The 57,671-nt window shown below is 54.7% G+C and carries 54 protein-coding genes (2 of these 54 cut by a window edge); 28 read left to right on the top strand and 26 right to left on the bottom strand.

Annotation, left to right across the window (positions count from 1 at the left end; all coding sequences use genetic code 11):
- On the top strand, nucleotides 1–410 hold the 3' portion of the coding sequence (gene tssH, locus CJD38_RS01890; protein ID WP_107938597.1) for a type VI secretion system ATPase TssH. The gene continues 2,326 nt to the left of window position 1, outside the view; the window shows 410 of its 2,736 coding nt (coding positions 2,327–2,736); the start codon falls outside the window, past its left edge; the stop codon is at nucleotides 408–410.
- 8 nt (nucleotides 411–418) lie between these two features.
- Nucleotides 419–847 carry a type VI secretion system baseplate subunit TssE gene (gene tssE, locus CJD38_RS01885; RefSeq protein WP_107938596.1) on the top strand — a complete coding sequence of 143 codons (429 nt, stop codon included), beginning with the start codon at nucleotides 419–421 and terminating at the stop codon, nucleotides 845–847.
- Nucleotides 848–918: 71 nt separating this feature from the next.
- Here tssE and CJD38_RS01880 read toward each other — a convergent pair whose 3' ends face one another.
- The 4 genes from CJD38_RS01880 to CJD38_RS01865 form a co-directional block, all read right to left on the bottom strand.
- The gene (locus CJD38_RS01880) at nucleotides 919–1,392 is read right to left on the bottom strand and encodes a regulatory protein RecX (RefSeq protein ID WP_436295200.1); all 474 of its coding nucleotides are present in this window, start codon (nucleotides 1,390–1,392) and stop codon (nucleotides 919–921) included.
- Nucleotides 1,379–2,401, bottom strand: coding sequence for a recombinase RecA (gene recA, locus CJD38_RS01875; protein WP_107938594.1), 1,023 nt, complete (start codon nucleotides 2,399–2,401; stop codon nucleotides 1,379–1,381). Before recA ends, CJD38_RS01880 begins: the two co-directional genes overlap by 14 nt.
- Nucleotides 2,402–2,527: 126 nt before the next feature.
- Complete coding sequence (gene thpR / locus CJD38_RS01870; protein WP_107938593.1) at nucleotides 2,528–3,121, bottom strand: RNA 2',3'-cyclic phosphodiesterase; 594 nt, start codon at nucleotides 3,119–3,121, stop codon at nucleotides 2,528–2,530.
- Nucleotides 3,114–3,593: a CinA family protein gene (locus CJD38_RS01865; RefSeq protein WP_107938592.1), complete on the bottom strand. Its 480-nt coding sequence runs from the start codon at nucleotides 3,591–3,593 to the stop codon at nucleotides 3,114–3,116. The genes thpR and CJD38_RS01865 overlap by 8 nt, the downstream gene beginning before the upstream one ends.
- A 298-nt stretch (nucleotides 3,594–3,891) precedes the next feature.
- On the opposite strand from CJD38_RS01865, the gene CJD38_RS01860 reads away from it, so the two are divergent.
- Together CJD38_RS01860 and CJD38_RS01855 are read left to right on the top strand one after the other, a co-directional pair.
- Entirely contained in the window at nucleotides 3,892–5,244 is a 1,353-nt protein-coding gene (locus tag CJD38_RS01860) for an MBL fold metallo-hydrolase (protein ID WP_107938591.1), read from the top strand.
- Nucleotides 5,245–5,283: 39 nt separating this feature from the next.
- Nucleotides 5,284–7,977, top strand: a complete 2,694-nt coding sequence (locus CJD38_RS01855; RefSeq protein WP_107938590.1) for a DUF2339 domain-containing protein — start codon at nucleotides 5,284–5,286, stop codon at nucleotides 7,975–7,977.
- A gap of 3 nt (nucleotides 7,978–7,980) precedes the next feature.
- On the opposite strand, the gene CJD38_RS01850 is transcribed toward CJD38_RS01855, so the two are convergent.
- From CJD38_RS01850 to purM, 5 genes are all read right to left on the bottom strand, one after another.
- Complete coding sequence (locus CJD38_RS01850) at nucleotides 7,981–10,053, bottom strand: hypothetical protein (RefSeq protein WP_206362847.1); 2,073 nt, start codon at nucleotides 10,051–10,053, stop codon at nucleotides 7,981–7,983.
- A gap of 27 nt (nucleotides 10,054–10,080) precedes the next feature.
- Complete coding sequence (locus CJD38_RS01845; RefSeq protein WP_107938589.1) at nucleotides 10,081–10,323, bottom strand: hypothetical protein; 243 nt, start codon at nucleotides 10,321–10,323, stop codon at nucleotides 10,081–10,083.
- 94 nt (nucleotides 10,324–10,417) lie between these two features.
- Nucleotides 10,418–11,161, bottom strand: coding sequence for a DUF3108 domain-containing protein (locus CJD38_RS01840; RefSeq protein ID WP_161554129.1), 744 nt, complete (start codon nucleotides 11,159–11,161; stop codon nucleotides 10,418–10,420).
- The gene (purN, locus tag CJD38_RS01835; protein WP_107938587.1) at nucleotides 11,154–11,819 is read right to left on the bottom strand and encodes a phosphoribosylglycinamide formyltransferase; all 666 of its coding nucleotides are present in this window, start codon (nucleotides 11,817–11,819) and stop codon (nucleotides 11,154–11,156) included. Before purN ends, CJD38_RS01840 begins: the two co-directional genes overlap by 8 nt.
- 128 nt (nucleotides 11,820–11,947) lie before the next feature.
- Entirely contained in the window at nucleotides 11,948–12,970 is a 1,023-nt protein-coding gene (gene purM, locus CJD38_RS01830) for a phosphoribosylformylglycinamidine cyclo-ligase (protein WP_107938586.1), read from the bottom strand.
- An 88-nt stretch (nucleotides 12,971–13,058) separates the two neighbouring features.
- On the opposite strand from purM, the gene CJD38_RS01825 reads away from it, so the two are divergent.
- The 3 genes from CJD38_RS01825 to hda all read left to right on the top strand — a co-directional run bounded on the left by CJD38_RS01825 (nucleotide 13,059) and on the right by hda (nucleotide 15,563).
- Nucleotides 13,059–13,673, top strand: coding sequence for a DUF8605 domain-containing protein (locus tag CJD38_RS01825; RefSeq protein WP_107938585.1), 615 nt, complete (start codon nucleotides 13,059–13,061; stop codon nucleotides 13,671–13,673).
- A gap of 128 nt (nucleotides 13,674–13,801) precedes the next feature.
- Nucleotides 13,802–14,887, top strand: a complete 1,086-nt coding sequence (locus CJD38_RS01820) for an AI-2E family transporter (RefSeq protein ID WP_107938584.1) — start codon at nucleotides 13,802–13,804, stop codon at nucleotides 14,885–14,887.
- Between the two features lies 1 nt (nucleotide 14,888).
- Nucleotides 14,889–15,563 carry a DnaA regulatory inactivator Hda gene (gene hda, locus CJD38_RS01815; protein ID WP_107938583.1) on the top strand — a complete coding sequence of 225 codons (675 nt, stop codon included), beginning with the start codon at nucleotides 14,889–14,891 and terminating at the stop codon, nucleotides 15,561–15,563.
- On the opposite strand, the gene CJD38_RS01810 is transcribed toward hda, so the two are convergent.
- The 3 genes from CJD38_RS01810 to wrbA form a co-directional block, all read right to left on the bottom strand.
- The gene (locus CJD38_RS01810; RefSeq protein WP_107938582.1) at nucleotides 15,517–15,891 is read right to left on the bottom strand and encodes a DUF2069 domain-containing protein; all 375 of its coding nucleotides are present in this window, start codon (nucleotides 15,889–15,891) and stop codon (nucleotides 15,517–15,519) included. The two genes, hda and CJD38_RS01810, sit on opposite strands and share 47 nt — an antisense overlap.
- A complete protein-coding gene (locus tag CJD38_RS01805) occupies nucleotides 15,891–16,415 on the bottom strand; it encodes a peroxiredoxin (RefSeq protein WP_107938581.1) in 525 nt (174 codons plus the stop codon). Before CJD38_RS01805 ends, CJD38_RS01810 begins: the two co-directional genes overlap by 1 nt.
- A 67-nt stretch (nucleotides 16,416–16,482) precedes the next feature.
- Nucleotides 16,483–17,085, bottom strand: coding sequence for an NAD(P)H:quinone oxidoreductase (gene wrbA / locus CJD38_RS01800; RefSeq protein ID WP_107938580.1), 603 nt, complete (start codon nucleotides 17,083–17,085; stop codon nucleotides 16,483–16,485).
- Between the two features lie 80 nt (nucleotides 17,086–17,165).
- Here wrbA and CJD38_RS01795 point away from each other — a divergent pair, with 80 nt between their 5' ends.
- From CJD38_RS01795 to CJD38_RS01720, 16 genes are all read left to right on the top strand, one after another.
- Nucleotides 17,166–17,951, top strand: coding sequence for a LysM peptidoglycan-binding domain-containing protein (locus CJD38_RS01795; RefSeq protein ID WP_107938579.1), 786 nt, complete (start codon nucleotides 17,166–17,168; stop codon nucleotides 17,949–17,951).
- Nucleotides 17,952–18,016: 65 nt separating this feature from the next.
- Nucleotides 18,017–18,490, top strand: coding sequence for a nuclear transport factor 2 family protein (locus CJD38_RS01790; protein WP_107938578.1), 474 nt, complete (start codon nucleotides 18,017–18,019; stop codon nucleotides 18,488–18,490).
- Between the two features lie 14 nt (nucleotides 18,491–18,504).
- A complete protein-coding gene (locus CJD38_RS01785; protein ID WP_206362845.1) occupies nucleotides 18,505–18,981 on the top strand; it encodes a helix-turn-helix transcriptional regulator in 477 nt (158 codons plus the stop codon).
- Nucleotides 18,978–19,409 carry a VOC family protein gene (locus CJD38_RS01780; RefSeq protein ID WP_107938576.1) on the top strand — a complete coding sequence of 144 codons (432 nt, stop codon included), beginning with the start codon at nucleotides 18,978–18,980 and terminating at the stop codon, nucleotides 19,407–19,409. The genes CJD38_RS01785 and CJD38_RS01780 overlap by 4 nt, the downstream gene beginning before the upstream one ends.
- Nucleotides 19,406–19,627: a hypothetical protein gene (locus CJD38_RS18845; RefSeq protein ID WP_107938575.1), complete on the top strand. Its 222-nt coding sequence runs from the start codon at nucleotides 19,406–19,408 to the stop codon at nucleotides 19,625–19,627. Before CJD38_RS01780 ends, CJD38_RS18845 begins: the two co-directional genes overlap by 4 nt.
- A gap of 106 nt (nucleotides 19,628–19,733) precedes the next feature.
- Nucleotides 19,734–20,141, top strand: a complete 408-nt coding sequence (locus tag CJD38_RS01770; protein WP_107938574.1) for a VOC family protein — start codon at nucleotides 19,734–19,736, stop codon at nucleotides 20,139–20,141.
- 28 nt (nucleotides 20,142–20,169) lie between these two features.
- The gene (locus CJD38_RS01765; RefSeq protein ID WP_107938573.1) at nucleotides 20,170–20,625 is read left to right on the top strand and encodes an MOSC domain-containing protein; all 456 of its coding nucleotides are present in this window, start codon (nucleotides 20,170–20,172) and stop codon (nucleotides 20,623–20,625) included.
- A 69-nt stretch (nucleotides 20,626–20,694) separates the two neighbouring features.
- Nucleotides 20,695–21,486, top strand: a complete 792-nt coding sequence (locus CJD38_RS01760) for an alpha/beta fold hydrolase (RefSeq protein ID WP_107938572.1) — start codon at nucleotides 20,695–20,697, stop codon at nucleotides 21,484–21,486.
- Between the two features lie 80 nt (nucleotides 21,487–21,566).
- Entirely contained in the window at nucleotides 21,567–22,313 is a 747-nt protein-coding gene (map, locus tag CJD38_RS01755) for a type I methionyl aminopeptidase (protein ID WP_107938571.1), read from the top strand.
- Between the two features lie 102 nt (nucleotides 22,314–22,415).
- Entirely contained in the window at nucleotides 22,416–23,438 is a 1,023-nt protein-coding gene (locus CJD38_RS01750; protein WP_107938570.1) for a methyltransferase, read from the top strand.
- Between the two features lie 54 nt (nucleotides 23,439–23,492).
- Nucleotides 23,493–23,882, top strand: coding sequence for a lysozyme inhibitor LprI family protein (locus CJD38_RS01745; RefSeq protein ID WP_107938569.1), 390 nt, complete (start codon nucleotides 23,493–23,495; stop codon nucleotides 23,880–23,882).
- A 125-nt stretch (nucleotides 23,883–24,007) separates the two neighbouring features.
- On the top strand, nucleotides 24,008–24,361 hold the full coding sequence (locus CJD38_RS01740) for a hypothetical protein (protein WP_107938568.1): 354 nt from the start codon (nucleotides 24,008–24,010) through the stop codon (nucleotides 24,359–24,361).
- An 84-nt stretch (nucleotides 24,362–24,445) separates the two neighbouring features.
- Nucleotides 24,446–24,847 carry a hypothetical protein gene (locus CJD38_RS01735; RefSeq protein ID WP_206362844.1) on the top strand — a complete coding sequence of 134 codons (402 nt, stop codon included), beginning with the start codon at nucleotides 24,446–24,448 and terminating at the stop codon, nucleotides 24,845–24,847.
- A gap of 72 nt (nucleotides 24,848–24,919) precedes the next feature.
- The gene (locus tag CJD38_RS01730; protein ID WP_107938566.1) at nucleotides 24,920–25,588 is read left to right on the top strand and encodes a TonB C-terminal domain-containing protein; all 669 of its coding nucleotides are present in this window, start codon (nucleotides 24,920–24,922) and stop codon (nucleotides 25,586–25,588) included.
- A gap of 35 nt (nucleotides 25,589–25,623) precedes the next feature.
- Nucleotides 25,624–27,552 (top strand): formylglycine-generating enzyme family protein, encoded by a 1,929-nt coding sequence (locus tag CJD38_RS01725; RefSeq protein WP_240625582.1) that lies wholly within the window; start codon nucleotides 25,624–25,626, stop codon nucleotides 27,550–27,552.
- Nucleotides 27,553–27,677: 125 nt separating this feature from the next.
- Nucleotides 27,678–28,316 (top strand): response regulator, encoded by a 639-nt coding sequence (locus tag CJD38_RS01720; RefSeq protein ID WP_146165896.1) that lies wholly within the window; start codon nucleotides 27,678–27,680, stop codon nucleotides 28,314–28,316.
- On the opposite strand, the gene CJD38_RS01715 is transcribed toward CJD38_RS01720, so the two are convergent.
- The 3 genes from CJD38_RS01715 to CJD38_RS01705 all read right to left on the bottom strand — a co-directional run bounded on the left by CJD38_RS01715 (nucleotide 28,311) and on the right by CJD38_RS01705 (nucleotide 36,414).
- Nucleotides 28,311–34,109, bottom strand: a complete 5,799-nt coding sequence (locus tag CJD38_RS01715) for an alpha/beta fold hydrolase (protein WP_107938563.1) — start codon at nucleotides 34,107–34,109, stop codon at nucleotides 28,311–28,313. The two genes, CJD38_RS01720 and CJD38_RS01715, sit on opposite strands and share 6 nt — an antisense overlap.
- Entirely contained in the window at nucleotides 34,106–35,767 is a 1,662-nt protein-coding gene (locus CJD38_RS01710; protein WP_161554128.1) for an ATP-binding response regulator, read from the bottom strand. The genes CJD38_RS01715 and CJD38_RS01710 overlap by 4 nt, the downstream gene beginning before the upstream one ends.
- A gap of 302 nt (nucleotides 35,768–36,069) precedes the next feature.
- Nucleotides 36,070–36,414, bottom strand: coding sequence for a hypothetical protein (locus CJD38_RS01705; RefSeq protein ID WP_146165895.1), 345 nt, complete (start codon nucleotides 36,412–36,414; stop codon nucleotides 36,070–36,072).
- Nucleotides 36,415–36,775: 361 nt separating this feature from the next.
- On the opposite strand from CJD38_RS01705, the gene CJD38_RS01700 reads away from it, so the two are divergent.
- Entirely contained in the window at nucleotides 36,776–37,405 is a 630-nt protein-coding gene (locus tag CJD38_RS01700; RefSeq protein WP_107938560.1) for a flavin reductase family protein, read from the top strand.
- Nucleotides 37,406–37,495: 90 nt separating this feature from the next.
- On the opposite strand, the gene CJD38_RS01695 is transcribed toward CJD38_RS01700, so the two are convergent.
- The 3 genes from CJD38_RS01695 to CJD38_RS01685 all read right to left on the bottom strand — a co-directional run bounded on the left by CJD38_RS01695 (nucleotide 37,496) and on the right by CJD38_RS01685 (nucleotide 42,265).
- Entirely contained in the window at nucleotides 37,496–38,113 is a 618-nt protein-coding gene (locus CJD38_RS01695) for a M23 family metallopeptidase (protein ID WP_161554127.1), read from the bottom strand.
- A 273-nt stretch (nucleotides 38,114–38,386) separates the two neighbouring features.
- Nucleotides 38,387–38,962: a heme-binding beta-barrel domain-containing protein gene (locus CJD38_RS01690; RefSeq protein ID WP_107938558.1), complete on the bottom strand. Its 576-nt coding sequence runs from the start codon at nucleotides 38,960–38,962 to the stop codon at nucleotides 38,387–38,389.
- 543 nt (nucleotides 38,963–39,505) lie between these two features.
- Nucleotides 39,506–42,265 carry an ImpA family metalloprotease gene (locus CJD38_RS01685; RefSeq protein ID WP_107938557.1) on the bottom strand — a complete coding sequence of 920 codons (2,760 nt, stop codon included), beginning with the start codon at nucleotides 42,263–42,265 and terminating at the stop codon, nucleotides 39,506–39,508.
- A 223-nt stretch (nucleotides 42,266–42,488) separates the two neighbouring features.
- Between CJD38_RS01685 and CJD38_RS01680 the strand changes: the two genes are divergently transcribed.
- The gene (locus CJD38_RS01680; protein WP_107938556.1) at nucleotides 42,489–43,094 is read left to right on the top strand and encodes a TetR/AcrR family transcriptional regulator; all 606 of its coding nucleotides are present in this window, start codon (nucleotides 42,489–42,491) and stop codon (nucleotides 43,092–43,094) included.
- Nucleotides 43,095–43,371: 277 nt separating this feature from the next.
- Here CJD38_RS01680 and CJD38_RS01675 read toward each other — a convergent pair whose 3' ends face one another.
- From CJD38_RS01675 to CJD38_RS01650, 6 genes are all read right to left on the bottom strand, one after another.
- A complete protein-coding gene (locus CJD38_RS01675) occupies nucleotides 43,372–43,770 on the bottom strand; it encodes a rhodanese-like domain-containing protein (RefSeq protein WP_107938555.1) in 399 nt (132 codons plus the stop codon).
- Between the two features lie 257 nt (nucleotides 43,771–44,027).
- Nucleotides 44,028–44,309, bottom strand: a complete 282-nt coding sequence (locus CJD38_RS01670; protein WP_107938554.1) for a hypothetical protein — start codon at nucleotides 44,307–44,309, stop codon at nucleotides 44,028–44,030.
- A 48-nt stretch (nucleotides 44,310–44,357) separates the two neighbouring features.
- Entirely contained in the window at nucleotides 44,358–45,701 is a 1,344-nt protein-coding gene (locus CJD38_RS01665; protein ID WP_146165894.1) for a hypothetical protein, read from the bottom strand.
- 15 nt (nucleotides 45,702–45,716) lie between these two features.
- Nucleotides 45,717–47,036, bottom strand: coding sequence for a hypothetical protein (locus tag CJD38_RS01660; protein WP_146165893.1), 1,320 nt, complete (start codon nucleotides 47,034–47,036; stop codon nucleotides 45,717–45,719).
- Nucleotides 47,037–47,231: 195 nt separating this feature from the next.
- Nucleotides 47,232–47,801, bottom strand: a complete 570-nt coding sequence (locus tag CJD38_RS01655; RefSeq protein ID WP_240625580.1) for a lytic transglycosylase domain-containing protein — start codon at nucleotides 47,799–47,801, stop codon at nucleotides 47,232–47,234.
- The gene (locus CJD38_RS01650) at nucleotides 47,798–49,507 is read right to left on the bottom strand and encodes a proline--tRNA ligase (RefSeq protein WP_107938551.1); all 1,710 of its coding nucleotides are present in this window, start codon (nucleotides 49,505–49,507) and stop codon (nucleotides 47,798–47,800) included. The genes CJD38_RS01655 and CJD38_RS01650 overlap by 4 nt, the downstream gene beginning before the upstream one ends.
- A gap of 199 nt (nucleotides 49,508–49,706) precedes the next feature.
- Here CJD38_RS01650 and CJD38_RS01645 point away from each other — a divergent pair, with 199 nt between their 5' ends.
- The 3 genes from CJD38_RS01645 (at nucleotide 49,707) to CJD38_RS01635 (ending at nucleotide 55,524) form a co-directional block, all read left to right on the top strand.
- Nucleotides 49,707–51,065, top strand: a complete 1,359-nt coding sequence (locus CJD38_RS01645) for a CehA/McbA family metallohydrolase domain-containing protein (protein ID WP_107938550.1) — start codon at nucleotides 49,707–49,709, stop codon at nucleotides 51,063–51,065.
- Between the two features lie 2 nt (nucleotides 51,066–51,067).
- The gene (locus tag CJD38_RS01640; protein ID WP_107938549.1) at nucleotides 51,068–54,055 is read left to right on the top strand and encodes a CehA/McbA family metallohydrolase; all 2,988 of its coding nucleotides are present in this window, start codon (nucleotides 51,068–51,070) and stop codon (nucleotides 54,053–54,055) included.
- A gap of 170 nt (nucleotides 54,056–54,225) precedes the next feature.
- On the top strand, nucleotides 54,226–55,524 hold the full coding sequence (locus CJD38_RS01635) for a diguanylate cyclase domain-containing protein (RefSeq protein WP_107938548.1): 1,299 nt from the start codon (nucleotides 54,226–54,228) through the stop codon (nucleotides 55,522–55,524).
- A gap of 24 nt (nucleotides 55,525–55,548) precedes the next feature.
- On the opposite strand, the gene CJD38_RS01630 is transcribed toward CJD38_RS01635, so the two are convergent.
- Both CJD38_RS01630 and CJD38_RS01625 read right to left on the bottom strand, forming a co-directional pair.
- The gene (locus CJD38_RS01630) at nucleotides 55,549–56,202 is read right to left on the bottom strand and encodes a TetR/AcrR family transcriptional regulator (RefSeq protein ID WP_107938547.1); all 654 of its coding nucleotides are present in this window, start codon (nucleotides 56,200–56,202) and stop codon (nucleotides 55,549–55,551) included.
- Nucleotides 56,203–56,284: 82 nt separating this feature from the next.
- Nucleotides 56,285–57,671 carry the 3' portion of a neutral/alkaline non-lysosomal ceramidase N-terminal domain-containing protein gene (locus tag CJD38_RS01625; RefSeq protein WP_107938546.1) on the bottom strand. Its footprint extends 1,247 nt past the window's final position, so the window shows 1,387 of its 2,634 coding nt (coding positions 1,248–2,634); the start codon falls outside the window, past its right edge; its stop codon occupies nucleotides 56,285–56,287.

The raw sequence follows: 57,671 nt of genomic DNA, 5'->3' as shown, positions 1-57,671 counted from the left end.
TGATGGATGCCATTCGCCCACTTCTCCTAGATCACTTTCAAGCCGCGCTACTCGCACGCTTTCAAACGCTGGTCTATCGGCCATTGTCAGCCGAAGCACTGACTTCAATTGTGAAGATGAAGCTCGATAAAGTAGCGCAGCGCATCGAGCGTCGGTTTGGCGTTCCACTGATCTGTAACGATGCCCTTGTCGACGAATTGGTACGTGCATGTCAGCTACCCGACTCTGGCGCGCGCAACATCGACAGCTTGTTGGATCAGCAAATTCTGCCGGTACTATCACGAGAGCTTTTGGTGCGCATCACCGGCAATCAAATGCCAAAGGCCATTCGACTTTCGCATTCTGAAGAAAATGGCATCACCGTCGATTTTGATGAAGCCACATCAGATCAATCGACTCTCGCAGCCTAGGCCACAACATGAGCACAGGCCCCTCTCTCTACGACATGTTACTCGGCCACATAGATGGAGTATCGCTGGACGACCATGACAGCAATACATTGGAAATCATGAGTGTGCTCGAAAACCTAAGGCGCATTCTCAATACTCGCGCTGGCACGCTAAAGCATCTGCCGAACTACGGCTTGCCGGACTTGACCATGGTCTATAGAAACTTGCCCGCGTCCATCCACCAATTAAAGGCACAGATCGAAGCAACGTTATTGGTATATGAGCCACGCATCCGAGCTATCGATGTCGAAGTGACGCCAACCGAACCCGGCATGATGATCAGCTATGAAATGACTTGCCACTTAAAAAAGCGCGGGCTTGTTCGCTTTGGCACTCACTACGAACCCGAAGGGCGTACCCGATTGGAATGGCGACGCACTGGCGATAGAGATGCTTAACTCAGTCTGTCTGAATATTTTTCAGGAACTGCGCAACGCTTAGAGCAACATCATAGATTCAGATAAAGTTTTTAATCTTCGTCTGGCGCAACACCCTTCATTGCCTTACGAATTTGATCTGAAGTAAATCCACGCCCAGCAAGATAGCGATATTGTTTATTGCGCTCATCCATTGTCTTTGGTGCTGCGCCAAATTTTCTGGCGTGAAGATCAAGGGCGGCTTGGGTCCAGTCGCAGTCAGCGGCTTCTAGTGCTGCTGATGCTTCGGCGTCTGGCACGCCGGCGACGCGCAGATCGCCTTCGATATACATGCGTCCGTAGCCTTGACCAACGCGGCTGCGGATTAGCATTTCTGCGAAGCGTGAATCGGATTGCCAACCGCGTTCGGAGAGTTCACCAACCGCTTCTGCGGCGGTGCTTTCGTCATATCCGCGGGATTCTAATTTGCGACGGAGTTGCTCCGCGCTGTGCTCGCGCCGACCCAGTGCCCGCATTGCAGAATCGCGGGCACTGGATGGCTCGGGTGGCTTCTTACTTTTCTTCACCAGCTTTTGCGACTTTCTCTGGCATCAACTTGGCGCGCAGAGCAGCTTCGATCTCAGCGGCGATTGCAGGATTGTCCTTCAAGAAGTTCTTGGAGTTGTCCTTGCCTTGGCCGATCTTGTCGCCTTTGTAAGCAAACCATGCGCCGGATTTTTCGACGAGCTTGTGTTCGACGCCGAGGTCAATCAGTTCGCCTTCGCGCGAGATACCTTCGCCGTACATGATTTCGAAGATGACCTGTTTGAACGGAGGCGCGAGTTTGTTCTTCACAACTTTGACGCGCGTTTCATTGCCAACCACTTCGTCGCCCTTCTTGATCGCGCCGATGCGGCGGATGTCGAGACGCATTGAAGCGTAGAACTTGAGCGCGTTACCGCCGGTGGTGGTTTCTGGGCTCTGGCCAGGCATCATCACGCCGATCTTCATACGCAACTGGTTAATGAAGATAACCGTGGTCTTGGAGCGGTTGATGCTGCCGGTGAGTTTACGCAGCGCCTGTGACATCAAACGTGCTTGCACGCCGACTGAGGCATCGCCCATCTCGCCTTCGATTTCCGATTTAGGAACAAGTGCGGCAACGGAGTCGATAACGATGACGTCGAGACTGTTGGAGCGAACCAGCATGTCGACGATTTCCAGCGCTTGTTCGCCGGTGTCGGGCTGAGAGATCAACAGGTCAGCAACATTTACACCAAGCTTTTCAGCATAGGTGGTGTCGAGTGCGTGTTCTGCGTCGATGAATGCGCAAACGCCGCCGAGCTTCTGGGCTTCTGCAACGATGTGCAGCGTGAGGGTGGTTTTACCGGATGATTCCGGGCCGTAGATTTCAACAACGCGGCCGCGCGGTACGCCGCCAATGCCGAGTGCGGTATCGAGCGTGATCGAGCCGGTCGAGATTGCTTCAATCTCTGGACGCTCGTCGGTGCCCATGCGCATGACGGTGCCTTTGCCAAACTGCTTTTCAATCTGAGAGAGCGCTGCTTCCAGTGCTTTTTTGCGGTTGTCGTCCATCGTGTTGACCTCGAAAATAATGAAACTATTGTTATTAGGGCTACGGCGAGGCCTCATATGAGGGGCGCCGGCATGACTAGTGTATAAACATACACCTGTCACTGCAAACCGCTGCACCGGCTAGGCTCAGAACAGCGCCATTTGCGGCGGCGGCTGTTTCGGCTGCCAAACACCATTCAAAGGCCAGCGTCCCAAAATCTGGTACTCGGCCGGCTGATCGTGCAAAACGCTGCGGATCAGTACGAATTCCTTGACCTGCCACACCACCGGCTTAATCCGCGTTGGCGGGATCTGCACAGTGGCATTCCTCACCACGGTCAGATGTGGCGTAAATCTCATTCGCTCAACCGAGACACCCGAGTTACGCAACGCATCGCGTAAGTGATCGTGTAGCAAGGTCAGTTCAGGCGGAGTTTCCAGCGGCGCGAGATACCAAGGCACTTCGCGGTTCTTGAAACTATTGGCCTGATCGAGAGTGAGAATAAACGGCGGCAAGCTCACTAGCTGAGCCACCTGTTTTGCGGCCGCTTCTTGATCGGGCGGAACGTAGCCGCCGAGGTAAGGCAAAGTGATGTGATAGCGCTCTGGCTTGAGTAGATAGCCATCGGGCTGCATGCGCGTTTTCAGATCGCGCGCAGCTTCTGCGCAAGACGCACGCGTCTCGTCATCCGGCCACAGTGCGAAGAAGAGCCGGTTGTGTGGAAACTTGGAGTCAGTCATTCCGCAGGAATTTGAGTAGTTCGGTTAATGCGGTGTGTGCGGTTTGTTCGCGGACTTGTTCGCGATCACCGCTGAAGTGGTAACAACGTACGAGTGGATCACTACCGCGGTGTAGCCAGCTGATCCACACCGTGCCAACCGGTTTAGTTTTAGTGCCGCCCGTGGGCCCCGCAACGCCGGTGACGGCAATGCCCCAATCCGCCGGGCTCGACATAAGCAAGCCTTCCACCATGCACATTGCAGTGCCATCACTCACCGCGCCTTCTGTTGCGATGACGTCTTCTGGCACATCCAGCAATTCTTGCTTGGCGAGATTGGAATACGTGATGACACCGCGCTCAAACCAGCCAGAGCTGCCGGCAACGTCGGTCATCAGTTTGGCGATAAGTCCGCCCGTGCAGGATTCAGCGGTGGCGACAAATTCACCACGAGCGACTAACAACGTTCCGATTTCGGCGGCTAAAGTGCTCATGATTTCGCAGAACGCTCCTAATGTTTTTAGTACGCCAGAATGATCGAAGCGCCATCTGACATTTACTTTGATCGCGATGATACCGCCTGTGGCACACACCAGTCTGGCGAAGGCCGATTACCGCTGCCGCCGTGATAAGGTCAGTTATCGGAAGGATGTCGGGGGTGCGTTGATGTCACATCAGCGCAAGGCGTTTTTCCCCGAGGAATTGTTCTATTTTATATTACAATTGTTTATTAGTCATACATTAAATAACGCCCGCATAACGCTCACCGTGAGTGCGAGTGAAACCAGATAAATGTCTCGAATCATCGACGCTGTTACCGCCATCCTTCTGCACGGCCCGGATCTGTTCATCACCCGCCGCCAAGTGCACATGCCCTCGTTTCCGGGTTATTGGGCCTTCCCCGGCGGCAAGGTCGACAAGACAGATAGCGAAGAACCTCTGCCCTATCCGCTGTTGCAGGGTCACGATCCCAAAAAAATGCGTGCGCTTGATCGTGAGCTGCGCGAAGAACTGGAGTTCGATCTATTCGCTGCAATGGATCGCGGTGAAGTCATCAGCTTTCATGAAGTCGGTGAAGCCACCACGCCATCAATCGTACCGGTGCGTTTTCGCACACACTTCTATCGCATCGAGCTGAGCACGCGACCAAAGATCGAAGCGCATCTTGGTGAAACCGCTGAGTGGGCGTGGATGCCCGCGCAAACACTGCGCGAAAAAATGGACAGCGGTCGTTTGCTGGCTGCGCCACCAACACGCATTGCCGTTACGCACGTTGCAGAACAACCGAGCGACACCGGCACCATTCGTGGATTTGAATTTCGCTTTAATCCCGACTTGGAAATTCCGTGGATGGAGCCGATGGCGGGCATCCATATGTTTGCCGTGCAATCGAACACGATCCCACCTGCGGATCGCACCAATGCATTTCTGTTGGGCGATGAGGGCTCGCGCAAAGTATTGGTTGATCCCTCGCCTGGCTCACTAGAAGAACTCGCACGTCTGAATGCGTTGATCGACACACTGAAGGTCGATGAGATTTTTTTCACGCATCATCATCCCGACCATCGCGAACACGCTGATGCTATTGCGCGCCGCCTAGGCATTCCGATGGGCATGAGCGAAGACACATACGCACGCATTGCCAAGCGCAAACCTGCTTTCTTTGAAGGCATCGAAACAAAAATCTATCGCGAGGGCGATGTGCTCACGCAGTGGCAAGGCGAGAACATCAACATCTATGCCGTACCGGGCCACGATGAAGGCCAGCTCGCGCTGATGCCTGATTCAAAACTGTGGTGCTTGGTCAGTGATTTGATTCAAGGTGTCGGCACGGTTGTGGTCGGCGGCCCTGAAGGCAATATGCGCAAATACTTTGACTCGCTACAGCGCGTGATTGACTGGGATCCGGATGTCATTATTCCCTCGCACGGTATTGCGCTCGGCACGACATATCGCATCAAAGAAACGCTCAAGCATCGCCAAGTTCGCGAAGAACAAATCGCTGCCTTGCATGTTGGCGGCAAAACACCGCAAGAAATGTTGCCGGAAATCTATGTCGGTCTTGATCCACGCTTGGCACCGCTGGCGCTGGTCAACATCATGAGCCACCTGCAAAAGCTGCGCGAAGAAAACCGCATTAGTTAACATCCATTAAGTTTGTTTGCGTCGACGGAGATTTAGAACATGATCTGGACGCTCGCACTGGTCGGCGCACTTATTGGCGCTTCGTTTATGCATCACGCGGGTGGCACCGCCGTCGGCGCCGCGCTCGGCTATTTGCTGGGGCGCGTGCTCAAGCTGGATACGGATTTGCAAGCATTGCGCGAAGAATTGCGCATACAGCGCGCGGTGAATGCGGCGACTGCCGCGAAGCCCAAAGTGCCAGAAGCGCCCGCAGAAAAAGTGGAGCCGCTACAAGTTGTGCCCCCACCTTCGTGGAGCGTTGCTGCTGAGCAGACGCCAGAAACGATCAGCCGTCCAACAGCACAACCACCACCAATTCCACGCACGCCAGTTCCAGCTCCTGTTCTCGCACCTTCATCACCTTCCCTGATATCAAACGCAATCGATTGGATTCGCGGCGGCAATCCTCTGGCACGCGTCGGCATTGTCATTCTGTTTTTTGGCGGCGCATTCCTCGCTAAATACGCAGCGGAACACAGCTACTTCCCGATTGGCCTGCGCATGATTGCACTCGCAATCGGCGCACTGGTTCTGCTGGCCGTAGGCTGGGGCCTGCGCAACTCGCGTGCGGTTTATGCGCAAACGCTGCAAGGCGGTGGCATTGCGGGACTCTATCTAACGGTGTTCGCAGCAACGCGTCTCTATGACCTGCTGCTGCCTAGCGCCGCATTAGCGCTGTTGGTGCTGATTGCCGTCGTCGCCGCGATACTCGCTGTTGTGCAGAACGCATTAGCACTAGCAGTCTTTGGCACAGCAGGCGGTTTCATGGCGCCGATTCTGCTTTCCACTGGCAGCAGCAATCACATTGCATTGTTCAGTTACTACACCATCCTCAATCTCGGCGTCTTCGCGATCGCATGGTTCCGCGCTTGGCGCGTGTTGAATCTGGTCGGATTCATTTTCACCTTTGGCATTGTTGGCGCATTCCGCGCCACGTCGTACTCGCCTGAAAAACTGCTGAGTGCTGACGGCTTTCTGCTGCTGTTCTTCCTGCTTTATATCGGCATCACCATTCTGTTTGCGCTGCGTCAGAAGCCCGATCTCAAAGGTTATGTCTCTGGCTCACTAGTGTTTGGCTTACCACTGGCGACCTTCGCGATTCACGGCAGCATGATCGAGCCTTACCAATACGGACTTGCGTGGAGCGCTCTAGGTTTTGGCGTGTTCTATCTGTTGTTAGCAGGCGTTCTGCACCTGACGCGTCGCGATAATTTCAGTCTTCTATCCGAAGCGTTCGCCGCACTCGGCGTGATCTTCGGCAGCTTGGCGATCCCACTCGCGTTCGATCATCAAACTACTGCCGCAAGCTGGGCCGTAGAAGGCGCTGGCTTGTTGTGGATTGGCATGCGTCAGCAACGTTGGATGGCACGTGCTTTTGGCGTGTTGCTACAGGCACTCGGCGGTGCGGCATTCTTGTTGGATATCAATCACGAAGTTTTAGGGCCCGCTGTATTCAACCGCCTAACCATCGGCTGCGCGATGCTGGCGATTGCAGGTGTGCTCAGTGGTTATTGGCTACAGCGCAATCGTGAGACTGCAAGACCATGGGAAGCGGGCTGGTCCATTATCGCAACCTTGTGGGGACTGGCCTGGTGGTTTTACGGTGGCTTCTCCGAGATCGTTCGCACGCTACCGCAATATGAACGCGGCGCTGATCTGATCTTGCTAACGATTACAGCACAACTGTTGTGGCTCTATGGCTCGCGTTTGCGCTGGCCATTCGCACGTCATCTCACCGTTGCCTTACTGCCTGCTGCCGCATGTATTGGCATCCTCAGCGGACCAGCACATCCATTTATTGAAAGTGCTGCAGTCGCCTGGCCTGTGCTGTTCGTTATTCATTACTTGCTGCTGTATTTCAGCGACGCTGATGAAGACAAAACAACTCAACGTCTGTTGCCGTGGCAACACGCTGCTGCGTTTTGGCTATTGGCAGTCGTCAGTGCTTGGGAATTGCATTGGCAAGTGGACTTGCAGATGTATGGCGTGTGGAGCGTGCTGCCGTGGGGCCTGACACCTGCCCTGCTGCTATTCCTCTGCGCTCGTGCGAGTGATTGGCCCGGCTGGCCTTTGCAGTCGCATGCCAAGGTCTATCAAGAATTCGTCGCGCCGCCGCTCGCACTGTGGATGGCGTTCTGGTTGGCCGGCACCAATCTCAACAGCGATGGCAACTCAGGCAATTTGATTTACATGCCGCTGCTCAATCCGCTGGATATCGCCAGCGTCTTGATCTTGCTTTGCCTCAACCTGTGGTGGAAACAACTTTCACCTGAATCAGCACTGCGTCGCCAAACAGGTGCATCACTGTGGCCGCGTGCCGCTTTCGCAGGCCTCGTTTTTATCTGGCTCAATGCCGCATTGATTCGCGCACTGCACTACGGCATGGGCACGCCGCTGACGTTTGATGGCATCTCAAATTCCATCATCGTTCAAGCAGCGCTCTCAATCTTCTGGGGTCTTCTCGGCTTCATCGCCATGATCTGGTCAGCGCGCCGCAGTCAGCGCGAAGTCTGGATGGTTGGCGCAGCGCTAATGGCAGTCGTTGTGATCAAGCTGTTTGTAGTCGACACCTCAGGCAGCGGCACACTCGCACGTATCGTTGCCTTCTTGAGTGTTGGCGCGCTGCTGTTGCTCACAGGTTATCTGTCGCCGCTGCCACCACGTCGCGCTGAAGAAGAACCAGCGCCGGAGTGATATCTATTTTGAATTGAGCTGCGACAGCGCTTTCTCTGTCGCAGCCAACAAAGCCTCAGGCCCCACAGGCGCACCGGTCGCAGCGATCATCCATTGATCCGGAGTGACGCGACCAATCTTGGCGACACGTTCAAACTCGCCGCCAAAATCCCCTGCCTTATCCACCTGCGCTTCAATCTGAAACGCGATCATGTGACCCAGTGGATAGTTAGGCAGATATAGAAAGCTGTTGATCGTGTGCGAATAGATGCCGAGCAGCACGACATCTTTCTGACCAAAGATTGGCGCGTAATACTGGTTCCAGACATCCTTGCTGATTTTTACCGTCGCTTCACGTAGCTGCGCTGGCGTGGTTTGTGGATGTGCATACATCCAGCGCCAGACATTCATATCCACCAGCGCGACACCCGCAATTTCATACGTTGCCCAAAAGTCATTCAGCGTCTTGAGTGATGCACTTTGCGCGTCCGGTTTGGTCAAGCCCAGCAGTTCCAGATCACGATTCTGGAACGTGAAAGCCAAGGCTTCCGTGAACGCCGTATTGGGAACGCCCTGCAGTAGCGTGTGATCAATATCGTTGAGCGAGAATGTCTGCTCAACGTTGTGGCCCATCTCGTGAACGGCGATGTTGTAGCCCTTGTAATTCATACCGCCCGCTTCAACACGGGTACGCAGATGCGCCTGTGCGCCACGCATCTCAGCGCCCATGGCGTGGCCGGAGCCGCGTGCTGCATCAACAGCAATATTGCTCGCGAGATATTTGGCACGCTCCGCAGAGAAACCCAACTTGCGCAGGATGTTAGGCATGTCCTGCTTATACGCATCAGCCGTTGGATATTGTTTTGCGACGATGGCGTCCAGCTGCGCTTCAGAATATGCGCCGCGTGGACGGAAGCCGTTGTACCAAACATCAAAAGGCTCCAGCGGTCGACCGAGACGCGATTCAATCAACTTGGCGGTCTGCGCCACTAGCGGCGATGACAAGACCTGTTCAAGCATCGCTTGAACGCGTGCTTCTGGAATCTGCATGTCTTCATCAAACACGCGCTGAATATAGGTCGGCGCGGTTGGCGAATACGGATCAGCCTGACGCATGGCTTTGTAGTCGGCCAGCAACACGGCGTAGCGCGTATCAGGTTCGCGAGCGTTGCTGCTAGAGGCTTTCGCGCGCGGCTCGCCATCACGAGCAGGACTTGGAAAAACGGCATTGTTAACTGGATTCCAATCGACGCCCGGATTGTCGATCACCGACGCTGGAATCTCTTGCGTCACGATGCGCTCCATCACTTTCTGAATCGTGCGCTGTTTCGCCAAACCATTTTCAGCGTCGGAGTAATCCGCCTTGATCTGATCGCGCAGATTCCAGTGCGACAACAAGCGCAACTTTGGCGCAAACAAACGCTTGCCTTGTGCATCCAGCAAGTGATGCATCCAGATGTTGTATTCAGAGATATAGCGATCGGCATCTGAGGCAGCGTTAGCCATCGCCTGATTCACGGCCGCCGGAATGCGTTTGGAATAGCGCTCAGCTAACCGTGCCTCTGCCCACTGGCGACGCGTCCAATGCTGTCCGTCGCTGAGACGCTGTTGCAGCGTCGTCAGAGGAAAATTCAGCAGCGCGATCTGCGCCAGTTTGTTTGAGAAGAAATCATCCAGCACATGCGCTGAAGGATCGTAGGCACTAAAGATGTCGTCATAGGATGCAATCGGTCCAACATCTAGATCAGACGGCGTGCGGAACTCGCGGTTGATCTCGTGAAGATGGCCATCCAATTGTTCAAGGTTGTATTCGTAGCGATTGAACATGGCATCGACAGCAGACTGCGTGCCTGCAAAGTTATCGCGCACAAAAGTGCTGAAGGCCAAGGCGTCGCCATCTTGCGCACGCCAGACCGTAGCAACCTGTTCGATACCGCGATGTGCGCGTTCAAGCTGCGCTTCGCCATACTTACTGACCAACTCCTGCTCAAGCTGAGCAGATAATTTCGCATTGACTACAACTTTGCTGGCAGCCTGCGTTGGCAATGTGAAGCTGAGGCACAGCAATGCAGCAATAAACTCGACTCTGATCGACATCAATCTCTCCGACAAATAACGCAGCACTTACTCAGCGTTTTGCAGAGCCTGATCGGTTTTTGCTTTTTGATTGTCGTTGGCGTTCAAAGCACCATCGACTTTGTCAGCAATGGCGCTGCCGGCATAGCCGATCGAATCGGTTTTACGAATGCCTTGGGTTTCTTCGCGGCCTTGTGGCTCTTGCGCGATGGGTGTGACAGGAGGGGTGCGATCACAAGCGGCGAACAACAAGCTGCTGGCGATAAAGACGGGCGTAAGAATATGGCGCATGACATCACCTCTTAAGGTAAAAATCCTGCGCCAAACATACACCGAGTTGAGGAAAAAGCGCAGGGACTGATCCCTGCGCCTACAACATGAGCGCTTACTTGTTGGTCAGCATCTTCAATTCAACATCGCCACGATTGACCGACTCCAGTTTGATCACCTGGAAATCGCGTGACGGAGCAACCCAGCTATGCGTGCTGCGGGTTTTGCTGTCGATGCGATCAATGCGAATTGCATCGATAGTGCCAACCGAGGTCTCTACTTTCTCGTGGCCGAGAATGGCGAAGCGGTAGTGATTGATGTCTTTGGCATCCACCGAAACAAACTCTGCCTCTGTGCGTTTAGTGGTGTCAGGCACCGACATCACCCACAGGCGAATCGCCTGCTGCATGCCAAATCGGTCATACGCCACATCCGGCAGATCACGCACGGTGGTCTTGCCGCCCTTCACGGTAGTGACCTTTTTTGCGGCCCAATCAAAACTCAAAGTGAATTCATCTTTGGGACGCTTATCAATGTTGTATTCGTAGCGGCTTGGACGAATCACGCCATCCTTAACGCAGAATTCGCTCACTTCTTGCGGAGAACCGTAGAGCCAACGCACGGCACCGACAGGACGCGTTTGCGATTCGTAGCGATAGCAGCCTTTCCCCTGAGGGATCAAATTGATGATCGCATCACCCAGCGGGATGCCATTCCAGTCCACATCAAAACTCAGATTGGCGGACTTGAGCATGTTGATCACAGCGTCGTTCGACTGTGGTGCAGGCGTAGGCGCGACGGCATCGGCAGCACTGGCTGCACCAGCAACGAACAGCGAGATCCAAAGCAACTTACGCATTAGCAAACTCCACGTCGAGATCATTCAAGTTCAATGGCGTTGTGCGCCGTTGACCACGAAACCAGACCTGCTCGTTTTCCAGCTTCAACTCGCCTCGCGCCATCCAAGCCACGGCCTGCGGGTATATTTTGAGTTCGATGTCGCGCATCACGCGCTCACCCAAGGTCTGCGCTGTATCTTGCGCTTCTACGCTTAACCGGCCCTGAATCACCGGCGCGCCGCCATCCAACTCTTCGGTCACAAAGTGCACCGTCGCGCCGTGTTCGGCATCGCCCGCTTCCAGCGCACGCTGGTGCGTCTTGAGGCCGGGATATTTCGGCAATAGCGAAGGATGAATGTTGAGCATGCGGCCGCGAAACTGGCGCGTGAACTCGTCGCCAACCACTCGCATAAAGCCAGCCATAACAACGATATCGGGATGATGACGCTCAATTGTTGCAGCCAGTGCAGCGTCAAACACGCTGCGCTCTGCGTAATCGATATGCGGAACAACTTCGGTGAGGATGCCGGCTTCGCGCGCACGCGCTAAACCACCGGCATCTGCCTTGTTGGACGCCACGGCCGCGATACGGCCGTGGAGGCGTCCTGCCTCTTGCGCTTCGATGAGCGCTTGTAGATTGCGGCCTTGGCCAGAAATGAGGACGACGATGTTTTTCACTACGACCGAGCCCCAACAATACGGCACAAAATAATTCTTATGTAGGAGCGCCTCTTAGGCGCGATAGCGCTATCGCGCCTAAGAGGCGCTCCTACAACTTGATCAAATAGATTGCCCTAAGGAATCTTCTACGCGTAACGAACGTCCTGCTTGCCCTTGACCACCTGGCCGAGAATCCAAGGCTTGAGCTTGGCTTTCTTCAGTTCAGCAATCGCGCGATCAGCTTGGAGACGTGGCACTACCATCACGAAGCCAACGCCGCAGTTGAACACGCGCAGCATTTCGTCTTCTTCAACGCCGCCTTCTTTCTGCAACCAGCTAAATACTTCTGGGCGCTTCCAGCTCTGCATATCAACAACAGCGGCCGTGCCCTTAGGGAAGCAGCGCGTGAGGTTGCCGGTGATGCCGCCGCCGGTGATGTGGGCCATGCCCTTCACGGTGACGCCGCTCTCAATCAGCTTGAGCACGGGCTTCACGTAGATGTTGGTCGGCGCGAGCAGCGCATCGGCCAGTTCGCTCTTCGGAGCGAGCTTGTAACGATTGACCGCGAGAATCTTGCGAATCAGCGAGTAGCCATTCGAATGCGGGCCCGATGAAGGCAGCGCCACCAGCACGTCGCCCGGTTTGATCTTTGTGCCATCGATCAGCTTGCTCTGCTCTGCCACTGCGACGCAGAAACCAGCGAGGTCGAAATCGCCATCGTGGTACATGCCCGGCATTTCGGCGGTCTCGCCGCCGACCAATGCGCAACCAGCCTGCTTACAACCGTTGGCGATGCCCTTGATGACTTGGGCTGCTACTTTTTTGTCCAGCTTGCCGGTGGCGTAGTAGTCGAGGAAGAACAGCGGCTCGGCGCCGTTGACCAACACATCGTTAACGCACATGGCGACGAGGTCGATGCCCAGACCTTCAACGCGACCGGTGTCGATGCCCAAGCGCAGCTTGGTGCCAACGCCGTCGGTGCCCGAAACCAGCACTGGCTTCTTGTACTTCTTCGGCAGGTTTACCAGCGCGCCGAAACCACCCACACCCGCCAACACTTCCGGACGGCGAGTGGATTTGACGATTTTTTTGATGTCATCGACCAGCGCGTCGCCAGCATCGATATCAACGCCAGCGGCGGCATAGGTCAGGGATTTTTTGGTGGCCATGTCTTAAGAGGTCTGCTTTGAGGAGGCGATCTGCGCGCGTCGGCGCCGGCGGGTCGCATTTTACAGGGGAGCGGCCGATAATTCGCCCATGCACGCAAAATCATTGTCATTACTGGCCGCAATTCTTCTTGGCAGTGCCACTTTTGGCGCTCAGGCGCAGACGGCTGACGACTATATTTCCAGCGCAGTGGTGACCGATCAGAGCCCGGCATCCCGCGACAAAGGCCTGCGTGACTCCCTCAGCATCGTGCTTACTCGCGTTGGCGGGGCAAAAGCCACGGGTGCGAAAGTTGCCCTGCTGCTCGCCAGAGCGGACGCGTTCGTCCAGCAATTCGACTACAACAATAACGACAAGGGCGAGTTGTTGATCATCGCCACCTTTGACCAGCCCGCAGTAGACGCCGCCCTCAAATCACTGGGCTTTGCCGTTTGGGGCATCAACACCAGCCCAGTCGACGACGTCGCCCTCAGCATTAGCGGCATCACCAACCCTCGCGCTTACGCTCGCGCTTTGAACTATCTGCGCGCACTGCCGGGCATGAAGAATGTCTCTGTCCTCGTACTAGCGGGCGACGTTGTGTATCTGCGCCTCCGTAGTGAAGGTGGTGCAGCACGTCTGACCGGCGCTTTGAGTGTTGGCGGCGTGTTAAAGCGCTTGGATAAGGGCGACACCCGGGAATTGGCCTACGCTTTGCAGCGTTAAACGCAAAACATCGCGTCATCATCGTGCCGATCAAACATTGTTATTAAATATAGACTAATATTTAATAAGTAAATTAACTTAAACAATCTTCCCTACGCAGCAAGCTATTGCGAGTGAGTGGAACAAAAATGAATTTCAAAGAACATATGCCTTGGTGGATTTTCGGCGCGCTTGCGCTGGGTCTGTTGTGGCTGCTGTCACCGATACTGATGCCTTTTGTGGTCGGCATCAGCTTGGCCTACATCGGCAATCCGGTGATCAACAACCTGCAGCGCCGCGGCATGTCGCGCGGGCTCGGTGTGAGCGTGGTGTTCATCGTCATCACCCTCCTCACCGCTTTGTTCTTTGTGCTGGTGATTCCACCACTTGAAGAACAGCTCTACACACTGATCACCAACATCCCCGACGCGCTGCACTGGATACAAGACACCGCTCTGCCCGCGCTTGGCATTCGCTTGCCACGCGGCGTGCAGTTGGATGCCGACGGCGTGCGAAAACTCATCGCCGCCAATTGGGGCACCGCCAGCGATATGGCGATGCAGGTCTGGCACAAGGTTTCCACCTCTGGCATGGCGGCGTTCACGCTCATCGCAAATTTGACGCTGATCCCCGTCGTTGGCTTCTACATGATGCGTGACTGGAATCTTTTTGTCGGCGCGATCAACGATCTGATTCCGCCACGTCTGCACACGCGCGTGAATGGCTTTATGAATGAAGCTGACGCCGTGCTCGCCGCATTCTTCCGCGGCCAGCTGATGGTCATGGCTTCACTTGCTGCGATCTACAGCATTGGTCTTTCAATTGTCGGCCTCAAACTCGCTTTGGTCATTGGTATCGGTGCGGGCCTCGTCAGCTTTGTGCCGTACTTGGGCGCCATCAGCGGCTTTGTCGCAGCCATCGTTGCCATCCTCGTACAGACCGGCGATCCATGGCAGTGCGGTTGGGTTGGGTTGGTATTTTTTATCGGCCAGATGGCAGAAGGCAGTTTCCTCACGCCGAATCTCGTGGGCGATCGCATCGGTCTGCATCCCGTCACCGTGATTTTTGCAGTGATGGCTGGCGGCACACTATTTGGTTTCGTCGGCGTGTTACTGGCGCTACCCGCAGCGGCCGTGCTCGCAGTCGCCGCACGTCATCTGCTTGAGCAATGGCGCAAGAGCCGCTTGTATCTCGGTAGTCCCGCTTTGCCCTCACCAGAACAAACACCGGAATAGCATGAAGGGCCAGCAACTCCCACTCTCCGTACAACTACGAGAGTCGGCCAGCTTCGATACTTTTTACGTCGGGCCGAATGAGCTGGCGGTGAATGCGCTGCGTGAACTCGGCAGTGCAGTGCTGATTTATGGCGCCCTTGCCAGTGGCCGCACGCATTTGCTGCAAGCAGTTGCACGCGAACGTCGCTGCCCGTATCTGCCGCTGCAAGATTTACGCGAGATGGGGCCGGATGCACTCGAAGGCCTTGATCAATCCGCCGTGCTTTGCCTTGATGATCTCGACGCTGTGAGCGATGACCGCGATTGGTCGATGGCTTTGCTACGTTTGCTTGATGCGCGTCGCAGCGCTAACAAAGTGACCGTGCTCTCAGCCAATGCCGCACCTGATCGCGCCAACATCGCCCTGCCCGATTTACGCACACGCTTAACGCTCTGCGCAGTGTTCGGTCTCAAACCATTGGATGACAACGATCGCGAAACACTTTTACGCGAGCGTGCACGTGCTCGCGGGCTGGAGATGCCAGTAGAAGTTTCTGCGTGGTTGATGAAACACCTGCCGCGCGATGCGGGCAGTTTGCTCAGCGCACTCGATCAACTTGATCGCGCAGCACTGAGCGCCAAGCGCCGTCTTACGGTGCCTTTTGTGCAGACTGTTCTAGCTCAGACACAGCTTTGAAATAAGCACGTTCTTTCGAACGTGCTTTGACGTAAACACTCAAGCTCACAAATTCCAAAGCGGCGATTGCAGCAATGCCAAAGCAGATCCACTTCTCTGCTGGATTCGCTTGCCCGGCAGCCAGATAACCGCCGACATAAAACACCAACAACATCGTCGCCCAAGCAAAGGTGTAATCGCGTCCACGCAACAAACCCGGCAATGGAAACAACAGCGGCACCACTAACAGCCACATCGGCACGCCAAAACCATTACGCGCAACAATCACTGCGATCAAAGCAAAGTGACTCAACAAAGTGACGCGACGCGCCCAGAGACTCAGCTGCATTATTTCTTTGCCTTCAACGCTTCAAGATCTGCCAACACTTCTGCTGCATTCTCTTTTGGATCAACGCCTGCGTAATGCTTGGCGATGATGCCTTTAGGGTCAATCAAAAAAGTATCGCGCTTGGCATATTGAAACCCGATGATCGAATTCAAGACGCCGTAAGCCTTGGACGCTTTCTTATCGACATCTGCCAGCAATGGAAACGGCAGCTTGTACTTCTCAGCAAACTCCGCGTGCGACTTCACATCATCGAGGCTCACGCCGATGACATCAGCGCCCGCATCGCGCAGCTTGAATACGTGATCACGGAAGGTGCAGGCCTGCGTGGTGCAGCCCGGCGTTTGATCTTTGGGATAGAAATACAACACCACCCACTTACCCCTGTGATCAGCCAAGGTGTGCCACTGGCCTTTTTGATCTTGCAGTTTGAACTCAGGCGCAACGGTGCCATTGGCCGGCACATCAGCAAATGCTGGCAGCGCAAAAGACAAAGACAGCAGTAAAAGAATTCGAATCAGTTTCATGTCATCACCTTAACCGTAGGGTGGGTTAGCGAAGCGTAACCCACCATAAATACGTTATAGCGCCGCTTTAGGATGCCGCGTTCAACTTCACCGCAATTTCAGCCACTCGCTTACCCAAAGCCAAAGCCAGTGCTTCTTCATCTTTGCTCAGCGGCTGTGCAGCTTTGCCAGCACCCGCAACGTGCGACGCACCATAAGGCGTACCACCGCGCTCAGTGCTGCTCAATGCAGGCTCGGTATAAGGCAAACCCACCAGCACCATGCCGTGATGAAACAGCGGCGTCATCATCGATAGCAGTGTTGATTCCTGACCACCATGCATCGTGCTGGTGGAGGTGAATACGGCGGCGGGCTTTCCGGCAAGTGTGCCGGAGAGCCAAAGCCCAGACGTGCCATCCAGAAAATACTTCATCGGCGCCGCCATATTGCCGAAGCGCGTGGGGCTACCCATGATCAGGCCAGCGCACTCTTTAAGATCTTTATGCTGCACATACACGGCGCCTTCATCCGGTACGCTGGGCGCGACTTGTTCGGTTTCTGCCGACACCGGCGGCACCGTACGCAAACGCGCACGCACACCTTCCACCGACTCAACGCCACGCGCAATCTGCCGCGCGAGTTTGGCGGTGGAACCGTGGCGGGAATAGAACAGCACAAGGATTTCGGTCATAGCCTGAACTTTAGATCGGGAGAAATTCCCAATTACGTGCATCTATTCTAGTCTGTGTGCAGTTCTGATTTGGTTTGCTCATGCCTCGTTACGCCCAACTGATGATTTTTCTGCCGCTCACGGCCCTGCTGCTGAGCGCCTGCAACCCCGCCATGCGCATCACGCCGCGTAGCCCGGTTGCGAATAATACGTCCGCGCCCCTGCCGCGCATGGCGATAAAACCGTCGGCTTTAACACTGAGCGCTGAAGCCCGTGCCGCCCTGAAGTTGGCAACAGCCCGTGTGGCTGACGCCAAGAAAGGACAGCCCAAATTCGCCGATGCCGATAGCCTGCTAGCACAAGCCCGCGCCGCCGCTGCGCAAGGCAATAGCGCGAGTGTCATTAGCCTCTCCAAACAAGCTTTGTCGCGTGCGGATCTGGTGATGCTGGGCCAATACCAAGGCCGCGCCAGCGCACTGGTGCAAGAGCTCAACGGCACCACGGGCCTTTCTGATACTCAACTCGCACGCATCAAAACGGCGGAGACTGCGCTGTCCAACAATCAGCCGCGCGAGGCTTACGAGATCGCCAGCCGTTTGAGCGATGAGCTAAAGAACAAAGTGAAGAGCCACAAAGTGAATAGTGGCGAATCGCTGTGGACCATCTCCGCACGCGATGACATCTACGCCAACCCATGGCTATGGCCATTGATCTGGCAGGCCAATCGCGAATCACTGAAGAGTCCCGGCAGCGTACGCGCCGGACAAACGCTGAAGATTCGCGCCAATCCCACGGTGGATGAAGTCGTCAACGCCGTGAACTACGCGCATCAAAACAGCGGTACCCGCATCAGCATTGGTGAGGTCAAGGAAGTGGCCCCAGAGTAAGGCCAGCTCGCATCGGCAAGCTGTGCCAACATAGGCCAAAGGACATATCGTTTAAGGAGCGGCACATGCATGCCAACGAAGAACTGATTGCACGCTTTTACACCGCCTTTCAGCAGCGCGATGGCAAAGGCATGACCGCCTGCTATCACCCACAGGTGGAATTCTACGATCCGGTTTTTCAAGAACTCCAAGGCAACCGCGCCAAAGCCATGTGGCTAATGCTGTGCGAGCGCGCCAAAGATCTGAGCATCGAGTTCAGCAAAGTTCACGCCGATAACACCGTTGGCCAAGCCCATTGGGACGCCTGGTATTTATTCAGCGCCACCGGCCGCACCGTTCACAACATCATCGATGCACGCTTCGAGTTCCAAGACGGCCTGATCCGCAAACACATCGACACCTTCGACCTCCACCGCTGGGCCGGACAAGCGCTAGGCCTGAGCGGGAAGCTGCTCGGCGGCACATCGTTTATGCAGAACAAAATTCGTAAGACGGCGCTTGGTGGGCTTGATCTCTATATCAAGAAAGCTGGCGGCTAAGTAAGCGAGGTCATGTGAGCCAGAGCCCTGAGTTATTGCGACGTCTGCTGCGCGCAAAGGATCGAATGGATGGCGCGTCTAATGAAGCGTGGCCGATACGCCGATTGGCGCAAGTGAGCGCCGTCTCTGCGGCGCACTTCGCACGCTCATTTAAAGAAGCCTTCGGCGTACCTCCGCACCGCTATCTGCTCACACGTCGTATCGAGCGAGCCACTGCACTACTCCGCGATACCGATCTACCAATCACGGAAGTCGCTTTTCAAACTGGCTGGAAAAGTCTCGGCACCTTTGGCCGAATCTTCCACGACATTACGGGACAAAGCCCGGGTGCTCTTCGAGTGCGTGAGCAGTTGACTCCGCACAAACATCAACGCGTCCCCGAGTGCGTCACACGTGCGGCACATCGACCAGATCTCAAAATCGCAGTTTCGGAGAAGCGCCGGAAGAAGGCAGCCGGTAAAACAGAACTCCAATCAACGGAGGCTCTATGACTCAAGGTGTAAATGTGGTCGGTCTATACGTTCGGGATCAGGATGAGGCGCTTGCCTTCTACGTCGAGAAACTGGGTTTTCACGTTCACACAGACGTTAAGAACGGCAGTTATCGTTGGCTCACTGTCCAGCATCCGGAGCAGCTCTCATTCCAACTCGGTTTGTTTAAGCCGGGACCGCCAGTACATGACGTCGCGACCGCGCAAACATTGAATGAGGTCGTGGCCAAGGGTGCGATGCCGCCTCTAGTGCTCGTGGTTAACAACTGCCGCGCTGCCTACGCAAAGCTAAGCGCACTTGGAGTGGAGTTCACGCAAGAGCCTGTGGATCGTTACGGTGCCGTGGACGCGGGCTTTCGCGACCCATCAGGCAACGGATGGAAAATGATCGAAGCAACTACCAAACCGCACTCGCAGAAATCGCAATGAACGCACCTCTCTGGATTCGGCAGACACACCGCTGGCTGTCCATCATCTTCACGGCGACCGTCATTGCCAATTTCGCAGCCAGAGCAATAAATCCAGGCGAGCCTCCACCATGGCTTACCTACTCGCCGCTGCCGCCGCTCTTTCTGCTGTTGTTTACTGGCCTCTACCTGTTTGTGCTGCCCTATACGCGTAAGGGGCGTAGCAGGTCATCCGACTGAATATTCGTTTAAGCCGAGTTGCCTTGCGACACGGCTTAAGCTAGGCGCTGGCCACAGGACTGAATAAAGTATTGGCTGGCTTCAAAGGCATTCTAGGAGACCATCAATGTCCCGAACAATTATCATCAGCCTGCCCGTAACCGATCTGAAAGCGTCGAAGGCTTTTTACACTGCACTTGGCTTTAAAAGTAATCCAAAGTTCTCAGGCGACGACTCGGCGTATATGGTTTGGAGCGAAACCATTAGCGTGATGCTTTTGACTCACGAAAAGTGGCGCACATTTACGACCCGCCCGATTCCGCCAAAAACATCCAGTGAGATGGGACTCAATATCTCCTGCGTATCACGCGCAGAAGTTGATGCGATGAACAAAGCCGCTGTCGAACACGGTGGAATCGGCGACATTAATCCCATTGAAGACCACGACTTTATGTATGGCCGTGACTTCACTGATCCAGATGGCCACATTTGGGGAGCGCAGTGGATGGACATGTCTGCGATGCCATCCGGATAAACAATTCATTCGGGCGTGATGCACAAACATGATTGAAACAATCTTCGTTGCCAGCGAAAAGGCCTCGCCTCAGATTGAGGTGAGTGAGATCGCGTTGGTTGCGGGCAAAGGTATTGTGGGCGATCGCAATTTCAATCGCTCTAGATGGCCGGGACAGAACATCACGTTCATAGAGGCTGAGGAAATCGAGGCCTTCAACGCGAAGTACAAGCGATCACTGAGCGTCGGCGAAACGCGCCGCAACATCATCACTCGCTCAGTTAGGCTTAATGATCTCGTGGGCAAGTCGTTCCAAATCGGCGAAGTTGAGTTCTACGGCGTCGAGCTTTGTGAGCCTTGCAAAAAACTTGGCGATCTTCTGGCTACGCGTGAGATGCAATCACACGCCGTGGTCAATGCATGGATTCGCAAGGCAGGGCTTCGAGCCAATGTCATGACGAACGGCATTCTTCGCGTTGGTATGAACTTCGCCGATATCGGCTAATGTGAAAAGCGTGTAGCCTAAAATGCGCTGCATCTGACAGAACTGGCTCGCTTCATAAGGAGATGAACGATGCACACAACTAGCAGTGGAGACGTATCGATTAGCTACGAAGACTCGGGCGCTGGCGAGACCGCGTTTCTCTTTTTGCCGGGCTGGTGCTCTAGCCGCGCGATCTTTGGCGAACTGGCTTCGCGTCTCGCGCCGCGTCATCGTGTGTTGGCGATGGACTGGCGAGGTCATGGCGATTCCAGTTCAAACGAATCTGATTTCGGCGCTGCAGAACTCCTTGCTGATGCGTTGGCGGTGATAGCCGCCAGCGGCGCGAAGCAAATCATCCCCGTCGCAATGTCGCATGCAGGATGGGTCGCCATCGAGTTGCGTCGCCGACTGGGAGCGCGCATTCCAAAACTCGTTGCGATCGACTGGATCGTGACTGATGCACCACCGCCGTTCCTAGGCGCACTGGCGGCGATGCAAGACCCCGCACAGGCGATCCAAGTGCGCGACGGGCTTTTCGCCATGTGGACGGAAGGCGTTGAGCACCCGGGCGTGCTGCGCTTTGTACGCGAGGACATGGGCACTTACGCAGCAAGTATGTGGTCGCGCGCTGGTCGCGAGATTGCTGGCGCATACACGCGTGAGGGCAATCCACTGAAGGCGCTCGCCGCGTTCGTGACTCCTCCTCCAACATTGCATCTCTACGGACAGCCTACTGATCCCGGGTACCTCGGCGCGCAGGAATCATTCGCTGCTGAACATCCGTGGTTTACTGTCCACAGACTTGATGCACGTTCGCACTTCCCAGCCATTGAAGTTACGGAACAAGTGCAGAAGAAAATCGAAGACTTTGTCGCAGCGTAGAACATGATCGAGCATTCAGCACTGCATAGCGATTTGCCGCTAAGCTGCAATCCTAGATTTGTTTGATATCAAGAGATGACATGACCATTGAATCCGAAGAGGATATCGCTGCACTTAAGCGCATCGGCAAAATCGTTTCCTATGTTCTGCAGAAAATGCTCGATGCTGCCGAACCCGGCATGACGACGCGCGAACTGGATTCAGTTGGCGCGAAGTTGCTTGAGAAACACGGCGCGCGATCAGCACCTATCCTCACTTACAACTTCCCCGGCTCAACCTGCATCAGCATCAACGAGGAAGCTGCGCACGGCATCCCCGGTGATCGAGTGATTAAAGCTGGTGACGTATTGAACGTCGATGTTTCCGCTGAACTGGACGGCTATTTCGCTGATACCGGCGGCACCATCGTTGTGCCTCCGACCACGCCAGAAAAGACGCGCCTGTGTCACGCCACTCGCACGGCACTTGATGAAGCGATGAAGAACGTCCGCGCTGGCCAACCCATGAATGGTATTGGCGCTGCCATTGAGCGAACTGCGAAAGCGTTCGGATTCAAGACTCTCCACAACCTTGGCAGCCACGGCGTTGGTCGTGCACTGCATGAAGCCCCTGAATACATCCCCGGCCACTTTGATCCGAAGGACAAGCGCATTTTGAAAGAAGGCATGGTGATCACCATTGAGCCCTTCCTCTCAACAAAGACTCGCATGGTGACCGACGCGCCAGATGGCTGGACGCTGCTTGGTGCGCGCGGAAGCTTGTTCGCCCAATACGAGCACACGATGATTATTACCAAGGGTGAGCCTATCGTCGTCACTCGGCACTGATCATCCAGAGATCAGGTCAGATTTATTTAAGGGCATTGGCCCACCTTAAAGTCATCCCTATACTCGGCACTCCAGATCCATCACAGACAAGGAACGTCAGTCATGAATACACTGTCCCCGGCTCGAATCATGGAAGTTGGTATGGCCTTTTGGCCTGCCAAGGTTTTGCTCTCTGCAGTAGAAGTGGGACTTTTCACGGAGCTTGGCAGCAATGCCAAAACTGCTGATGAGTTGCAAAGCTCTCTTGGTTTGCATCAGCGAGCCAATCCCGATTTCTTTGACACCTTGGTGGCGCTGAAATTTTTAGAGCGTGATGGCGATGGACCTCAGGCGCGATATCGCAATACGGCGGAAACGGCTTTGTTTCTTGATCGGCGCAATCCGCAGTTCTTGGGCGGATTCTTGGAAATGGCTAACGCCCGCCTCTATCCATTTTGGGGTGATCTGACGGATGCACTCCGAACGGGTCGACCACAGAACGAGATCAAATCCACCGGCGCATCAATGTTCGCTGAGCTCTACAGCAAGCCAGAGCGACTTGAGCAATTCATGGATGCGATGAGCGGAATTTCCGCGGGCAATTTTCACGCCTTTGCAGACAAGTTCGATTTCTCTCGCTATCAAACTGTCTGCGACGTAGGCGGCGCGACGGGCCAGTTGTCGATGATTGTGGCTAGCAAGCATCCACATCTTCGATTCACGTCTGCTGATCTTCCGGGCGCAACAAACATCGCGCTGAAAAAAATTGCAGCCGCTGGACTGTCTGATCGCATCACCGCCAAGCCACTAGATTTCTTTGCAGAGTCGATACCCAAAGCCGATGTGATCACGATGGGCCTGATTCTGCACGACTGGAATCTTGAGAAGAAAATGCACCTCATCCGTGCAGCTTACGAAGCTCTACCCAAGGGCGGCGCATTCGTTGTCATTGAAAATCTGATTGACGACGCAAGACGCGAAAATGCTTTCGGACTGATGATGTCGCTCAATATGTTGATCGAGTTTGGCGACGCTTTCGATTACACAGGCGCTGATTTTTCTCGCTGGTGTCGCGAAGCGGGCTTTAGCAAAACAGAGATCATTCCTCTGGGCGGCCCAGCAAGCATCGGTGTGGCTTACAAGTAGGCAGCCACATAGGTGTTGGCGGGCGACTAAATTTATTCAAGCTTGAGAACAAATATGCTCACTCGCCTCGTCGTCTGCTCATTGCTACTGCTGGCAAGCAGCTCTGCGATTGCACAAACTCAATTGCAACTGAATAGCGAAGCGTGTGCTGACTATCAAAAAGCAGATCAGAAACTGAACGCGACGTACCAGCAGATTCTTCAGCAGCACAAAGGGGATGCTGTTTTCATTCGCAAAATGAAAAAGGCTCAACGAGCGTGGCTCGCTTTTAGAGACGCTGAACTTGCTGCGATCTATCCAGCGGCCAACAAGCAAATTGAATACGGCTCCACATATCCGATGTGCAACTGCACCGAGCAGGCGGCCCTGGTGAATCAACGCATCCAACAGTTGAGTGCTTGGCTCAACGCTGAAGAAGGCGATACATGCAGAGGCAGTAGATAATTCAAATTTACCTAGGCTTTTCTCCTTTATTGCACAAAGAATGAAGTGTTTTATCTACAGAACATAGAGTCACTCCTCTAACTGCTGCCACTACACTCAGGTCTTCTCCATCGTGCGAGCAAGACATGTCTGCCACTGCAATATTTCGCCTGAGCTGCTTACGCTTTTTACCCGTTGCAGCACTGAGCCTTGCTGCCGCTTGTGGCAGCAATCCACCCACCATGGGTGATATAGCGCTTGCTCAAGGCAAAGAAGCCGCTGATCTCGGCAAGAAATGGAACCGTGGCACTGAAATGGTTGAGGACGGCCAGGACTTGATCGAGAAAGGCAAAGACCAAATCGAAGACGGCAATGACAATATTGATGAAGGCAGACAGCTCATCACGAAAGGCAAGAAACTCGTTGCCGAGGCAGAAGCAGGCATCAGAGCGCAGCAGCGTGTTTTAGCACCCGTACCGGTGAAGCCTGCAAAGAAGTAAAAATCCATAAAATCGCTCGGAGATTAAATCTCTCTGGAGCCGGGCTTGCGCTGGGGTGATAATCCAGCCATGGAGCCTCTCGCCTTGCTACTGAAAATCTTGCGCTATGTTTGGGCCGCGCCCTGCACAGCAGTTGGGCTTTCTCTAGCGATCATATTGCTCCTCCTCGGCGGCTCCATGCGTGTACGGGGTGGCGTGCTGGAGGTGGCTTTGCGGCGAGGCACACGCCAGCTGCACTTCCCCATCAGTGCAATTACGTTCGGCCATGTGGTGCTGGGCCTGAACGAACAGCTCCTCACTCAACTTCGCACTCATGAGTTTGTGCATGTGCGGCAATACGAGCGCTGGGGCCTGCTGTTCTTCCTCGCCTACCCCGCCTCCAGTCTGTGGCAATGGTTTGTAGGTAAAAACCCATACTGGGACAACCATTTTGAGGTTGAGGCCCGCAGGCTCAGTACGGTTCCTCGCAAGAACCGTCGCGCTTAACAATCCATAACAAATTCGCCCACCTTTCGAGGTGGGGATCGCCGCGCAATGGGACGCTAAACTAGCGACTGAATGCCCCATAACCACACGCGCTTGAATTCTGAGACCTCTCCAGTTTTCTTCACCGCACTGCCTCGTGTTGATGCAGATCGGCGGCTGAATGCGATTGGGGCAACGGTTACGGTGCTGCTGCATGTTTCCTTGTTGGCGCTGATGTTGAGTTCTGCAATGGAGAGCCGCAGCCGCGCGCATGCCTCATCGCAAACACAAGCCATACAGGTGAGTTTGATCAATGAGCAGCAAGCTACGGAGATCACCCCGCCGCAGCCTGTTGAACCTCCGAAAGAGCTGAGCCCTTTGGCGCCAGTGCCAACTCCGTTGCCAGTTCCCAAGCCTGCGACCCAATCTGCTCCAACAAAATCTGCCGCGAAGTCTGCAACTACCAGCAGCACCGCAGCGCCTACGAGCAAAACCAGCAATGACAGCGAAGAAATCGAAGATGTGATCGGCCGCATCCGCGACAACTGGCTAGAGCCTCCGGGCATTAGCAAAACTTTTCGCTGCCGCCTGCGGATTGATTACGTGGTTGGCGGCAAGATTACGGCAGTACATTTTCTGCAAGGATGCGGCGGATTGGCGTTGGATGATTCGGTGAAGCGCGCGATCTGGAAAACTCAATCACTACCCTTACTCGGCGCCAAGCGCGAATCCGGTAGTTTGGAAATAGATTTCACTCCATGAATATTCGCAGTCTTTTTTTTCTTTTGGCGTTTGCCATGACGGCGAACACCGCGACGGCTGCAGATAAATCTGCATCCTGCGTTAGCGATACCAAACGTCTGCCCTCTGGCCTTAACGTCTTGCGCGATTGCAGTGATGCACCCGAGATGATCGCGCTCAGCGGCGGTCGTTATCGCATGGGAGATCTAGTCGGTGATGGTCAGCCTTATGAACGCCCTGCGCATGATGTGCAGATTACGCCACTCGCTGTCGGTCGCTTTGAAGTCACCAATGCCGAGTGGCAAGCCTGCGTGAAAGACGGTGGCTGCACGGCATCACGCACACCGAGCAAAGAACAATTTGCGCGCTATCCGGTCACCGGCATTACCTGGACGCAAGCCAAGGCCTATACCGCCTGGCTTGCAGCGCGCAGCGGCAAACCGTATCGACTGCTGAGCGAAGCCGAGTGGGAATACGCCGCGCGTGGTGGCAACGAAGGTCGTTATTACTGGGGCAGCTTTGATCCCAGCCCCTGCAACTACACCAATCTGATGGACGTCAGCGGCAAACGCGCAGCACCCGAACGTTACTGGGCGGAAAAGTGCGATGACAGTTTTGCAGAAGCCGCGCCCGTCGGCAGCTTTCCACCCAACACTTGGGGCTTGTACGACATGCTCGGCAATGTTTGGGAATGGGTCGGTGATTGTTGGCATGCCGATTACAGCAATGCGCCAAGCGATGGCAGCGTGTGGCTCGCAGATTCTTGTCGCAAACGCGTGAATCGCGGCGGTGGCTGGGGCAACAACGCCAACGCACTGCGACTCTCCAGTCGCGATGCAGATCCTAGCGATACGACCAGCGATGGCCTCGGCTTTCGCGTGGCGCGTGCGCTGAGTAGCAATGAAGCCGCGCAGATGGCGAATGCCACACCGGACAAACGTGTAGAAACAGTCGGCCCCACACTGCTCACCAAGGCGCAGCGTAAGAAGCTAGAAGCTGCCGCTGAGAAATCGCTCTCGCCTGCAACTTCATCTTTAGCAGTCGCAACCTCACTCGCCTTAGAACGCCAACTCGACGTGCGCATCAGCGTTAAAGGCGATCAGGCTTGGAAAAATGTTTTGCAACACTCGCAAGCGACCACTCAACAAGACTATGCCTTGAGCACACGCTTGCGCTCAGATGGCGTGCTGTATGGCGACAACTTGCTCGATCCCAATACTGCAAAGCGATTGTCGATCAAACAGCAATTCCTCGCACGTCGCGGCTTGATGCGACTCAAGGCACAGAACGGCGGAAGACTCCCTCGCACCGCACAAGAACTCGCAGCGCTAGAAGCCAAAACAAAAAACTGCATGCTGGATGATCGCTGCATTGGCGAATCGGTAGAACGCATGGCGGCGGTTTCAGCGTTGCAGAACAACGCGATTGAAGATCTCGAAGCACTGATCATTGCGCCCGCCACCGGCGATGCCGCCCGCTGGTTGTATTTCTTCGGTTATACCGGCTGCCCCAATCGCATACGCATCACCAACGAAACGCATATCGCCGGTGAGCGTGCTTACAACAGCGGCAAAACCAAACTGGTGCCGTGGTCATTGGATCGCAGTGCGGCGAGCGATGGCAGCGCTGAAGATCGCGCAAAACTTTGTCAGCGCTACACCGTTACGGTGGATATCCGCACCGGCGATATCTACGTCGAGAATCTGTTCATCCCATCACCAATGGGTACTAGCGTGATGCGCCGCAATAAGACGACTGAGCGCAGCGATATCGAATTGCCGGTCGCCGCAGAAATGCTGATCTGGTCCGCTGAGCGTGTGAGCCGCACCAAAGAAAGCGCGAGCTTTGCCGCCACACTGCCCGCCAACTCCCCGTTTGATGGCGACTCAACGGTGCTGGGCAGTTTCACCGGTAAATTGGATGTAAAAATGGATTGGTCGTTCAAGCCAGTAGATGGCTCCAAACAGGCCAGCATTCCGCCTTAGCGTTTTATCCCCCTAGTGGGCGGTTGCTATTTAGCGGACCGCTTCATTAGGATGAAGGGACAAGGGACCGCTCACGTAAGCGCCCGATAGAAAAACCTTGGGAGTTGTGCAATGGGGCATCGTTCGTGAACGTGCTGCTCGTCGATGATCACGAGCTATTCAGGTCTGGTCTCAAATTTTTGCTGGCGGATCTTGTCGAGAATATTTCCTTCTTCGAGGCGCCCAGCTGTGCGGTGGCGATTGAGCTTGCCGCAAAGTCCAAATTCGATATCGTTTTACTCGACCTTCACCTGCCAGGAGTTTCCGGCCTCGATGCTTTGGCTTTACTGAGAGAGCGCATCGAAGAAGCCATCATCGTTGTTGTTTCCGCCGAAGAAGATCGTGGCGTGATTCACCAGATCATCGAAGCGGGTGCGGCTGGATACATTCCAAAGGCATCGTCTCACGCCATCATGATGGCGGCCCTGCGTCTGGTTCTTGCGGGTGGCGTTTATCTACCTGCACACACAATTGCCGCGAAGTTGCCATCGCAGGAGTCCAGCACTGAGAACAGCCATCAGACCGCAATCAAGAATCTGACTGAACGCCAAATCGCAACGCTACGAATCGCAATGCAGGGCAAGGCCAACAAAGTCATTGCACGCGAACTGAACATTTCGGAAGCAACCGTCAAAGCACACCTGTCATCCGTGTTCCGTGTGCTTGGCGTAAGGAACCGCACCGAAGCGGTCTTCGCAGCAGCCAAAATCGGACTGTATCTATAAGCGCGTTGTTCCGATCTTGACGATAACCCGCTCTGTCGCTTTGCCGACGGGCCCATCGATTTCGCATGTGAGCTGCCACAACTTGCTCTCAGGCTCTTGCTCCAGCGCAATCATTGCAAAAGCGGATGCATCGAAAAACTTCGATTCAACCTTGCACTGATATTTTCCAGCGTTGTCGCCGCGCTTAAATTCAAATGTCTCATTTGCCATGAAATCTGAACTCGTTGCGTTCGCAAACGGATATGGGGTGTACAAGCCTGGCGCGTGGATAGTCCAGATTGTGACTGGTGCTTTTGCATTGGGGCCATGAAGAGTTGCACTGGAGAATATTCCCAGATGCTCATCGCCTGAGAGAAAGATGGTTTGCGTGATCTGCTGATCCGCGATGAAGCTCAACAGCTCATAGCAGCTGTCCGGGTAACCATCCCATGAATCCGAGCGCAGCGAAGCAGATGCGCTGAGATCAGCCTCGCCATTCGCAAGTAGCGCCGACACGGACTGCCGGTGTCTGGGAAAGAGCAACGCAGGTTCAACAATCAACTTTGGTCGATTTTTGTTGGTGATCAACCAAGCCTTCAGTTCGTTCATATCTTCAGCATCGAACATGCAGGTAGGTTCTTTTGAGCTAGCCGTTCTTCTGTGACGCTTGCTACGCGTATCGAGCATAAAGATCGCCACGCCATTGCGTTCGAATTCGAAACACAGTGATGTGTCCTTGGAGATTTGCTCTGGCAACTTTTCTCCGTCTGGCGCGGTTGCGCGCTGGAACATCAGAAAGCTCTTGATGCCTTCGTTGCAATCGCTTTCTTGCTTCGCAAATGCTGCCTTGGCCAACGCAAGTTCCACTGGCACCCAGCCCGCTTTATTTGGCTTCCCGTTCGAAGGCGGCGAACAGACGGGTTCACAGTTATCGTGAATCTCATGATCATCGAGCATGGTTGCAACCGGCACTCGCTGCATCGACGCCTTGGCATTGAGATTGCTCAACCAGACATCGTAAGGATTGCGATAGCGATCGTAAGCGCGCACCGGATCAAACAAACCCGCAGAAGGATCAACATAAACCTGATCACCGGCGAGGATGATTAACTCCGTTCGAGGACCTTCAGGATTTTCCCTCACCAATCTCGCGTTGAGCCGCTGCCAAGCTTCATCCGCAAGACTGCGATCCAAGATGCCAGGCGCATATTGGCAACTGCCCAGTGCAAGCCTCAGTCCGACACGCTGATCAACAGCTTGTTCGATCAAAACGACTCCAGGCGGTAGACCGCTTGGCCCTTCCTTCATCGATGCACAGAGCTCAATAATGGATTGGTAGACGGCGCTCTTGGAACCCAACGGCATCATCCGCGAATAGATCAGCAACACTGCCAAATATCGAACCTGATATTCCTTGGCCCAACCAGGCACCCGATAGGTATACCAATCCTTGTCAGAATTGCTTGCGTCGAACGGCCGCATGATGATGGATGGGAATGGAACGACTTCGCTTGCACCCAGCTTGTCGAGCACTGTCTGATCGCGCGACCAGACACCATCGTTCTTCATCATCGGCAACATGCAGATGTATTGCGGTGTACCCAAATCAGGCGGCCCACCCATGCCGATCATTACTTGCCCGGCATCTTCACCGACACTTGCGACCGTCAACATGGGGCCCAAGCCGGGCGTCGTTGCAATATCTTTCGGTATTGCGTTCGCAGAAGGCTTGCTGCCTTCGTCAAAAAATGATTTGAGCTTGTCGAAAACCTTTGGTGCTCCGACGCCAATCAGACAATCCTGATGCCCGTGACCTGGAACGACATACTTCTCGAACGTGCAACCGGCATTGCTGAGGGCATCGTCCATTCGATAAATTGTTGCGAGGTCCGCGAGTCCGTTCTGATCGCCATGGATGCTGAGCGTCGGAAATTTCCAGATATCGTGAAGCATGTCGTTGCTGACAAAACGATTGCGCCCTGCCCGATTCGTAATCGTCTGGTAGCGCGAGAAATGAATCACCTGCGCAACCGTTTCAAAGCTGATCGGGCCGAAGAAGTCATCAAGATGATCGAGTGTCTCGTCACTCAGATTCGACAGCTTGAAGGTCATGCCATAGAGCGCATCCATACGATGCCGCGTTCCGAGATATTCTCTTTTCGCCCACGGACGGATTGGATTTTCCTTGATCAACTCATCGTCAGGATATGGAAGCGTTGCAAACAAGCGATCCAGCAAATTCAGCAATAAACCGTCATCCGCCTTGGGTCTGAACGCATAAGACATCGATCCAAGAATTTGTTGAAAGTACGACAAGATATAAGCGCGAAACACATTGGCAGGACTCATCGCCATCACGGGCCCGATCTGCGACAGCGCTACCTTCCGTATGCGTGAAGGCATTGCCATGCGCTCTGCGCGGAATCGATCCACATTGTCCTGTCCGCAAGGCTGCATGACGTCATTCGCGGTTTGATTCGCCGATAACAGCGCCATGCTCAGCATCGCCGAGCTCATGCAGTGTGCAACGATATCCAGCGGCTTCTGTCCGGTGCGCCAGAACACGAAGTCCACCGCTGCCGGAATATCCGCCAAGGCAATCTGCTCGAAGCTCCAAGGTTGCAAGGCGTATGGAAGACCGCAACTGCTGCGTAAATCGAGAACCCAAACATCGCGTCCATCGCTCGCAAGATAAGACGCAAGGCTGGGCTTGAGTGAGGGATGCGCAAAGGTAGTTCCACTCGCGCTATAGCCGTGAATCATCAGTACCGGAGGATTCGCGTTGCTCTCAACTTGATCAATGCTTGCCTGCGAGCGGTAACGCGTCAGTCGAATCTGAACCGGCGCGCCATTGAGCGTATCGACATCTAGCGTATGAATTTCTGGCGCAGGCAATCCCGGCAAGACGCCCGGCAAGCGATTCACTACACGCTCTTTTGGAAGCTCCGGTGCACGCGCATTCCACAGGTGAATCGTGAACAGCATGCGCAAGAGATACGCGCCCAAGGACATCGAATCCATCAGGGCATTGAGCTGATTGCTTTGCGCGGTGAAGCGAAATAGCGGCGCTTGACGAGTGGCGAGGAAGCGTAAGTCCAGCGACAACACCGGTCGCTGACGTTCAATTACCTCCACCGGAAATTTTGTCAGGGTTAACTCTTGCAGCTGACGCCAGAGATTGCTTGGTCGCGCATACGTAATGCGCTTGGCGCCAAAAATTTCTTTCCCTTCCAGCTTAAGATCAAGTTTAGGTTTGTCTTTGTTGGTGGATGGTCGTGAAGCGCCCAGCTTCAAGGCATAGTCCAAGCGTCTGACTTCACCTGCGTGACTGGCTATTTGAAATGCCCCAGATACACGCGCGCAAATACCGGGCCCAGTGGGCAAGTAGCCACCACAGCGTTGCTTGATCCAAGTGACTGCCGCTTGATAGGAGTCACGAAATCCGCGGGAAAACATCCATGAAACGAATCCACGCCGGATACGCTGCCAACTCGTCGTTGCTTCGCGCTTGAATATCGTCAGCGAGCCGGTGAGTGGATAGATATCTGCAAGCGCGTCGAATTCTTCGGGACGCTCTTCAGGCAGCAGATCACCGCACTTCAAGCGCGTCCACTGGTCCCCGTTGAAATCGCTCTTGCGATAAATGCGCAACAGGCTTTCTAGTCCGTCATCACCAACGCCCAGCTTGAGAACCGCATCACTCAGCGAGCCCTGTGCGTTCTTTGATCGAAATAGATTTTCGAGCGTGACGTCGGGATAGGCCAACGTGAGCTCAATCCAGTATTCATCTGCTTTTCCATTCGCGCCGATGAATGGCGCAGCTCCGGAAAGACGCTCCTGAAACTCGGCGCGTGTCTTGGTTGGCGCCTGACCAAGCGTCTGGCCAATCACCTCTGGATTGGGAAGCGTTGGGCGTGGGCCCAACTCAACTGCAGCTCCCTTTCCTGCTGGCTCGGTGAAACCCCAATCGGCCTTGTGCTTCTGTATTGCACGCAGCGACATCGCTGCGATGGTCAGTGCGGGATTGGTCCCTAGAGCAGACGGAATGATTGAACCGTCGAGTACGACCAGCCCTGAGAAAAGATCGCCATCGCGCTTAAACACTTGACCGAAAGAATTAACGACACCATCGGCAGCAGTGTCTGCCATTGCGCAGCCACCAAGCGGATGCACGGTCAGTACAGGGCCACGCGCATCATCAATAAAAGATTTCAGTGCCGCAGGCACTAGGTTCAATAACGGATTGGCAATCGTGCGCCCATCGCGATTGGCGCTCTTGGAGAATTCGGCGATCTGCTGCGCTTGCGCTTCAAACAGTGGATGGCGCTTTGCCTCAGGCCAACTGATGCTGAGAAAGCCATCGCCATCATTAGCGCCAATAGCGTCGACCAATCTCAACGTTCCCGCGGCACCGTCATCACCCATCGATGCGAACAAGGAAGTGCGCTTGATCTTGCGCGCGCTCACAGCATAAGGATCGTCATCAGGATGGCCGTCCTTGTGGTCCAGATCATCTACCGTCACCAGCGATTCCAGCGTATCGGCAAAGGTGACGCTTTCTTCAAACAAGCGGCGCAGCGGTCCCGGCACCGCCAATTCTTCAATCACCATATTGTGGGAAGCGTGTGGTGCCTTGGCCTTGATCTCCGCATCCACGATGCCAGTGATGGTGGACCCTACCATTCTCACAACGGGATGAACGTCTTCATCGGCCACTGCGTTGGCATCACCATGGTCATAACCCAGCGTGAGATTGTCTCCGTTGGCAGAGAACCGTTTGCCGAGTTGCGTGGAGAACAACAATTTTTCTGGGCAGTGCTGTTGTGATCGCAGCAGAATTTCGCTGCTTCCCAAGGTGCCCGCAGCCAATATCAGTTTGCTAGTCGTAATCCATCGCGCAGCGCCTTCGGCGAGTCGTCGGGACACATCGGTGTGCGTGACCAGTACGCGCCAGCCATCGAACTCCGTCGGTTCGATCCGCAGCACGGTTGCGCCGCAATACAATTTGGCCCCCGCAACAAATGCGCTGACCAAAAGATTGGTGTCCAGCGATTCCTTCGCGCCGTAGTTGCAGCCGGTCGCACAATCACCACAGAGCTTGCAGGCATTGAGTCGTACGCCGCCAGAAGTGAGGCGCTCAGACATTGCGACCGTAATTGCTGCCTCACGAAAGTTTTTTGAATTTCCGGATTCTGATTGCCGATTTTCGAGCAACTTCAGCGCTTGTGTCTTTTGCAGACCAGACGTTGAAACAGCGGCATGCTGGCTGATTGTGTTGTTGACACCGTTGACGGTACCGCCGAGCAAACGCTTCGCCTTGAAGTAATACATCGCGCGCAAATTTTCATCACGCAAGGACTTCGGCCAGCGCTGATTGAATACCGCGGCATCAGGAATTTCCATCACGCCCGCGTTGATCAGCGAGCCACCGCCCAAGCCATTGGCAATGATTGCGGATACATCGGCCCCGCCACGAATATCAAACAGTCCTTCGCCCGCACGACCCAGTGCACCAAGGCCGCCACGAATATGCGTAGGCAAATCCGCCATCTTTGATGGGAAAGCGCCGGGCAGATATTCACGACCGCGCTCAAGAACAGCGATATTCAAACGCCTACCGTTGGATGTGCAGCCCGCTAATTCCGCAGCAGCAATCGAAGCTCCGTAACCACTGCCAACAATCAGAACATCAAAGTCCGGCGTCTTGCCGCTGATGTGATCGCTATCGGTGGAAAGGTTTTGAATGAGCTCAGAGAATTCGCGTGAGATCCAGCGTGTAGTGCCAGCGCTCGGCGTTTGAACCCAATCACTCATTGCTCGACGGCTTTCATGATGTGACGCAATAAATCAGCGGACGCCAACGGCTTATGAAGCAGTTCAATGCCAGCGTCGTGGGCTTCGCGCAGTCTTGCTGGTTCAGTATCGCCGCTGATCAAAAAAGCGGGCAGATCTGGCCAGATCGTGCGAACACTCTGGATCGCTTGCAGGCCATTGTCCGTACCTCTCAAGCGAAAATCCGCGAGCACAATCGAAGGCTTATAAGTACGGCAGAGCTCGACGGCTGTGACGGTTGATTCACAGGTGACCACGCCAAAGCCCAGTTCTTCAAGAACCGTCTGCATCACCTGACGAATAATGGGTGCGTCATCAATCACCAGCACCTGCACGTTTGTGGACTTAACCTGTGATTCCATCGCCGGTAATGCCATGACTGATTCCTCTTTGTTTGCACGTGGAATATCTAAGGAGAACTGACTGCCGCTGCCAGGCTGGGACTCGATCTCGACGCCCAACTCCAACAATTTGGCGAGACGCCTGACAATCGCCAGACCGAGGCCGAGGCCTCTGGAACCATCTCTCTCGGGGTTATCGAACTGGTAGAACTCTTCGAATATTCGTTTGTGCTCAGCAGCCGGAATGCCGATGCCGCTATCTTTCACGCGCACACGCCAGGATTGGTTCTGCTGAATAACGACAATCTCGACGGAGCCACGGTCGGTATATTTGATGGCATTCGAAATCAGGTTTCGCAGAATTCTCTGCAACAACATCGGATCGGTCCGCACGTAAGCATCGACACTGCAGTGCAGCGTCATTCTCAAAGACTTGGACTTGGCCTGTGGCAAGAATTCCTGCACAAGCTGCTGCAGCGAGTCATGCAGCTGCACAACAGAAATTGATTTGGCGACGACGCCAGCATCCAGCCGAGAAATATCAAGAAGGCCGTCTAATTGCGACGTGAGCGCGGTGATGCTCTTGTCGATCTGCCGCGCAATGACCGCGCTACGCTCATCGAGATTGCGCATGAGCAGACTGCCACTAAACAGCGACAGCGCATGAATCGGTTGGCGCAGATCATGGCTAGCTGATGCAAGAAATTGCGTCTTCGCATGATTGGCAGTTTCGGCATCTTGCAGCGCGACGGTTAACTGCTTATTCAGCTCAATGACCTGAACGCGGTTGTTATAAGAATCCAGAAAAGCTGCAAACGTGCCCTTGGCGTGCCCGAGCATCGATATCAGATAGACGATCGCAAGGCCGACAAACAACATGCGCTCATAGAACGCAACTTGAAGGTTTGCTGAAATGGACCACACCAACGCAATCGGCCCTAATGTGACGATGGCGTATGGCGCGAAGATCCGACGGAATCCAGCAGTTGCAGAAACAGTCGCACTGCAAATCCCCACGTTATAAATCGTGAGCACCGCACCAATGGTGACAGGCACAAACGGGAATACGTAGATCAATGAAGCCAGCAGCAATCCACGCAAGCCAAAAGATATGGCGGCAATGGTCAGCTTGGAATCTTCCGAACGGTGATCTGGCTTTAACAGACCAGACAGAACACGTGAATGGAGAACCGTCGTTAGAACAACCAGCACCAGCCAAGCCAGTGGAAGCGTGATCTGCACATAAGGCATCACCAACGCTGCAACGGCCACCGCTGAGACGCATACAGAAACAGACACTCTGCGTGCCTGTTCAGCAATCAATAAAAGCAGCTCCCCATTCAGAGAACGCAGGCTAGTGCCTAACTGATCCTTCTGAAGGCCAGCATCGCTGATCGCCCCCATAACGCCCCTTATGTTTTTCTTTGTTTACATAAGGTAGGCGATTTACGCTGGCGGCGATATTAGCTAGTTGGCTAGTTCCGCCATCTCACGCCAAGCCATGGGCCGGGGTCCGTGCCCTTGGACTACGACTTTTGGCTACGCCGGAGCTGCTGGCGCGCCAAAAACGGATATTCAGACCTGCCGCATCTTCTAGCCCGCTACGAGTGAATGTTCATCCTGATGTGTGTCTGCTCGCATTCTTCCTTTGACAACGTCGGAACCTGCGAGTCCCCCATCATTAATTGAACTCGGCGTAACGCTGTTGGAGTGCATTCGATTGGTGCGATTTCCCATACCCGCTTCGTGCTATCGACGGTGATGTCGACCTTGCACAGCTCAAGGGGTCTAGCGCCTCGCGGGCCGTTGTCGGCTTCATAAGCTGTTCTGCGTGCGGAAATGACTTTGAGGAATTCTTTTACATCTACTTTGCACTCCGCCGCAATCGCAACGTTGGATAGCAGTGTGATCGCCGCCATCAGTCCAATGATTAATTTTGTTTTCATGGTTAAGCTCCCCCTCAGTAACTGAGTCGACATCATAAAACTATCGTGAAGATGTCATATGTGGCTATTGAACGTCAGCTTTGGGCTGATCCCGGCCATCGAGTTAGTGCCAATATCCGTCATACGTATACCCGAAATCTAAGAGACGTCCGTCTCTAGAGCGCGGATCACGCGGGCGCCTTAAATTTATGAGCCCAACACCGATGCGCTGCCAAATGCCAGAGAAGGTTTGTCGCCGACGTGAATTCTCGGACACTCCCAGCCAGATTAAGATAGTGGATCGTCCTGAGTTGCTAGAAAAAGCACCCAATACTCCGCGGCGAATCGCTGCGATACCACTTACCGCATGAGGTTTCAGCTGATGATTGAAGAACTGGATCGCCACTTTTATCAACCTGCTGAGGGCCATCGTCTTGCGCATGACCCTTTCGGCGCGATCATTGGTCCAAGACCGATCGGCTGGATTTCGACGCGTGGAAGAACGGGTGTGTTGAACGTAGCGCCCTATAGTTTTTTCAATGCGTTCAATTACCGACCACCCATTATTGGATTTTCCAGCATCGGCGCAAAGGACAGCCTCAGAAACGTTGAAGAGACAGGCGAATTCGTCTGGAATCTTGCAACCCGCGACCTGGCCGAGCGCATGAATACAACATGTGCTGAGCTTCCCTACGAAGTCGATGAATTCCAATTAGCGCAACTCACCCCAGTACCGTCTCGTTTAGTCGCCGTACCTCGCGTCGCCGAAAGCCCTGTCAACTTCGAGTGCAAGCTGACAGAGATTGTTCAACTAAAGGACCAACACCAATCGCGTCTGAAAGCGTGGTTGATCTTGGGCGAGGTCATTGGCGTTCATATCCGCAAGGACATGCTCAAAGACGGTGTCTTCGATACTTTCGGCGCCGGGATCATTCTCCGCGCAGGTGGTCCTTCGGCTTACGCGGAAATTTTTCCCGAGAGCCGTTTCGATATGCACCGACCGACCGTCTAAGAAAAAAACAGATGGCTATTTTGCAAGACTGAACCGACACGACCTGCCCGCGACGTTCAGTCAGAATATTGATGTTTGAAGACGCTCAAATCATCTTTGGAAAAGTGGATAAGGATTTATTGAATCGCCACCCCACCATTGATTGGGTGTGGCAACGCTGGCCATGGCGAAATGTAAGTGCGGCGCACTGGCGCGCGCATTTCCGGTATGGCCCACATAGCCGATGATTTCGCCTTGCTTGATTTTTTTACCTACAACGAGCGACGGCGAATAGGCATTTAGGTGAGCGTAGAAATAGACAAAGTTCTTCTTTGCGTCGAACTGATAAATCGATAGGCCGCCCCTGCCTCGCTTGCACAAATGGGCAATTGTTCCATCGGCGACCGCAAAAATCGGCGTTCCTTTGCGCGCCATGATGTCGATGGCGTCATGGATACGCCCGCTGCTGCGACCTTCGGAAAAAGTATCTTGCAACTCGCTGCTCGTGACTCCAGCGACCGGGATGAGTAGCGCGGCTGGCAGTGTAAGCGCTTCGGGAATCGATTCTTGAGGCAACAAATTTTTCGGGGCAGTGTGCGTATCTGTCAGCTGTACTTTGGCCAACTGGCTTGCTTCGCTGCGATCAACGTCCGGAACCGGGCGCAGCGCTTCAGCACTCGATGCGGTGGGTGCATCTATCTCGGCGCCAAGAACAAGAATAGGCGCCATGGTTAGTATTAACCCGCAAGATAGCGTTGCGAGTCGCCGACCCAATAGCCAAACGTCACGATGCTTAAATCGCCTAGAGCTTCGCTGCCGATAAAAATACAAATACATAAATCTCTTTCGAAGCTTCTAAAGTCCCAGGCAATGCAAACGCCGCATTTTCTCAGGAAGGCTGAGTGATCTTGACTATACGCAAATTTTTCATCTGCGTAGTCACGGATATTTGAAGTGTCGTGCTACAGCAAAAATATTACCGAATTACGAATCTATGGCCTGCTAAACCCGAACCAAGCGGTTAACGTCAGTATGGTTGTACTCGCGATCGTAGATTCTGAGCAGTGTCGATTCTGAATAAGTCATGTGGTCCCCATCGATCACGACCGTATGCGTGAAGGCTGTGGTACGCGCGTTCTCGCGTAGGAATGGCGATTGCACAATCGTCCAATCCGGATCGTTTTCAGCCGCTCTGACATCGAGGACCAGCTCACCGTCGTAACTTTCTTTGGCAGCAAAACGTCCGCCTGCCAATAGGGCGAAGCCTCTCGGAATAGTGAGTGACTGCATTAGAACGCCGCTCTTTGAATCCCAACTCCAGTAGCCGCTCTCGTTGTGAAAGACTTTGTTGTTCGACTTGCGGCTGACAACTTGGTGATAACGCACAACCGCGAGAACTTGCTCTTGCGCATTGTCTACATCGCCACAGGCTTCAAACAGCAATGTTTCATAAAACAGATTGCGTTCTTCTCCGCCCGGTTCCGGCGCACGATCCACGCCCTTGTCACCTTTCCACGTGCCGATCAATCCAGCCAAGGGTCCGTAGTTGACGCCGTCAATAATGTGGGATGCATTCATAAAACCTTGTTCGAATTGTGTCGCATTGAAGGATTTTTTCAGAATTTATCTAGTTAATTATTTTTTGTGCAGGCCATTTTCACTTTCATGCGTACGTTCATTGAGAAGAAAATAGAACTACCGCTAAAGCGCTGATGGTGGCGACAACTGCGATAAAAACTGTTTCCGGCGTCATGAGTGATTCATACCAAACGCAATCGTAAAACTGTGCGGGAGTTGGTCTCATAAATGCATAGTCGAATCCCGCATCATCACGCCTGCAGTCACACCAAGAAGCTCGCCCCAAGCATTGAGGACATCGCTCGACATAGCAGTTCACAATATGCAGTTGGCCTTTAACAACAGCACAGTCCTCACAACGTCGATCGTCTGCGCCCAAGCCTGTGGCCTCATTCCCATAAGGAATGCGTGGGTAACGCACACCATCTATGGAGTAAGTCGTGAACTTCTGAGCTGCCTGTATCAGCTCTGGCCATCTCACGGCTAAATTGTTGTCCTTGAAATTGAAAAGATCCGTTTTCATATCCGTGCTTTGATTTCAATTCAGAATGGATATGCAGGAGTACTGGACTGCAATGTCAGCCACTGGCCAGTCTGCAACTGGTTGCTCTTGCCGTAGGCCAGCGCGTAGAACTGCTGCGACGCGAGTGGCAAGCCAAGATCAGATATGGAGTTGGTCGCATTCGCAGACAGTGGAATGCCATACATCGAAAAGATGTTGCGCAGATCCTGGCCAATGATCTTAGAGCCCAGCACGTACAACAAATCTTCGTTGCTGATGTTGTTGTTGGGATAGCGCCCCATGCCGTAATTCGCGGCAGTTGCAGTGGTCCATTGACTGCCGATCAGGCGGGCTCCTTTGCTCAGCAGCGCCATGAATTCCAGCGTGGGATCGACCGTGGGCCGTGCCGAGCCATATCGAACCTTCGTGTAGAGAAACGCCAGTTGCATGTGCACCGCCAGCATTGGACCTTGTGCATCGGCATAACCAATATCGCCAGTCCAAAGGCGCGCTTGCATGTCAGCTCGCAGGGCTTCGCCTGTTTTGCCTGTCGCACGGCTGTCCTGAATGTTTTTGTAGAGTTTGGAGTGGTAAGTGTTTTCGCTACCGTTGTAATCGTCGCCGTTAAGGGCATAACCGCGCAGCATGGCGGTGATGGAATGTGTGTTGTTATCGCACTCACCCACACAGGCCAAAATGCTCATCCATCGCTGCACGTTGTTGTGTCCCAACTCATGCGCCCATCCCCAAGACGGAGTCAGGCCCCAACCGTTGTTGTCACTCGGGTTGCCGGAGCAGCCGTCGCCGCAAGCGGCGATCCAGCTAACGAAGTGCTGAATCCCTGGCGGGTTATGCAAGCCGCCCGTGCAATCCCACGACAAGCTGCTGCAAAGCGAAGTAGCCATCGGTGACAGCGGCATATCGTTGTAACCGCTCACGATGTGATTGGTGTCCATCACAATTCGCTGGAAGCGGTCGACGACGTATTGCTTCGGCGTGAAGCTGCCGATCGAGTTGCTGGCGCTATCAATGGTCTGCTGGACCTCGCCGCTGCGAAACTTTGCGGTGGACCAGCCATAGTCCTTCCGCTGTAGCGAAGCCATTGCCGCGTCTAGATCCGCCTGAGGCGGCGTACCGTTGCTGAAATCGAAGTGCGCGTACTTGATCACGCCCTTGATCTTCAGCGTGACCGTCTGCCCGGCGGTTGCTCCGTTGTAACTCAGGAACAGCGGGCCACCAAAAGGCGAGACAAAATTGTTGCCGACATTGCTTTGCAGCGGCAAATTCCACGAATTGGGTCGGCGTGGACGTGGGTAGTTGTTATCCCAGATCGGGTTGCCAGTCGCGCGAACGTAGCTGCTCTGAATTCCGAGGCTGACACCGGCAGGCGCATTGACGATTTCAATAACCGCTCCCTTCGCTGGAATAGCGCCGCGACCAATCGCAGTGATGCCACCAGACTGAGGAAGTCTTAGTTGAATCGTTTCGTAACTGCTGGTGGTCGCCAGTTGCTGTGCCGCAACGGGCATGTAGTCACCTTGGCCATGCGGATTGGTCGTCGTTGCCGAGCGATTGAATGCCAACCACGAATCAGAGGCATAGGCACGCAGAAAGTTGGCGGCATCATTCGTGCGACTGATCTGGCCATACGTAAACTGAGGGCGCCATTGATCGGCCCACAGCACTAACAGTCGTTGTAGATCCGTATTGCTTGTCGCAAAAATATTTTTGCCGGAAGTTTCATAAGCGGAGATTTCGTTCAGCATCAGATTGACGCCATCGATTGCTGTTGTGTCCGTCGTGAAATCTTTCGAGTAGCTGTCTTGCGCGAGTAACTGCAGTGTCGTCGACAGCTTTGCGAGCGTATCGGCACGCGCCAAGCTATCTGCGGCTGTGCGCCCAGCGCTCACTGAGTAAGTCGGTGCTGAGGCCCAGTAATTGCCTCCGTATCCACCGAACTTCATGCCCATGCCATTCAGCACGTGCGTGGCGCCGGCCGGGTCAGCCCATTCGCTATGCATGTACATGACGGCCTTGCCTGCCTTGAGATAGGTCTGCACCAAGTCCCTCAGGCCAGCGCTATCTGGAACACTCTCACCAAATACGAGCAGGTCGGCGTTTTGCCAGCAGGTGTTGGTAGACGACGCGATGTTGCAAGTAGTGGCACTGCCATCGCCGGGGATTTCTGTTGCCGTCTTGCCAAGACGGGTCAAAAAATTCCTGACCGTGCTGGAGTTGTAACCCGACTGACTGAACTTGATGGTCGATGGCAGAGTGCCACCCGCCTGACCCGTCATCAGCCAAGTAAAGGCGCGGGTGAACAGCGGGAGGTGCTGCTGCTCACGCGTGGTACCGCTCATCCACGAAAGCATGTCGTTCGCATAGGCCATGCCACGGCCAGTTTTAGTATCGCCGCTGAGCTCAGTGATAGCGGCGATACCAGTCCCGTCGTCAGAAACAATGTATGGGATCGCCTGAGTAACGCCAGATGAATAAATCGGGTTACTGAAATAACCCGGAGCAGAATTGTCGTTAACGCCAACGCTCACGGAAAGATTTGGCACCTGTCCGTTGGCATTGTAGATATCGCTCAGAACCTGCTGCGCGCGAGAACGCATTGCCGAGGCCTTACTTGTCGCGCGTTGCAGCAGCGTGGCACGGTCTTCGGCCTGGAGCCCGCTGGGATCACCGCTGGCCAGCGCAGCGTCGACACGCTTATTAGAAACAACAGAATCTGCACCGGTGCAAGCTGACAGAAGGACGGCGGCCACCGTAATAGCTAACTTCTTACGAGTACTCATCAAATTTATTTTCTTTAACTTGGATATGGCTGTGGCCGCGAAGTGAGCTCTCTCACTCCAGCGATTTAGTTATGGATTGGACGACAAGCGTCTAGACCCGTTGCGCAGGTCTGCCCGCCCTTGCACTTAACCGGCATGGACGGCCCCGCTGAATTCCCCGGCATCTTGCGTGCCTTGTTTGCACAATCTAATCTTCTTCTTAAATGGCAGTCAAGAAGCGGGTATGCGAAAAGACTCCAATATGCCTGCAAATCGAAAACACCAGCCCGTTGAGGCCAAGCGCGCCAAACTTGTGACAGTGGCGCGAGACCTGTTCCTGCTTGATGGCTATGACGCCACCCCAATGAACCGCATTGCGGCGGGAGCGGATGTCACCCCCAACACCATCTACTGGTACTTCACCGACAAGGAGCAATTGCTGCTTGCAGTGCTGGACGATTTTTTGGAAACCGCGGTCGCGGCCCATGCTTTGATTGCCAAGGCTCCTCTCGCTGAACAGTTTCAGCAGCTAGCTCTTTATCTTCGCCGCTCACGAAATCTTGTTTCGATGGTTCACGCACTGATCGATCGCTCTGAAGCAATCAGCCGTTGGCACAATAATTTTCACGCTACGTTCGAGGGTATTTATGCCGAGGCGATGCCGCGCACATTCACGCCTGGCGACCGCGCAGCCGAAATGAAGATCCTGAGTTTTGCGATTGAGGGAATGGTTTCCCATGACCTCAGCAAAAAAGAGATCATCAGCATTTGCCAAGGCCTGGCGAGCCGTTGGAGTGCAGCACCAAAAGTGGCGAGCAAGACGCGGCCATCAGTGCCAAAAAAGAAATAAGCGCTCAACACAAAAAACGGCAACGCTATCCTCGGCTCAATGCTGTGGCCGATCCTAGTAACTCCGGTGGCACCTTCGCCCTGCTGTTTGTGCTGCTGCGCCAAGGCGCTGCACCAGCGTTTCGACACCGTTCTACTTGGTGACGCCGGTGACGGCGATCATGGGCCGGGCCTTTATGCATGAGCCGATGAGCCCGATCAAGCTCACCGGCTTCGCCCTCGCCGCAGCGGGCGTGTATATCGGAACGCGACGCTAGGGCGTGTTGGAGACGCGCAAGCTACTTTTTTGTGACTTCTGCTGTGGGCCCACCAGCTTGCTTCCAGTCACGGTATCCACCAGCGATGTGGCAGACCCGAGTTAATCCCATATCTTGAAGCGTGCTTGTCGTCAGCGCAGAGCGCCATCCCGATTGGCAAAACAAAACGAACTGCTTGTCCTCACCGAACACCGGCTTGAAGTACGGGCTCTCTGGATCAACCCAAAACTCCAACATTCCGCGTGTCGCGTGAAAGGCGCCGGGAATGGTGCCCTCGCGCTCTAATTCGCGAACGTCGCGGATGTCTACGAATAGAACATCTGGTTGTCCCAGCTTTGCCTTAGCTTCATCGACAGACAGCGTTTGGATTTTCGCTTGGGCTTCCTCAAGCATCTGCTTGTAGCCTTTCTTTAGTGCCATCTGAGTACCTTTAGCGCTTCAGCTGAAAATGATGCGACCATCGAGAGCTTTTCAATGGCCGCTATGTGGCAGTCATTTTATTCAGACGATAGACCGAAATGGGTTGGAGCCTCCCTGCGGAAAATATATTCGCCGTGACCACATATTTTTTTGCAAAAAGCGACAGCAGCTTTGCAACCGTGAAGCGGTACAACGTGCCAAAAGCGGACACTACCGAATGGCCACGAATGGACCTCCACCACATGTCAGATCAGTCTTCATATTTGCGACCCCAAGAAGGGGCCAACCAGTACAACCAGCGAAATAAACAGGCACAAAAGCATCCATAGCGATGGGAAAATGGCCATTGCCACCGCGTCCAGGCTTTTCTTCTGAATAGCATTCTTGATGCTTATCCAACAGGACGTGCCAGCCAACACCAGTGAGAGCGCTTGGGATATTCCCCATCCACCGCCGGCTCCCCAAAGCACGCGCGTGAAGACCGTAAGCGCGACACTGGCAAGCAAGGAAGAAATGATGATCAGCGTTTCTTTAGACATTGATGGCAAATCTCGCTGTTGTCTCTTGGCTACGAAATGTTGCCAGGCTTATTTCCACGGCGTTTTGTCGCGAATTTCTTCGGACGGTCCAGGACTTTCATCGCTATCCGGCAAGGACTTGATCCGTTCATAGGCATATTGGAAAAAATCCCTGACCGGACCTTTCACAGGGATGTTCCAGCCGTAGGGTTTCCACTGCGGCTTGGCCAGCCCCCAATTGCCGCCGTCATTCAATTCCTTGCGAATCGAAGGCGTGATCCGGGTACGCGGATCTGCCACGAGCAAATCGAGAACTTTCCGAGCCGAGTCCCAGGACGGAGGCACGTAGCCAGGACTCGGATACTGCGGTGATCCTGACTGGCTGAATTCGTACATACGCTTCAGCAGCACGCTCAAGGCATTCTGTTGGGTCCACTGGTTCTCGATGCCCGGATTTGCGCCCATCTTCAGCAACTGCTGGACATAATCCGCATCGCCCACAACGCTGTCCATCAACAAGGTATTTCCATCGGCCCTGCGGGCGTTGATGTCGCAATCCTTGTCCATTCCCTGCGAACAGAAAATGGCGAATCGAGTCGGCTCAGGCAGCGCACCCGGACCGGTAGCAACGAAGTGGGCAACCTTCGCCCTGCCGTTGTCCCAGCTGACATGGTCGACGCGATCGGACGGCGCGATCTTGCGCACATCAATATTAGGGGGCGGCGCTTCCCTGTAGTAACCCGAACTGATCGCCCCCAGTGTCGCTTTCAACGAGGTGAGCAGGTAATGCTCATAGGGTGACGTGGGCAGTGGCTCGCCCGCCGCAAGCAGGGCGGACTGGAAGCGCGCGGACGTATTCGGCGCAAGCTTGCCGAAGGTCATGTCGATCCTGACGCAACCGTTCAGCTGCGGCCCCGAGAATCTCAGGTTCTGCGTGCTGGCCAACAGATAACGCAGGTAATACTCTGGATTTTTCCGACCACCATCCGGGAAACGCCTGATTGGATATTTACGGGCATCCGTCGATTCAATTGTTTCGGTCGTGGTCAGATAACCCGGGAAATAGGCGGTCCACTGCGGGTTTTTTATTGACTCATCTTTCAGGGGTGGAGAAATGGTCCACGCGGGGATGACGAAGCTGCCGTCGGCTGTGGTTTCGGCCAGATCACCGTGCAGGCACCGCAGGTAGCGCGTGCTGCCTTGCATTCTCTCGGTGATCCATTGCACGGCGACCAGGGCATGCGGAACAGGTGCGCCGGTATCGGCGTCCACGAGTTGCCCACGCAATCCCGCAAGAGACTGATCGCCGGCCACCGCAGGATTCCCATGGCAGAGAACCAATGCGGCCATCATCAACACCGTTTTTCCACGAGGGCCCATTCGCATGATTCGACTCTTCAGGTAGGTATGCATATCGCCTGCCGACGGCTAGTAATACTCCCAACGCCCTCGCGCCGGGCAATTGGGTGCGCAATTCATATGCAGGGGCCCTTCCAGCGTCAGCGCGTTGGGAGTTGGTACGCGTTCGTCAGCGCGGGAGATGTCGTCGTCGAGGTGCTGGATCTTTTCAGCCAGTGGCAGCGACTGCGTCAGCTCGCGCGCTCTCAGGAAAAAATTCTTCGGCGCGCCTTCGGTGATGAACCAGTGAAGAGGATCGCCAAGTTCGGCACGGATTTCTGCAGGTATCTGGGTGCGCTTGTCTGCGCAGAGCAGTTCCAGTGAATGCGTCGCAGCGGCCCAGACTTTTGATCGATCCGCCTCTCTCTTGGGATCGTTGTCATCGCTCATGTAATAGATATGCATCTTTTTGAGCAGAAGGCTCATCGCGTTGTTCCCGGTCCAGGCATTGCGGATGCCCGGGTCTGCGCCGTGGCTCAGCAGGTAGTCCACGATTTCATCATTGTCGACTTTGTCCATGAGCAGGGTGTCGCCGTTGGCCCTGCGCATGTTGACGTCACACGCCTCGCCCCTAAGGGACTCGCTGCTGACGGCTTTTGCGCAAAGCAGCATCAGCTGGGGACGTTCCGCGATTCCCGAACTGTTGCCACGGACTTCCAGACCAGCGCTTTCCCCGTACCAGGTTCGTGCGTGCGGATCGGACGATGGGCTCAACTTCTGGATATCGATATGTGGCGGAAGGGCTGACTTGAACCCTGGCTCAAAAATCGTCTTGATGGACTCGGCGAGATAGTCTTCGTAAGGGGACTTGGCGATTGCTTTTGCATCGCCCCCCATCAACTGGCGAAACGGGACGTATACATCATCCACCGTGTCTCCCCTGTTCATCGGATACTTGTAGCAGTCCCTGATGCTCCGCGCGCTCCTTTCCAGATAGCGCAGGTAATACTCCCGGTTCGGAATCGCGCGCACTGCGGCGGGCAATGGCGTCATCCGAAATATCTGTCCGGAATCTTTCAACGGCTCCGTGGAGGTCAGATATCCGGATTTGTAAGCCTGCCAGGTCGCCGTAATATCCGAAATGAACAGGTTCAATACGACCCACGCCGGCAGGGTGAATTTCCCGTGCTGGTCGGTCTTTGTCGATAGCGCCCCAAGACAACCCGTTGAGGAGTCGACCAGGCTGGAGAATCGCGCGTGCCATTGAACCACGACGGCAGCATTTGCAATCGGCACGCCGGTGTTGGCGTCGACCACATTGCCGCTGATCGGGAAGCTATGGGCGGCATAGCTTCTGGACGAGGCCAGTAACAACAGGAGTGCCCCGTATCCGATCCGCCGGATTTTCATGCTGCTCTCCTCCCAGAAAACGCGGTCGTCGCCGCGGCTATTGTCCCAACACTCTTGCCGGATTAGGCCGCAATTGCAATTACCCATTTGGCTAACGCCCGGAAGGCTGCTTTCAGGAAGCCAGACCACGGATGTCGAGGGACCGCTTTGGGCTGATTGCGGCCGACGAATTCAGGCTTAGCAGAGCTGCCAATATCAGGACTTATACCAACGCCGATCCATTGCTCTGATGATCAGCGCAGGATATTCAACGCGACCAAGGCTGCCGTTGTAGCGAGCGAGACCACGCACCAGATCGCCGCGTTCCATGTCGAGGTAGTGTTTGAGAATCGTGCAGCCCATGCGCAGATTGGTTTGCGGATCGAACAAGCTATCGCCCGGCTTGCCAATCTCTTTGAGCCAGAACGGCATGATCTGCATATAGCCGAGTGCGCCTGCGCTGGAAACGGCGAAGCGATTAAAGCGGCTTTCAACTTCAATCACGGACAACACAAATTCTGGCGAAAGCTTGGCGCGCATGGCTTCGCGGTGAAGCATGCGTAGAAACTTAATGCGGTCTTGCTCGTTGGCCATCATTGGTTTGAGTCGCGCAGACATATCGACCAACCAAATCTCAGCATCAAAACGATCCGCAAAACTATCGGGCTCGTTCATCGCCTGCCGCATTAAATCGCGCAGTTCGTCATCGGGCTCGCCCACTGGCCCTGCCCACGCCAGCGGCGCGGCGAGCAAGAGAACGAGGATGGCGAACGCGCGGCGCATCATCCGCGAAGTTTTTCGAGCACGGCCTCAAGGCTGGCCGGAATCATTTCAGCCTTCTCCGCCTTGCGGCTCTTATATTCGAACTGCGCGGTGGCGAGGCTCTTATCGCCAATCACCACGCGGTGCGGAATACCGATGAGGTCTGCGTCTGCAAACATCGAGCCCGGACGTGCGCCACGATCATCCAGCGCGGTTTCAATGCCAGCGGCATTGAGGTCTGCGTAGAGTTTTTCAGCGGCAGCTTTCACGGCTTCTGATTTGTCCATGCCGATTGGGCAAACGATGACGCGGAACGGCGCGATGGCATCTGGCCAGATCATGCCGCCAGCATCGTTGCTTTGCTCAAGCACAGCAGCAACAAGACGCGACACGCCGATACCGTAGCAACCCATTTCTGGTGTTACGGCTTGGCCCTTCTCGTCGAGCACGGTGAGGTTCATTGCCTTGCTGTATTTCTTGCCGAGCTGGAAGACGTGACCGCCTTCAATGCCGCGATAAAACTTGATCACGCCAACGCCATCTGGCGAAGCATCGCCTTCGACGATTGCGCGCAGGTCAGCCGTTTCTGGCTCTTCTGCATCGCGGCCCCAGTTGGCGCCTTTGAGGTGATGATCGTTTTCGTTGGCGCCGCAAACAAAGTCAGCGACCTCGAACGCAGCGTGATCAGCAATGACTGGGATCGGGCATTTAATCGGGCCGAGGTAACCGGTCTCGCAGCCAAACGCAGCCTGCACTTCTTCTGGCGTCGCCATCTTGAACGGCGATTTAACTTTCGGATGCTTGCTGGCTTTGACTTCGTTGAGCTGATGATCGCCACGCAGCGCAATACCAATGAGCGCGTGTGGCTGGCCTTCTGCTGCGTGCACAACCAGCAACTTCACTTTGCCGGTGAGCGGCACGTTCAAGAACTTGCTGACTTGATCGCAGGTCTTCTGGCCCGGCGTAGAAACTTTCTCCAACGCTGCGCTTGCTGCTGCGCGCTTGCCGGTAGGTTTGCACTCTGCGGCTTCGACGTTTGCCGCGTAGGTGCCGCCTTCTGCAACCGCCAATAAATCTTCGCCCGAATTGGCGAGGATGTGGAATTCTTCTGACAGCGCGCCACCGATGTTGCCGCTATCAGCTTTGACCGCACGGAACGCAGCGCCCACGCGCGTGAACACGCGGATGTAGGCTTCGCGCATGTTGTAGTACTCGCGCGACAAATCTTCCGCATCCATGTGGAAGGAATACGCATCCTTCATCAAGAACTCGCGGCCACGCATGAGGCCGAAGCGCGGACGGCGCTCGTCACGGAACTTGGTTTGAATCTGGTAATAGTTAATCGGCAGCTGGCGATAGCTACGGATGTCTTGGCGAACGTGGAAAGTGATAACTTCTTCGGCGGTCGGCGCATAGCAAAAATCGTTTTTGTGACGATCTTTGAAGCGCAGCATTTCGTAGCCCATCACATCCCAGCGGCCGGATTCTTTCCAGAGTTCGCCCGGCTGAATCGTCGGCATCAACACTTCCAATGCACCGGCGCGATCCATTTCTTCGCGCACGATGTTCTCGACTTTCTTCAGTACGCGCAGACCAATCGGTAGCCAGGTGTAGAGGCCAGCGCCCAATTTGCGGATGAAGCCGGCACGCAGCATCAGCTGGTGCGAAATGATCTCGGCGTCAGAAGGAGTTTCTTTGGTAGTAGCGAGCGGAAAGCGGGACAGGCGCATAGCGAATCAGAAGGTTAAATTTGAATTGCGCCCATTGTAACGGGTCAGGCCGCGGCATCGTCAGCCAGCTTCATCGTGGCGTCATCAAGAGGCACTAGATTGGCCGACATCCTGCACTTTTCGCCCTCTCATGAAACGCCATCTAGCCGTCCTGCTAACCCTTTGCCTGCCCATAATACTGACTGCCTGCGACGGCGCCGTGACGCGCTCTGCCCCACCTCCAACGACACCGCCCGTTACGCCTCCAGTCACACCGCCTGTGACACCACCGGTGACGCCACCTGTCACCCCACCCGTCACGCCGCCCGTGACGCCACCTGTTACGCCTCCAGTCACTCCTCCGGTCACCCCGCCAATAGAGGCCAAAGCTTGTGAGGTCTACACCGGCGAACCACTCGCGTCGCTAAAACACTACGAAGGCATCACCCACGAACATTCGGCTTACTCGGATGGCGATCCGCATTCCATCCCGGCCGACTATTACCGAATCGCACGCGAGAAGGGCTACAGCTTTGCGGCCGGATCGGAGCATTCCGACCTGATTGAAAACGGTCTGTTCATTTCGCTGCACGCCAGTTGTGACCCCACCTCTGGCCGCTTTGATCCGACCCAGTTGGAGTACTGCTTCCTCAATCCCACCGGCGATAAATTGCAGAAGTGGAAGTCGACGATGGATCAGGCACAAAAAGCCAGCAGCACAAACTTTCTGGCGATCCGCGGATTCGAGTGGACCAGCGATGTGTTTGGACACATCAACGTTTTCTTCTCGAAGAATTTCACCAACGCCAAAACCGATGGCGGTTATCTAGGCATGGACACGTTCTGGGATTGGTTCACGCGTGATCCGAATCAGATCGGCCTCACCGGTTCATTGTCATCGCCCGTGCCTTTCGGCGGTGGCGGCGATGGCCTCGCAACTTTCAATCATCCGCACGACAAATGTCTGCTCAACGATCTGCCGCTGCCGATCACCGAAGGCCTCTGCGATTGGAATGATTACACGCTGATCCCAGCAGCAGTTGAGCGGATGTTTGGCATTGAGGCTTACAACGACAGCAATCGTGATGATCGTTATCAAGCGTATATCGCGAAGGCTTTGGACAAAGGCTGGCGTCTGTCTTTCCTCGGTTCTGAAGACGAACACTTTGCGCATTACGCCGTTGAAGAGCGTCCGAAAACCGTCACGATCGCCAAGAGCTTGAGCGAAGCAGATTTCAAAAAAGCTTGGCTGGCGCGTCGCACCTATGCACTCACACCGGGCCAGCATTTGCACGTCGACTTCAACGCCGGCGGTCATCCGATGGGCGACAAGATTTCCTGCGATACCGGCGCCACGCTGCCAATGACGGTGGCAACGTATAACGCCGACGGCAGCGACTTCAAAGGAACCTTGCAGTTATTCAGCAATGGCGGCAAACAAATCGCCACGATCGATAGCGCCAATGGCGAATTTAAAGTGCCGGTCGAAACCGGTGATCACTGGTACTTCGTGCGCGTGCACGGTGCCGACGGAAAGTCCGTGGCCTACGTCGCTCCAGTTTGGGTCAAGGGAAAATAAACATGAAACTCTCAACGACGAGCGTACTCGCGCTCGGCATCGTGTCGCTGTTGGCTGCCTGCGATTCCGGCGTCAACAAGAACGGCACAGACACACCACCCACAACACCGCCAGCTACGGTTTTTTATCAGCTCATCGTCACGCTCGATGGCAGTGGTAACGTGGTGTCGAGTCCTGCGGGGATTAGCTGCGGCACTCAATGCAACAAATCTTATGCGGCGGGCACCATCGTTAATCTCACGCCCAATGCAAACGCTGGTTCGCACTTTGACACTTGGAGCGGCGACTGCGACTCCAGTGGCAATTGCCGACTAGTGATGAATCAAAACCATACCGTCCGTGCGCATTTCTCTGTGAGTCCGATATCGCGTTACACACTCACTGTCAGCATGACTGGCGATGGTGAAGGCACCGTGGTGTCATCACCTCATGGCATCGACTGCGGCGAGCAGTGCTCCGCAGATTACGATCAAAATACTTTGGTCACACTCAATGCCGCAGCAGATGCCTCTTCACGCTTTGATGGTTGGAGTGGTGATTGCAGCGGCAAAACTGCTTGCACGCTGACGATGGATAAAGCGCGCAGTACTGTTGCGCGTTTCACCGCGCTGCCACCGTTGCCGCCAACGGCTGTTAGTCGCCAATGGTTGTTCGGCGACACGCATGTGCATGACGATCATTCATCCGACGGAAGTTTTCCACGCCAAGTGCTCGGTCAAGAACAAGCCGGCAATATGCCAGTCAGCGATCAGATCAATTTCGCCGCTGACTCTGGTTTGGATTTTCTGCCGCTTACGGATCACCGCACTTACGATCAACACTACGACCCACTGTGGGAATCCAGTCGCCTGCTGCTGATGCCCGGCGAAGAAGCCAATGGCGGTCCGCATGCCCTCGTGCACGGTGCGATAGATACGATCGTACAAGGCGCGAATCCGCCGGGCCGTCCAGATTTCGTCAACCTGCAACAGTCGATATGGGATGCACACGCACAGGCCGCTAGCTGGAGCACGGCACATCCAGACGATGGTGAAACAGACGACGACGGTAAGCCCAATATCAAAGCCAACGCGCAAGGCGTAGACACCGTTGAGGTGTGGAACAAGGCGAGTAATCCAGACAAGGAAATTAACTACGCCGAGAATCGTTGGAACGCCGGCTTCCGCTTTGGTGTTGTCGGCGCTTGCGACGATCACTTCAAAGAACTTTGGATACTCGGTGGTCCCGGCATGCCCAGCACCGGTGTGTTCGCACCACGACGCAGCGTGCGCGGCATTCTGCAGAGCTTGCAGGCGGGCAATACGATCATCCGTCGAAACAGCGGAATTCTTCCTGTCATGCGTGTGATGCTGGAAGCCGATATGAATGGCGCAGGCACCTTCGCTGCTGTGGGTGGTGATGAGATCACCGCCGCCGCTGGCACTAAGGGCAAGCTGCGCATTACGGTCTACAACGGCTTTGGCACCATCGTTTCGCTTTATCGTTCACCGGGCCGCGCTGCTGGCGTACTCAAAACTTTTTTACCGACCTCCATTGCCAAGAGCGAAACCTATTTGGTCGATATCGTCGCAAGTGATCAGCCGACTTGGTATCGAGTCGAAGCGCGCGGCCCCGGTTTGCCTGCAGCCATCGACACCGCTGCGCTTAGTGATCCACTGAACAATGTGCCCAGCACAATTCCACTGCTGAACGAACTGCAAGCTGTGACCTCGCCTGTGTTCATTGCGCCAAGAGCGATAGACGCGATACCTGAAGTCGCACTGCCATCTGATATCGGCATTGATGACGGCGCTGCGTTGGCGTTGGGTAGTGCTGGCAGCTTCGCTGGATTTCCTGCGCTCGTGGTGGATAACGGCATCTCGCATCTCGTTGCAGAAGCACATACCAGCGGCAGCACGGCGATTCTCTATCGTCGTCGCAATGCTGACGGCAGTTGGTCAGTAGCAGTCAATCTAACGTCGAATACCTTGCAAGCACGCTTCCCCAAAATCGCGGCGCGCGGCAACAGCGTTTGGGTGGCGTGGCAAGACGGACGCGGTGGCGAACAGCCGCATCGTCCAGCGATCTATCTGCGTCACTCTGCTGATGGCGGCAAACATTGGGAAACAGAAATCGCGCTGCGCACTGTTAAAGGCCGCGCTGAACATCCTGATCTCGCCCTGCTCGCAAGCGGCGCACCGATTGTGGTTTGGCAAGAGATCAGTGCGGGCAATCCATTCGACGTGATGATGCAGCGTGTCGGCAGCGATGCGCAGCCAATCAATCTCAGCCGCGACGGCAAATCGTTTCACGCCGCCAACGCGTTCGACTCGCGCTCAGCTTTATACCCAGCATCAGTGTGGCCAGTCGTCAGTGTTTCATCAGACGGCCGCGCCGCTGTGGCATGGCAAGACAATCGCACCGACAAAGATCCGCTATGGACTGGCGGCGCGGGTTATGGCGAAGGCACAGATCCGGATAACTGGCAGATCATGCTGCGCACACTGGCACCGAGTGCGACGACTTGGTCGGCGCCGACAAGTCTCGGGGCCAATGATCGTGCTGACCGTCATCCAGCACTCACCTTCACCGCCGATGGCCGCTTAGTCGCCGCTTGGGACAGCAAGGTTATGTCGTCGTCCGGCGTCAATCTGTCAATTCAATCCGCGCAGTCGCTCGACAATGGCAGCACTTGGTCAGCGCCAGCCGCCGTGGCTGAAAATGTCACCGCAATGAGCCAGTGGCCAAAACTCGGCCTCGCCGCAAACGGCCGCGCACAAATGGTTTGGTACGACTCACGCGCCACAGATTGGCGCTGGCGCGTAATGACCACCGCAATGGGCAGCGACGGTGCTTGGAGCGCCGGGCAGTTGATCCCAAGTCGCGGCATCAATACTTGGCCCGCCGTCAGCAACGGCGCTATCGCCTATGCCAGCACGCGCAACGCCCTGAGGCTCCAACGCGACCGCACGCAACAGGTTTTTCTGCTGCAAAGCGCCCTATCACCTTAATGCCTAGTCCTATCACCCCAAAATTGACGCCAACGTTCAGGAGGGACAGCGAATTTTTAGCGTTTGCAACTGACTTTTGAGCCATTAAGATGCTCACAATGAAAGGAATAAGGCCGGATCGCCTTAAGCTTTCTTTGCGAATCAGGACTCGGAGTCAGGGATGACAGGATATGACCGGTTTTTATAACGCCAATTTGGTCGCGCTTTCTTTGGTGGTGGCGATTTTTGCCTCCTACACCGCGCTTGAGCTTGCCGGTCGCGTTAGCCACAAGCAGGGAAGAAGTTCGCGAATCTGGTTGGTGTGCGGCGCGATTTCGATGGGCACTGGTGTCTGGTCCATGCACTTTGTCGGCATGCTGGCGTTTCACTTGCCGATTGCTTTGGCATACGACGTAACGCTGACCGCGCTATCGATGTTGATTGCGATCGCCGCATCCGCTGCGGCGCTATATGTGGTTAGCCGCTCTGTGGTGACGCTGCGCAATCTCGCAGGCGGTGCCACGTTGATGGGCATCGGCATCGCCGCAATGCACTACCTCGGTATGCACGCGATTCGAATGTCGCCTCCGATTGAGTACAAAGCCGATCTTTTCATCGCGTCTATTGCGATCGCGATCGGTGCTTCGTTTGCTGCGCTATGGATTTCGTTTCAGCTACGCGATCAATCTTTTGGTGGCGCAATTTTTCGCAAACTCGGCAGCGCGGTTCTGATGGGACTTGCGATTACTGGCATGCATTACACCGGCATGGCTGCGGCAGAATTTGCACCCGGTAGCATTTGCAGTGTCGGGCCATCGAGCAGCATGACCAGCTCGGCGCTCGCGATGCTGATTGGCATCACGACCATCGTCATTCTGACGATCACGCTAGGCGTATCTGCGCTCGACGCGCACTTCGCAGCGAAACTGACGCAGGCGCTGCAAACAACCAACGCACAGCTTAGTGAACTCGCGCTTTACGACAGTCTTACCGGGCTGCCAAATCGCATGCTGCTGGATGATCGCATGGGTCAAGCAGCGTCCAGCGCTGAACGTAACGGCCGCTCGTTTGCATTGCTGTTTATCGATCTCGATCGATTCAAACCGGTCAACGATTCCTTCGGACATGCTGTCGGTGATGCCCTTCTCAAAACGGTGGCTCAGCGACTGGTGAGTTGCGTCAGAGCGGTGGACACAGTTGCTCGCATTGGTGGCGATGAATTCGTGATTGTGCTCAGCGGCATTGGCGAGCCGAAAGATGCGGCAATGGTCAGCGGAAAAATTCTTGATGAGCTATCCCGACCCTTCTTCATCGAAAGTCATGAAGTAGATATTTCCGGCAGCATCGGCATCAGCGTCTATCCACAAGATGCCAAAGACGTGAAAACGCTGAAGGCCAAAGCCGACTTGGCGATGTATCACGCCAAACAAAATGGCCGTAATAACTACCGCTTCTTTGCGCCGGGAATGTCGATCTCTAATCTCGCGTGACCATCGTGATTAGAGTTGCGGGCGCTACTTCGTCGCTTCTTTGATTTGATTAAACGCGCCTAAATAGATGCTGACGCAAGCGTCGACTACGGATTTTTGCGGTAGGCGATAGTCATCAAGCATCCAGTGTGTTGCGGCCATTGATGAAGCACCAGCCAAGGCTAAGCCGACCACATGGAGAGAGTTTGTTGCGCTCTTCCGATTGGAAGGTGGCACCGGGAGCAAGCTAACAATCAGAGATGCAAAGTCTCGATTATTTTTCAAATACAGCGCATCTACTTTAGGGCTCACACCCAATACTTCCAATTGAAGTATGCGACCAATGCGCGGATCACGAAGGCAGGAGAAGTAGGCGGTGAGTCCTGCCCGCGATAGTTCTTCAATGTCCTGCGGCGCCTTGGAAATAGCCTGCTGCACTTTGGTCATGCTCTTGCTGATTACGTGCTCGTAAACGGCACAAAGCAGTTCCTCCGAGTTTTTAAAGGACTCATAAAAATAGCGATCGGTAAGACCTGCCGCCTTGCAGAGAACGCGCACAGTACCCGCGCGATAGCCGACCGTACCGAACACTTCAAATCCTGCGTTGATGAAAATCTCACGGCGTTCTGCTGCGCGCGTCTCCTGCTCTACTCCACCGTAGACACGGCCAGACGTTATTTTTTTCGGAGCTAAGGACATTGAATCATCAGTATTGAATGTGAGGCTTCGCCATTATGACCAAGCTGCTCAACCATGCCAGAGCGCTTGCGGTCTTGGAACACTAAGGACACTCAGCCGGAGTGCCGCTGATCTTAAACGTACTGCTAATGCCCTCGTAAGGTGTTGGAGCTTGGCTGGCGGAGAGACGAGACACACCGGCATGACGAATGCGATAGGTGCCTGCTGGAGTGTTCATTGGGATCTTCCACAGTGCTTGTGCGGTGGATGACCCCGCCATATTCATCTCGCTATTGAGAAAGCTCGGATTCGAATTCCAGATAAAAGTCAGCTCCGGCCGCCCGTCGGTGGCAACAACGTTCCAAGCGCCTTGAGCGTTCTTTCGCTCAACGTAAAGATAGGACGACATGGTCTTGAGATCGTTGCCAGGGTATCCAGCCACAAAGCTCACATCAACCGTATCGCCCTGGGTGTGATTGGAGAGAACATCGTTAACGACGTTTCCAAAATTGGCTGGCGCATCTACGGTTATCGGCGATGCCGGGCCTGTTGAAGCGCTAGGCGGTGCGATGCCATTGGGCGCTGCCTGATTGTTGGCCATGGTCAGCGCGAGCTTGCGTGATTCCTGCTGCGTCGCGGCCAGCTGCCAAGGACCAAAAGTCGTAGACGCACCTTCATACATCTGCGCGGTGTATTCCTCACGCGTTGCCATATAGCCTTGATAGTCATTTGAGAGGCCAGAAATGACGACTGTGTCGACGCCAACCGGACTCAGTGCATCCAGCACGGTTTTGCGTAGACGACGCGCAGACATCGTCGTAACTTCAAAAGGTATTCCCAGAATCGCTAGATTTCCGATTCTGAAAATCTGGATGGGTATCGGGCTAGCGCTTGGAATCGCACCCGGCAGAGAAATCGGTGAAATGGGCTTCTCAGCTTGGCAACCATATTGCGGCAAGGTGGCGGTGAGCAGACAGAGCGCCGGTGTGAGCGCATCAAATGCGACAACTGCGTTAAACGGCACCTCGATATGACTGTCGTATTTTTCTGCAAGGATGTGGCCCACACCGTTGTACAAACCGTTGTAGCCGTTTCTGACCTGACTGAGATAAGGCGATGGCGCGCTGGCAGCACAGGCATATCCTGCGGCGCCAAAATCCAGGCCATTAACACCGCCGTTCAATTGGCTAATTCCTGCTGCTGACGTGCAGGTTGTTTTTGTCGGCGTATATAAATTAGCTGGCAAGTCTGCGTAGCTAAGGCTCGCAAGCACTACAGGGTCGGTGACCTTGTCCGCGCTGAAATCTGCATTGAAATAACGGTAGTCCACTGGGCCACTGAGCGCACTGCCCTGAGCCATTTGCGTTAAAGCCTGCGCGAGTTGTTTGGTACCAGAAATAGCGGTGGCTTTGGGCATGCCACGCTTATAGCCAGGTTGATTGAAATTGTAAGGATCGTCTGTGCCACCACGAAATTGTATTGGCACACCT

Source organism: Stenotrophobium rhamnosiphilum, from assembly GCF_003052265.1.
GTDB classification, from domain to species: Bacteria; Pseudomonadota; Gammaproteobacteria; order Nevskiales; family Nevskiaceae; genus Stenotrophobium; species Stenotrophobium rhamnosiphilum.
The sequence above is the reverse complement of the archived record's forward strand: the minus strand, read 5'-3'. Positions and strand labels throughout refer to the sequence as shown.

Coding starts and splice junctions, on each gene's coding strand:
- CJD38_RS01630 (WP_107938547.1), bottom strand. CDS start 56,202: ATGTCCTTAGCTCCGAAAAAAATAACGTCTGGCCGTGTCTACGGTGGA.
- CJD38_RS01695 (WP_161554127.1), bottom strand. CDS start 38,113: ATGGCGCCTATTCTTGTTCTTGGCGCCGAGATAGATGCACCCACCGCA.
- CJD38_RS01780 (WP_107938576.1), top strand. CDS start 18,978: ATGACTCAAGGTGTAAATGTGGTCGGTCTATACGTTCGGGATCAGGAT.
- CJD38_RS01670 (WP_107938554.1), bottom strand. CDS start 44,309: ATGTCTAAAGAAACGCTGATCATCATTTCTTCCTTGCTTGCCAGTGTC.
- CJD38_RS01770 (WP_107938574.1), top strand. CDS start 19,734: ATGTCCCGAACAATTATCATCAGCCTGCCCGTAACCGATCTGAAAGCG.
- CJD38_RS01745 (WP_107938569.1), top strand. CDS start 23,493: ATGCTCACTCGCCTCGTCGTCTGCTCATTGCTACTGCTGGCAAGCAGC.
- purM (WP_107938586.1), bottom strand. CDS start 12,970: ATGGCCACCAAAAAATCCCTGACCTATGCCGCCGCTGGCGTTGATATC.
- hda (WP_107938583.1), top strand. CDS start 14,889: ATGAAGGGCCAGCAACTCCCACTCTCCGTACAACTACGAGAGTCGGCC.
- CJD38_RS01840 (WP_161554129.1), bottom strand. CDS start 11,161: ATGCGTAAGTTGCTTTGGATCTCGCTGTTCGTTGCTGGTGCAGCCAGT.
- CJD38_RS01765 (WP_107938573.1), top strand. CDS start 20,170: ATGATTGAAACAATCTTCGTTGCCAGCGAAAAGGCCTCGCCTCAGATT.
- CJD38_RS01850 (WP_206362847.1), bottom strand. CDS start 10,053: ATGTCGATCAGAGTCGAGTTTATTGCTGCATTGCTGTGCCTCAGCTTC.
- CJD38_RS01730 (WP_107938566.1), top strand. CDS start 24,920: ATGCCCCATAACCACACGCGCTTGAATTCTGAGACCTCTCCAGTTTTC.
- CJD38_RS01705 (WP_146165895.1), bottom strand. CDS start 36,414: ATGAAAACAAAATTAATCATTGGACTGATGGCGGCGATCACACTGCTA.
- CJD38_RS01640 (WP_107938549.1), top strand. CDS start 51,068: ATGAAACTCTCAACGACGAGCGTACTCGCGCTCGGCATCGTGTCGCTG.
- CJD38_RS01660 (WP_146165893.1), bottom strand. CDS start 47,036: ATGAAAATCCGGCGGATCGGATACGGGGCACTCCTGTTGTTACTGGCC.
- CJD38_RS01680 (WP_107938556.1), top strand. CDS start 42,489: ATGCGAAAAGACTCCAATATGCCTGCAAATCGAAAACACCAGCCCGTT.
- CJD38_RS01690 (WP_107938558.1), bottom strand. CDS start 38,962: ATGAATGCATCCCACATTATTGACGGCGTCAACTACGGACCCTTGGCT.
- thpR (WP_107938593.1), bottom strand. CDS start 3,121: ATGACTGACTCCAAGTTTCCACACAACCGGCTCTTCTTCGCACTGTGG.
- CJD38_RS01650 (WP_107938551.1), bottom strand. CDS start 49,507: ATGCGCCTGTCCCGCTTTCCGCTCGCTACTACCAAAGAAACTCCTTCT.
- recA (WP_107938594.1), bottom strand. CDS start 2,401: ATGGACGACAACCGCAAAAAAGCACTGGAAGCAGCGCTCTCTCAGATT.
- CJD38_RS01675 (WP_107938555.1), bottom strand. CDS start 43,770: ATGGCACTAAAGAAAGGCTACAAGCAGATGCTTGAGGAAGCCCAAGCG.
- CJD38_RS01805 (WP_107938581.1), bottom strand. CDS start 16,415: ATGAAACTGATTCGAATTCTTTTACTGCTGTCTTTGTCTTTTGCGCTG.
- CJD38_RS01750 (WP_107938570.1), top strand. CDS start 22,416: ATGAATACACTGTCCCCGGCTCGAATCATGGAAGTTGGTATGGCCTTT.
- wrbA (WP_107938580.1), bottom strand. CDS start 17,085: ATGACCGAAATCCTTGTGCTGTTCTATTCCCGCCACGGTTCCACCGCC.
- CJD38_RS01685 (WP_107938557.1), bottom strand. CDS start 42,265: ATGAGTACTCGTAAGAAGTTAGCTATTACGGTGGCCGCCGTCCTTCTG.
- CJD38_RS01715 (WP_107938563.1), bottom strand. CDS start 34,109: ATGAGTGATTGGGTTCAAACGCCGAGCGCTGGCACTACACGCTGGATC.
- CJD38_RS01825 (WP_107938585.1), top strand. CDS start 13,059: ATGCACGCAAAATCATTGTCATTACTGGCCGCAATTCTTCTTGGCAGT.
- CJD38_RS01725 (WP_240625582.1), top strand. CDS start 25,624: ATGACGGCGAACACCGCGACGGCTGCAGATAAATCTGCATCCTGCGTT.
- CJD38_RS01790 (WP_107938578.1), top strand. CDS start 18,017: ATGCATGCCAACGAAGAACTGATTGCACGCTTTTACACCGCCTTTCAG.
- CJD38_RS01820 (WP_107938584.1), top strand. CDS start 13,802: ATGAATTTCAAAGAACATATGCCTTGGTGGATTTTCGGCGCGCTTGCG.
- CJD38_RS01655 (WP_240625580.1), bottom strand. CDS start 47,801: ATGATGCGCCGCGCGTTCGCCATCCTCGTTCTCTTGCTCGCCGCGCCG.
- CJD38_RS01665 (WP_146165894.1), bottom strand. CDS start 45,701: ATGCATACCTACCTGAAGAGTCGAATCATGCGAATGGGCCCTCGTGGA.
- CJD38_RS01795 (WP_107938579.1), top strand. CDS start 17,166: ATGCCTCGTTACGCCCAACTGATGATTTTTCTGCCGCTCACGGCCCTG.
- CJD38_RS01845 (WP_107938589.1), bottom strand. CDS start 10,323: ATGCGCCATATTCTTACGCCCGTCTTTATCGCCAGCAGCTTGTTGTTC.
- CJD38_RS01855 (WP_107938590.1), top strand. CDS start 5,284: ATGATCTGGACGCTCGCACTGGTCGGCGCACTTATTGGCGCTTCGTTT.
- CJD38_RS18845 (WP_107938575.1), top strand. CDS start 19,406: ATGAACGCACCTCTCTGGATTCGGCAGACACACCGCTGGCTGTCCATC.
- CJD38_RS01760 (WP_107938572.1), top strand. CDS start 20,695: ATGCACACAACTAGCAGTGGAGACGTATCGATTAGCTACGAAGACTCG.
- CJD38_RS01860 (WP_107938591.1), top strand. CDS start 3,892: ATGTCTCGAATCATCGACGCTGTTACCGCCATCCTTCTGCACGGCCCG.
- tssE (WP_107938596.1), top strand. CDS start 419: ATGAGCACAGGCCCCTCTCTCTACGACATGTTACTCGGCCACATAGAT.
- CJD38_RS01635 (WP_107938548.1), top strand. CDS start 54,226: ATGACCGGTTTTTATAACGCCAATTTGGTCGCGCTTTCTTTGGTGGTG.
- CJD38_RS01865 (WP_107938592.1), bottom strand. CDS start 3,593: ATGAGCACTTTAGCCGCCGAAATCGGAACGTTGTTAGTCGCTCGTGGT.
- CJD38_RS01700 (WP_107938560.1), top strand. CDS start 36,776: ATGATTGAAGAACTGGATCGCCACTTTTATCAACCTGCTGAGGGCCAT.
- map (WP_107938571.1), top strand. CDS start 21,567: ATGACCATTGAATCCGAAGAGGATATCGCTGCACTTAAGCGCATCGGC.
- CJD38_RS01740 (WP_107938568.1), top strand. CDS start 24,008: ATGTCTGCCACTGCAATATTTCGCCTGAGCTGCTTACGCTTTTTACCC.
- CJD38_RS01810 (WP_107938582.1), bottom strand. CDS start 15,891: ATGCAGCTGAGTCTCTGGGCGCGTCGCGTCACTTTGTTGAGTCACTTT.